Source organism: Synechococcus sp. R65.1, from assembly GCF_047461755.1.
In the GTDB taxonomy this organism is placed as follows: domain Bacteria; phylum Cyanobacteriota; class Cyanobacteriia; order Thermostichales; family Thermostichaceae; genus Thermostichus.
In genome coordinates this window covers 1-54,663 of record NZ_JANSHU010000003.1, presented here as the reverse complement: position 1 = coordinate 54,663, position 54,663 = coordinate 1, and the positions used below count along the sequence as shown (strand labels likewise).

Below are 54,663 nucleotides of genomic sequence, written 5' to 3'. Positions count from 1 at the left end.
GTCATCTGGGACTTTGAGCAGGAGGTGGTCGAGGGCAAGTTGTCTCCCCGCCTACTACAGCCTCTGGATCCCGCCTGGCACCACGTGGCCAGCCACCTGATGGAACGCCTCGCCCGCCTCCCCTTTACTGTGGCTTTAATTGCCCTCTTTTTCCTACTCTATCCCCGCGCTTTTTGGATCCCCTCTTGGCAACAAGTGGCGCTGGGATCCTTGGCTATTCTCTTGGCTTTTGCCCTGCGTTTTCTTATGCAGTACACGCTGGCGCTGCTGGCCTTTTGGGTAGAGAGGATATCAGCCCTGGAGCAATTTCACTTTTTGGTGTACTTGTTCCTCTCGGGGGTGATCGCCCCCTTAGAAGTGTTTCCGCCAGCGGTGCGCCAGGTCTTAGGCTGGACGCCCTTTCCCTACTTGGTGCATTTTCCCGCCAGTCTCTGGGTAGGGCTCCCCCAGGACATCCTGCGCGGCTTTGCCATGGGCCTGGCCTGGCTGGGGCTATTTTGGCTGGTCAACCGTTGGCTCTGGTGGAAGGGTCTGCAGCGCTACTCGGGAATGGGGGCTTAAGAACTGCCTTGAGCCGCCGCAGCTATTATCATGGGCTAGGGATCTCCAGCTTGGCTGCCAGTCTTCGGCTCCCCCTTAGGTCATCATGAAGCGCGTCCTAGTCGTAGATGACGATCCCATTTCCCTCAAGGTTCTGAGCCGCCATCTCAGCCAGCATGGCTATCGGGTTCGCACAGCCACTTCCGGCAGAGAAGGATTGCGCCTGTTTGCTGAAGAGCAGCCGGATGTGGTGGTGTCAGATGTGGTGATGCCGGAAATGAATGGTTTCGAGTTCTGCCGGCAGCTACGCCAACAGCGAGGCGGCGAGCTTGTTCCTTTTATCTTTCTCTCTTCCCGTGGCGAACTGGGCGACCGCATTCAGGGGTATGAGTGGGGAGCCGACGACTACATCATCAAGCCCTTTGAGCCCCTGGAATTGGTGGCCAAGATTGAGGCGCAGATTGAACGATCCCGCCGCACGCAATTGGAGATCCTCCGTCTCATCCGGCAGCAGAACTCCGCTAAGGCTGATGTTGCCCCTCGCCCCCGCTTGGAGGAGCTCAACCTAACCCCTGCCGAAGAGCGGGTGTTCCGGGAGGTTATCCAGGGCTACACCAACAAGCAGATTGGCGAAAGGCTATGCATTAGCCCGCGAACTGTCCAGACCCACTTGACCAATATTCTCAGCAAGCTTTCTCTGGAAAACCGCTCCCAGCTGGTGCGCTTTGCCTATGAGCAGGGCTACGTTTCTCGAGAGGAAGGAGGCAACAAAAGGATCCCTCCCTCAGGCCAAATGAAGTCTTAAAACAGCAGGCGTGGCCCTACGCACTCGACATGGGATCCGATCCCTGCCCAGGCGGACAAAGGCCTCGTAGCGGTGGCAGCCCGAGAAGCTGTAGTACTTTCCCTCCACCTCTAAAACCTCAATTGGCTCCTGCAGGCCTATTTCCTGGATGGAAGCCATCAGCGCCTGCACCTTCCCCGGATCCGTCTGCCGCGGCAGCGGACGGCGAATCTGAGCCAGGGGAATCTCGCGAATCTCCACCATGGTGGGTCTCTTCTCAGTTCGGCTTCTTCATCATACTCGTTATGAGTTTATCTTGTCAGCCCCTGGCGGAGGGATAGACTCTGAGAGCAAGGCATGGCAGGATAGCACCAGCCTGGACTTATGAGTTGCGCTGGAAGCTAAGCCATATGTGGCAACTCCTCAAAGTTCTGTGGGGAAAGGTTGCGGGTCAACTTCCCTCTGCCCCATCCAAGATGCCGCCAGATCCGCTTGACAAAGTGCCGGTTCAGCAGCCTTCTCCCCAGAAGGCCCCTGCTGCGGAGACTACCCCCAAGCCCACCTGGGAAGCTGCTGCCCCCAAGGTCATGGCAGCCCAGCGGGTTGAGGAACCCAGGGAGTTGCTGAGATCCCCCGACGCAGAGGCAGGAGAATCCGGCATCGGCCCAGCTCAACCTACCTCCACAGCCAAAAGCATCAGCAATCTTTGGGGCATGGGCGATAGCGGATCCCGGATTTCCCGCATTGCTGCCGCCAGCAACAGTAGCCTTGCTGTCAGCTCTATTGCCAGGGCTGCTGGGCCGATAATAGATAGGTAATGCTGGGGGTTCCAAGCATGCTGGAGATAGTCTTTAACGCAGCCAACTGGTTTGCGCTACCTTTCTGGGCCCTGATGATCCTGTTGCCGGGTTGGAAAGTAACCCGCAGGGTGATGGAATCGCTCTTGCCCATTGCCCTTTTGGCAGCAGTCTATCTCTACCTTCTGCTTAGCGGGTTTAGCGCAGCGACTCTTAGAGAGTTTTTCAATCCCCAGCTATCTCTGGGCAATCTAACAGCTCTATTCAGCCAGCCCTCGGTGATGGCGACGGGGTGGGTTCACTACATCGTCATGGATTTGTTTGTAGGACGATGGATCTTCCTGGAGGGGTGGGAAAAGCGGGTTTGGACAACCCATTCCCTGCTGCTGTGCTTGTTTGCCGGGCCAGTGGGCTTGCTCTCCCATCTGCTTACGGTGGCAGTTGTCCAGGCACGCCGGCAAAACCAGGCGCAAGGAAGGACTCAAGAGACAGGAGTGCCACAAGAGTTGGCTAACCCCTAGGGATAGGCTCTATCGAATAGGGATCCAGGCTCGCATAGCAAGAGGAAGTTCTGTGAGGCTAGGATATCAGGGGTAGGAGCCCTCGGCCTTGAGGCCAGAGGAACTGCTTGATGAGGAGTGGAGGCGTAGCTTGGTTTTTGCGTCCTCAGCGGTGGCTGTGGAGCGGCCTTGGAGCAGCAGCCCTTGTGGCCCTCACGGCTGGGGCTAGCTGGGCACGGCTTTTGTTGGAAGTGCGCATGACCCTGGGCCTGCCCATTAGCCCTAACTACTGGTACATGGTGGCCCTTAGCCGAGCTGGTAGCCCTGGCCCCACCGCCAACCTGGTAGATCCCAATGTCCGGGTTGGGCCCAACGAGTACACCTTTGTGCGCGACTGGGACTACCTGATTCGGGTTACCCCTCTTAACGAGGAGGCCGTTTTGCAAGCTACCATCCAGCGCTTGGGTGAGCAGGAGCGAGAGTTTGCCGTTGGCTTTAACCAGGTGCGGGTGGAGCGCGTTAACCGGGACCGCGACACCCTTAGGTTTCGGATTGACCTTTCGGAGCTCCAAGGTCTGGACGGGCAAAACCAGGATATCCAGGTGGCTTTGCTCACTGCCCGCGCTCCTTTTCGCGTTGCTCCTGAAGAGACCAATCTGGCCATTGATGCCACCCGCGGCGAACTGCCCAACTACTATCGCCTTAGTCTCTCCAACCAGCGGCAGGTGGTTGTCGACGATCCCCAGCGCCAAGAGACCATGCGCCGCAGCCGTGAGTTACTCCAGCAAAGTGGATCTGGAAGCGGTCTCACCCGCGAGCTCATTGAGGGAGGAGCCCTGGAGATTTTGGCTGCCAACATCCTCACCTTTGAGCTACGCCTTCTTTCCTCCTCCAGTTTCTAGAGAGAAACTTTAATCTATCCAGGTGGCCTCTGGCTTTGGCCTGAGAATGAGAGCAGGGGGACTGCCGTGGTGCGGGCAAGATGGGAGCACTTTGAACACATGGCCGACATTGGTGTGCGCGGCTATGGGGCAACGCCGGAGGAAGCCTTTGCCCAGGCAGCTTTGGCCCTGACTGCGGTGGTCACTAGCGTGGATGAAGTAGCTCCCAGAGAACACCTAGAGATCGAGCTAGGAAATGCAGGCGATCTGGAACTGTTGTTGGTGGATTTCCTGAACGCAGTGATCTACGAGATGGCCGTCAGAGGCATGCTCTTTGGAAAAGTCGAAGTGCACCTGGCAAAAGAGCATCTCAAGGCCAGCCTGTGGGGGGAAAGAGTTGACCCTGCCAGACACCGACCGGCGGTAGAAGTTAAGGGGGCAACTTACACGGAACTCAAGGTAGCCCGAGAGGGTGAGCTTTGGGTGGCCCAGTGCGTGGTGGACGTGTAAGGGGAGGCAACCTATGGATATCAAGAAACTCGAGCGTGTAGATGAGACGGTCTGGCGCATTCCTCCAAAAGGCAGAATGCGTGTCCCGGTCTTGATCTTTGCCGACGAGGAGTTAATCCGGGAAATGGACGACAAAGTGGCCGAGCAGGCCAGCAACGTGACCACCTTGCCAGGGATCGTTGGAGCCTGCTACGTGATGCCAGACGCCCACTGGGGTTATGGCTTTCCCATCGGTGGGGTGGCGGCCTTTGATGCGGAAGAAGGGGGGGTGATTTCCGCCGGCGGCGTGGGATTTGACATCTCCTGCGGCGTGAGAACCTTGCGAACCGGGCTAAAGCGCGAGGAAGTGGAGGAGATGGCAGAGCCCCTAGCCAATGCCCTGTACGCGAGCGTACCGGTAGGGCTCGGCAGCCGCAGCAAGATCTCGTTGAGCGACAAAGAGATGGAAGCTATGCTCGAAGGCGGAGCAGAATGGGCTGTTGCTCAGGGCTACGGCAAGAAAGAGGATCTGGAGCGCATCGAAGAACATGGCCGCATGCGCGGAGCAATGCCGAGCGAAGTCTCCGCCTACGCCCGTGAGCGCCAGCGACGCGAGATGGGAACCCTCGGTTCGGGTAACCACTACCTCGAAGTCCAAGTTGTTGACGAGATCTACGATCCCGAGATTGCCAAGGGCTTTGGCCTTAAGTCGGGGGAAGTGGTGATTACTATCCACTGCGGCTCCCGTGGCTTGGGTCACCAGATCGGCACTGAGTACTTGAAGAAGATGCAACAGGCGGCTAAAGAACACGGCATAGAGCTACCTGATCGCGAGCTGGCCTGTGCGCCCTTGAAGTCCAAAGTGGGGCAAAGCTACCTGGGAGCAATGCGGGCGGCAACCAACTGCGCTTTGGCTAACCGCCAGATCATCACCCACTGGGTGCGCGAGGTGTTCGCTGAGCTTTTCCCCAAAGCTGAACTCGACCTTATTTACGACGTCTCCCACAACACCTGTAAGGAGGAAACCCACGAGATAGAGGGGAAAAAGCGCCGCCTGTTCGTTCACCGCAAAGGGGCAACGCGCGCTTTTGGGCCTGGCCACCCAGAGCTTCCTCAAGCTTTTCGCTCTATCGGTCAGCCCGTCATCATCGGTGGCTCCATGGGCACGGCTTCCTACATTCTGGTCGGCACCGCGCAAGGGGAGGCCCTTTCCCTCTCCTCAGCCTGCCACGGCGCTGGGAGGGCGATGAGTCGCAACCAGGCCCTCAAAGCCTGGACAGGGCAGGAGATTATCGAACAACTGAGACGGCGCGGCGTCATCGTGCGCAGTCCCTCTTTGCGGGGGGTAGCTGAAGAAGCGCCCCAGGCCTACAAAAACGTCGACAAAGTGGTGCGCGCTGCCGATCAAGCCAAGATTGCGAAACTTGTAGCGCGCTTAAAGCCAATTCTGTGTATCAAAGGCTAGCTATTTGCTGAAAGGGGAAGCTATTTTTAGGGGCTTAATGCCCTTTTTTTGTTGCTTCCAAGTGATGCTTTGCCGCGTTTGTGAGTTATTCCCCAAGCTGTGCTTGCCCAAGCGCGAATGCCTTAGGAAAGGGTTAGTGTGTACTTGCCCTCTTCTTTGCATTTCCCTATACTGACCTTTAGGTCTCGACACTCCAGGTGCTCTATGACTGCGACTTACCTGCCCTTGGCCCAGACTTTTCTGCCCCGTTCTTCTCGCATTCGCGATCTGCTGCTGGTGGTGGGAGGGAGTCTATTCGTAGCAGCTCTGGCGCAGGTGAGGATCCCTCTGCCTTTTACACCGGTGCCCATCACTGGACAAACCTTTGGGGTAATGCTGGTGGGAGCAGGCTTTGGGGCCAGGCTGGGCTTTCTCGCCTTGCTGCTGTACCTGCTGGAGGGGCTCTTGGGATTGCCCTTCTTCAGCGGCGGCGGCTCTGGGCTCAGCCACCTAGCGGGGGCAACAGGAGGCTACCTGCTGGCTTTTCCCTTGGCTGCAGGGCTGATGGGCTGGTTTGTGGAGCGCTGGGGGGTAGATCGCAGTCCCTGGAAGATGGCCGCGGCAATGCTCTCCTGCTCGGCTTTGATCTACGCTTTGGGGGCTACCTGGCTGGGGGTGTGGCTGAACGAGAATGTTGGACCTACCTCCGCCTTGGCGGTGCTCAGCAAGGGGGTGTTTCCCTTCATTCCCGGGGATTTACTGAAGTGTGCGCTGGCCGCAGCCCTGCTGCCCACTACTTGGCGCTGGCTAGGGCGGGGGAAGTCGGCAGCCGATCCCAAGTCATCCTCCCCCTAGGAGCAGAATCTAAAAAAAAGGTGATGTTTGCCGCGATCGAGTTCTTCTTCTGGGATTCTAGTACTTGATCAAAGCGGTGTTCAAAGCCACCCATTAATGGAGCGCGTCTTTATATTGCTCTAGGGTTTTGTAGGTCGCTGGCCGGTCGCGACATGCCCCCCTTGGGGGCCCTTTTTATTGGCCCTACAACGTTGAAGGGCACGCTAGCTTAGGTTTTAACAGGTACCTTTTTCTCCAGCCACTCGGCCACTTGGTTAGCCAGATCAACTCCCTGCAACTGACTGATCTCCCGCAACATGGTTGGGCTAGTAACGTTAACCTCCGTCAGCCGCTCGCCAATCACGTCAATGCCTACAAAATAGAGTTTCTCCTGGCGCAGTACTGGCGCCAAGGCTGCGCAGAGAGCCCGTTCCTTTTCGGTAATCTCAGTTTTCTCCACCCGACCCCCAGCAGCCACATTGCCCCGGAAATCTTCCTCGCTGGGGACGCGGTTGACTGCACCTAAAGGTTCTCCCTCTAGCAACAAAATGCGCTTATCTCCCGCTGCTGCCTGGGGCAAATACTCTTGCACCATCACGGGCAGCCGGCCAAATTGAGTGCTCAGCTCGATGAGGGAATTGAGGTTGGGATCCCCGGCAGTGAGCCGTAGGATCCCTTCTCCCCCTTTGCCGCCCAGAGGCTTAAGCACTGCCTGCCCCACCTGCTCGACAAATTGGCGGAGCAAGGCCTTATTGCTGCTAACACAGGTGCGCGGGATCCACTCCTTAAATTGCAGGGCGTAGAGCTTTTCGTTGGCCGAGCGGATGCCAGCGGGATGGTTGAGCACTAGGGTACGGCTGGGAGGGAGGTGATCCAAGAGGTAGGTGGCGTAGAGATAGGCCGTATCCACCGGCGGATCCTTGCGCATCCATACCGCCTGCATATGACTCAAGGGCACTAGGCGCCGTTCTTTGACCTCATACCAGGGATCCGCCTTTAGATCCAGCACGATTTCGGATACCGACCCCCACGTTTCCCCTTGATCCCAGTAGAGATCGCCCAATTCCAGACAGAAAACGCGGTGTCCTCGTCGCTGTAGCGCCTCCATCAGGGCAATGCTGGTGTCGTGGTTTACCTGCAACTGGGACAGCGGATCAACGATAAAGGCTACCTGCATGGGTGGTTAGGGTTCGCAAACAAAAGGCTGCCCCGAGTATGCAATAAATCTGAGCGAATTCAGCAGGGCTAGCTTTGTTAACATCCTCTTAACCTCAGCAAGCGGCGCAAACGCTAGCTTGGTAATTAGCCCTCCGTCCTCAGCTAGGTTAGTTGGTGAGGAACGTCCCACCCGTGAATGCTCCTTCTTCTCAACCCTTGGAGCCGGTTCGCATTGAAACTACGCGGGATCTGCTGGAAGCCCTGCGGCAGGGACGTTCCCTTGTGGGTGCCAACCTCGAAGGCGCTTACCTCTCGCGGGGCCTGTTCGACCGCATTCGGATGCCCAAGGCCAACTTGACGCGGGCCAACCTGCGCTCGCTCAGCATGCAGCAGGCGGATCTGCGGCTGTGCAACTTTCGCCGCACCGAGATGGAGCGGGCCAATTTTGCCGCCTCAGATCTGCGGGGCTCCAGCTTTAGCCAGGCTCTGGGGGACTATAGCAACTTCACCGCTGCCAAGCTGGACAAAAGTAGCTTTCAGGAGGGCCATTTCAGCCACTCCATCTTTCGCGAGGCCAGCTTGGTGGCTGCCAACCTAACGGGAGGCAACTTTTTTGCCGCTGACTTTCGCCAAGCCAACCTATTTCGCTGCAACCTCTCTCAGGCAGTCCTAGCTTGTTGTCAGTTGCAACAGGCTAACTTCGACCAAGCCCTCTTGGTGGGAGCCAACCTGCAAGAAGCCCAAATCGAAGGGGCCAGCTTTGTCGGCGCCGACTTTACCGACGCCAAGCTCTCCGAGGAAATGCGCAAGTTCTTGATTGAGCACGCCAGCGGCACCAACGAGCTGACCCAGCGGGACACTCTCACCACGCTGCTGGCAGGGCTAAAACCTAAGTCGCGCAAGCTGTTTGGGCTGCTGTAGGCTGTTGCCGGTACAAATCCTAGGTCGGCCTAGGGGCCTAGTTCTGTAGAGGTCGGAATCCCAAGCCTTAAAATTGGTTGAGGTCGATGCCAGCCTCGCGGGCCATAGCTCCTAGCCCTTTGGTCTTAAGGGTTTTCAGGGCCTTGGTGGAGACACGCAGACGAACGAACCGCTTACCTTCTTCCCACCAGATGCGCTTCCACTGCAGGTTTACTTCCTGCAAGCGCTTGGTGCGTCGGTGAGAGTGGGAGATGGCAAAGGCGTTGTTGCGCTTTTTGTTGGTCAGTTGGCAGCGACGTGCCATAGGAGGCAAGCAACTCAGCGCCGCTATTGTATAGCGCCTTTCCGCTGGGCAGCAAGTTGGGCTTGCAACTGGGCTAGCTCTGCCCTCAATTGGGCAAAGGTTTGTTGGCAGTGGTTGACGCTTCTCAAGGGCAGCTCTTCGTTTTTGGCAATGCAAGTTATCTGAACAGGCCCGTCGGGGCCTTGGCCGGTGCGATCCACCAACACTTCCACGGTTACCAGCTTGGTGTAGGGGTTTTTTCCGGGGGGCTCGCCAGCCACCCAGTAGTCAGGACTGTGGTGGAGGATGGTGAGCTGGCAACGCTCCAAAAGGGCGCGGATGGCTTCGCTCAACTGCTCGGCCGAGCCCGTAAGCTGGGCAGTGCAAGAATATCGAGCCATAGGACGGCAAGTCACCACGGCTATCCTACCATCAAGTTTTTGGCTCCTGCAGCCAAAGGCAAGCAAAATTGGGCTCGAGAGTACTCTGCTCCGGCTCTGCCAGTCCTAACTGGGAGAAAATGAACTGGGCTAAAAAAACATAAGGAGCCCCTTCCAGAGCTCTCGCCGGGGAAGTTGCGATGTCTAGGATTTCCCCTCTAGCCCCTTCTCTCTTGCTGCTGGGATCCCTTGCTCTAGCTTGGATAGGCGTGGCTTCTGCCCAAGCGCGGCCTTTTCAACCGGGCGATCTGGATGGGGATGGCCGTTTGACGGTGCAGGATCGCAACCTGTTGGGGGCCTATTTGCGGGGGGAGCAGGGGTTGACTGACAACCAGATCCTGGCTGCCGATGTCGATCAGGACGGGCGGATTACGGAAGCCGATTGGCAGGTTCTGCAGCAGCGCCTTCAGACAGCTACGGAAGCTCCCACCGGACAGGTGCAGTTGGATTCTGCCTACTCTGGGCAGGTGGTGGACCGCCTCACAGGGCAGCCCTTGGCTGGGGTGGAGGTAGCCATCCCAGGGGCAGGGATTGCAGTGCGCACCGATGCCCAGGGGCGGTTTCGCCTGCCAGGGCCGCTGCCGGCAGAAGAGATTTTGGTGGCGCGGCTGGAGAACTATTTGCCCTATTCCCAGAGCACAGGCAACGGAGAGATCGGCCGGGATCGACCTCTGCAGTTGCAGTTGGAGCGCTGGGATCCCAACACTACGCTGGTGCTGGAGGCCAATGTCATTCGCCTCGGCGATAACCGGTATTCGCCCGAGTCGGCGGCTGCCAGCCAGTTTCTAGGGCCTGCCCAAGCGGTAGAGATGACCCGCTCCTTCACCTTGGAACGCCTGCCGCCTCGCCCACCGGTTTTGCGGATTGGATCCCTGATTGGGTTGGATACTGCCGCTGCCTATCGGGCTGGCCAATCTCGGATCCCTAGCGCCAACATGTCCCCTCTACAAGTCCTTCTGAATGGGGTGGAAGTTGAGCAAGTTCAGCTAGGAGGAGACGACCTGCGCATCCCTCTGCCGCTACAGCACTTGCGCCTAGGTTCAAACACCGTAACGCTGCGCACTGGCAAAACTTGGGTTCAGACAGGCGGGATCGTCAGCGGTCCTCGTGTCAGTATCCCTCTTTTTGGTGGATCCCTGCAAATTCTACTGCCGCTAGGAGGTAACCCCCTCAGCCAGCAGGGTGGAGCGTGGGTGGATTACGACGATGTGCAGTTAGCCAACGTCACGATTGAGCTCCGCAACTAACCTAACTTGCGCTGGCCAGGGATCCTGGCCAAAGCCCTTCCGAAAGGGCAGATGGCCTGCTGTTACCTCTGCCCCAGCACCTACGGAGAGGATTCCCAACATTTGCGGGTGCGTTATGTCAGCGTCGAAGGGGATGCTTCGAGGACGTGTCTGCAGGTCGCAAGCCCATTCGCCACAGCTTCATCCGCCCCGCCCGCCCATCGAACGTGAAACCCACCCTTGGGCCGTGGCCGTACGGCGGCATCCGGAGTTCACCTGCCCCAGCTTGCCCAGACATGCCACGGCTGTTGCGGGGAGAGAGGCGGATAGCTACCCTATCGAGAGGACAGGTTCCTTTGCCGACGGCCAGCCTGGGCCTATGGGCAGGAAGCAAGCGCTGAGTAAGGTGGTTCTCTCTGGTGTGGCTCTTGCCAGCTCAGCGCTTCTAGCTGCCTGTGGCCGGGATCCTGGCCCTTGGCTCCACCAGTTTGGCACCCCTTCCTCCGACGAGGCGCGCGCCCTTGCTGAGGACGGGCAGGGGAATGTCTGGGTGGCAGGGATCACCGAAGGAAGCCTTCCCGGCCAAAGTTCTGCGGGGGGCAGTGATGTTTTCTTGCGCAAGTACAACGCCCAGGGCCGAGAGCTCTGGACGCGGCAGTTTGGTACCCCTGCTTCGGACGAGGTTGTTGCCCTGGCAGTGGACAGGAGGGGGAATGCCTGGGTGGCGGGGATGACCCACGGTGCCTTCCCTGGCTACAGCAATGCCGGCGAAGAAGACATCTTCCTGCGCAAGTACGATCCCCAAGGCAGAGAGCTCTGGACGCAGCAGTTGGGTAGCGCTGGGCCTGACCAAGTCGTTGCCATCGCTGTGGATGGCAAGAGCAACGTCTGGGTTGCAGGAACAGGGGCAGGCAAGAGCTTTGTGCGCCAGTACAACGCCGACGGCAAGCCGCTTTGGGTCCGCGAGTTGGGAGCCCACCAGCAGGTCGCTGCCCTGGCTCCCGATGGGGCAGGAAACCTCTGGATAGCCGGATTCGTCCACGACCGCGCAAGAGCCGGTGGCTTTGTCTGCAAGCACGATCCCAGTGGCAACCAGGTTTGGATGCGCCAGTTTTCCCACCGAGGAGGCGACGGCGCTCTTTCCGTGGCCGTGGGAGGGGAGGGGAAGGTTTGGGTGGCAGGCTACGCCCAGGGCAAGAATCCGTCCAAGGCCTATGAGGTCTTCGCCCATCAGTACGATCTGTACGGCAACGAGCTCTGGAGCCGCCAATTTGCAGGTGGGCAAGGGGAGCGCGTCCTAGCCATTGCTGTGGATGGGAGTGGAAGGATTTGGGTAGCAGGCCACACGCAGGGGTCTTCCTCGAGGCGCAGCGACGCCTTTGTCCGACTTTACGAGACCAACGGCGGCGAGCTCTGGCGCCATCAGTTCGGCAGCGCCGACTTCGACTGGATCCAGGCCATTGCTGTAGGCCAAGAGGGCAACCTCGTGGTGGCAGGCGTAACCTGGGGATCCCTTGCCGACCAGTCCCATGCTGGGATGAAGGATGTCTTTGTGCGCAAGTACGGTCGTTAGTCCGGGGTCATTTTCCTGGAGCAGGATCCGGCTCCCCTTGTGGTTCTTTCGGCAGCCGATACAGATCTCACAGCTAAACAGGTGTCAGCTGCAGAAAGCTACGCCGTGCTAGGCTCTAGGCGGTGCGGCTTTGGTTGCAAGGGGAGAACTTGAGAGAGATGAAAAAAAGGGTGTCTAGGATAGCTCTTTTAGGAGCCTTAACTTCTTTTGCTGGTTCAACTTTCTGGGGAGCCTGCAGTTTCTTTCCAATCGATTTAGGTTTAGCCAGCCGTTCAACCGATTTGGGTTCAACCGAGTGGATCCGCCAGTTCGGAACCCCTGCGGATGAGGGGGCTGAGTCTGTTGCTGTCGATGGGCAGGGGAACGTTTGGGTAGCGGGATACACTGAGGGAGCCCTTCCCGGCCAGTCGAGCGCTGGCGGTCGAGATGCCTTTGTGCTCAAGTACAGTCGCTAGTCAGGACGTACCTTGAGAAAGGTTTCATGAGGGTCACCTAGCGCTAGGCCATGCACCGAATAGCAGCTTTGCCCGGAGGATGGGATCCCACCCAGTCCGGGGTTATTTTTCTGGAGCAGGATCCGGCTCCCCTTGTGGTTCTTTCGGCAGCCGATACGGATCTCACCGCTTTGAGCGCAGCTCTTTCGCTCTTGCCCCAAGACTTCCCGGAGGTGCGGGCTGCCAATCTCTTGCACTTGCAGCAGCCCCTGAGCATCGACGACTACGCCGAGAAGGTATTGCAGCAAGCTCAAGTTATCCTCATTCGCCTGCTGGGGGGAAGGGCCTACTGGAGCTACGGCCTAGAGGTGGCCAAACAGGTGGCAGCCGAGGCGGGATCCACCCTAATCGTCATTCCCGGCGATGATCGCCCTGACTGGGATCTGGTGAGCCATTCCACTGTGCCCCTGGGCGTGGCGGATCGGGTGTGGCGGTACTGGCTGGAGGGGGGAGCGGAGAATGTGGCGGCCTGTCTGCTGTTTCTAGCCAGGGAATTTTTGGGGCGCCAATATCCCGTGCCGGATCCTCAAGTGTTGCCTCGCCTGGGGGTCTACCACCCTCCTGTCGCTCTGCCGGCCCCTTCCCCAGCTCCCAAGGTGGGGATTTTGCTCTACCGGGCCCATGTGCTGGCGGGAAACACCCAGCCCATCGATGCTTTGGCCAGAGCCCTGCTGGAGCGAGGGTTGCAGCCCTTTTGCCTTTACACCTATAGCCTTCAAGACCCGGACTTGCCTCAAGCCCTTCGGGATCACTTTGGCGGCCAGATTGAGGTGTTGCTCAATACCACCAGTTTTTCGCTAGCGCGCTTGGACAGCCAGCAGCCCGATGTGAAACTATGGCAGGAGTTGGATGTCCCCGTTTTGCAGGTCATCCTCAGCAGCGGATCCCGGCAGAGCTGGGAGGACTCGACGCGGGGTTTGGGGGCGCGGGATCTGGCCATGAATGTGGCTTTGCCCGAGGTGGATGGGCGCATTATTAGCCGCGCCATTTCCTTTAAAGCCGTTCAACAGCGGGATCCCCGCTTGCAAACGGAAGTCGTGGCCTATGAGGCGGTGCCGGATCGGGTGGAGTTTGTAGCCGATCTAGCAGCCAACTGGGTAAAACTGCGGCGCACTCCCCCTCCCCAGCGGCGACTGGCTTTGATTTTGGCCAACTACCCTAGCCGGGATGGACGCCTGGCCAATGGAGTTGGGTTGGATACGCCAGCTAGCTGTGTCGAGATCCTCAAGGCCCTGAAAGACAACGGCTACCAAGTGGGCCCCATCCCCCAGAGCGGCGATGAGTTGATTGGCTGGCTAACCCAAAGCCAAACCTATGACCCGCTGGGATCCCTGCGGCCGGCTCGGCAATGCCTTTCCGCTGACCTTTACCGCGAGTGGTTTGCCCGCTTGCCGGAGCCCATCCAAACCGACCTCGTCCGGCAATGGGGGGATCCGCCCTCTCAGGATATTCCCGTGGTGGGACTGCAGCTAGGGCACGTTTTTGTCGGCATCCAGCCGCCGCGGGGCTACGACCGGGATCCTTCTTTGAACTACCACGCCCCAGATCTGGTGCCCCCCCACGAGTACTTGGCCTTTTACCTGTGGCTGCGGCAGGTCTTTGGCGTGCAGGCGGTGGTGCATGTGGGCAAGCACGGCAACTTAGAATGGCTGCCCGGCAAGGGATCCGCCCTTTCCTCTACCTGCTACCCCGAGATTGCCCTGGGGCCCCTGCCCCACTTTTACCCTTTTATCGTCAACGATCCGGGGGAAGGGTCCCAGGCCAAGCGGCGAGCCCAAGCCGTGATTATCGACCACCTCACCCCGCCCCTCACCCGCGCCGAGCTGTACGGCCCCTTGGCAGAGTTGGAGCGGCTGATGGATGAGTACGTGCAGGCCCAACAGTTGGATCCCAGCCGCTGCCCCCTCATTCGCGCCCAGATTGAGGAGCTGGTCCGCTCAGAGCACCTGGATCCTCTGTTCAACCTGGAAAAAGAGGAAGATTGGAGCCGCCTGGATGGCTATCTCTGCGAGCTCAAAGAATCCCAAATCCGGGACGGGCTGCACATCTTTGGCCGCATGCCCAGCGGCGAGCAACTGGTAGATCTTCTGGTGTCCCTAGCCCGCTACCCCGGCCATGGACAGCTGGGCCTTACCCAAGCCATTGCCCGCGACTGGGGATGGGACTGGGATCCCTTGACCGCCGACCTGACGGATCCCTGGCCGGACAAGCCCTACCCCTAGCCCAGCTTCTCCAAGCGGGCCTGCAAGAGCTGCCTCTGGGCCTCCAGCTCCGCCAGTTGCTCGCGGCTAGCCTGCACCACGTCAGAGTTGGCGCGGCTCAAGAAGTTGGGGTTTTCCAGGCGAGTGCGAATCCCTTGGGCCTCTTTTTCCAGTTTGGCTAGGTCTTTCTGCAGCTTGGCCCGCAGCGCCTCCACGTCCACCAGCCCTGCCAGGGGCACCAGCACCTGCACCGTGCCCACCACGGCCGCCGCCACCTGCCTGGGCTCCGTGGCCAGGGATCCTGCAATCTCCAGCGACTCAACCTTGGCCAGCTCGCGGATGTAGGCCTGGGCGGCGGTGAGAATCCGCTGCTCTTCAGGATCCTCGGTAACCAGCAGCGCGGCGATGGTTTGATGGGGCTTGAGGCCAGCTTCCGCTCGCAGGTTGCGCAGGCTGGTGATGACTTGGGTGACCAAGCCAAACTCCCGCTCCAGTTGGGGGTTAACCCAGCTGGGGTCAGGGGTGGGATAGGGCTGCACCGAGATGGAAGTAGTCTGGTTAGCCTGGGTAAGCAGTTGCCAGACTTCTTCGGTGACGTGGGGCATCCAGGGGTGCAGCAGCCGGAGGATGGTCTCTAGCACCTTGGCCAACACCTGCTGCGCCGTGCGCTTGGAGGCCAGGTCTTCTCCTCGCAGCCGAGGTTTAGCCAGCTCGATGTACCAGTCACAAAAGTCGTCCCAAATTAGGGAGTACAGAAGCCGCGCCCCCTCGCCCAGGCCGTAGGCTTCCAGCTCCTCGATCACTTGGGTGGCTGTGGAGTGCAGCCGGGAGAGGATCCAGCGATCGGCCAGCTCCAGCGCTTCCGGGGCAGGGGATCCCAGTTGGGCGGGGGTCTGTCCCTCCAAGTTCATCAACACAAAGCGGGAGGCGTTCCAGATCTTGTTGGCAAAGTTGCGGGCTGCCTCCACGCTGGCACTCTCGCCGGTCTTGCGGTCGTAAGCTAAGCGGATATCCTGCCCGGCCCCCACCACTTCCCTGACCAGAGCGTAGCGCAGGGCATCGGTGCCGTACTTGTCCAAGAGCTCGATGGGATCGATGCCGTTGCCCTTGGACTTGGACATCTTCGCCCCGTGCTCGTCCCGCACCAGGCCGTTGATGTAGACATCTTTGAAGGGGATCTGGCCGGTAAACTGCACCCCCATCATGGCCATGCGGGCCACCCAGAAAAAGATGATGTCGAAGCCCGTCGACATCAGGGAGGTGGGGTAGTAGCGCTTGAAGTCCTCCGTCTCCTCTGGCCAGCCCAGCGTGGAAAAGGGCCACAGAGCCGAGCTAAACCAGGTGTCCAAAACATCGGGATCCCGCTCCAGCCGCTCAACTTCTGGACCAAACTTCTCCCGCGCCTTGATCCAGGCTTCTTCGGCATTGCGGGCCACCACAAAAGCCTGGGGATCCTCAGGGATCTGGCCGTTGATGACCGGATACCAGGCTGGGATCTGGTGCCCCCACCACAGTTGTCGCGAGATGCACCAGGGGCGCAGCTTCTCCAGCCAGCCCGTGTAAACCTTGGTCCAGCGCTCCGGAATAAAGCGGGGGTTGTGGTGTTCCCGCTCCTCCTGCAAGCAACGAGCTGCCATCCCCGAGACATCGCAAAACCACTGGATGGAGAGCAAAGGCTCAATGGGCACACCCCCCCGGTCGCTATAGGGCACGGTGTGGGTGTACTCTTCCACCTTCTCCAGCAGGCCGTGCTCGGCAAACCACTGCACCACCTTCTCGCGGGCCACAAAGCGATCCAGGCCGGTGAAGGGATCCCCGTTCTCGTTGAGGGTGCCGTCCTTGTTGAGGATGTTGATCAAGGGCAACTGGTGGCGCCGGCCCATCTCAAAGTCGTTGGGGTCGTGGGCTGGGGTAACCTTGACGCATCCAGACCCAAAGGTGGGATCCACATACTCGTCGGCAATGATGGGGATAAGGCGATCCTTGATGGGCAGCCGGACAAACTGGCCGATGAGATGGCGGTAGCGCTCGTCTTGGGGGTTAACCGCCACGGCTGTATCCCCCAGCATTGTCTCAGGGCGGGTGGTGGCCACCACCAGGTACTGGCTGGGGTCGGCGGCCAAGGGGTAGCGGAAATGCCAGAGGTGGCCCTTGACCTCTTTGTTGTCCACCTCGATGTCGGAGACCGCCGACTGGGTGGCCGGACACCAGTTGACCAGATACTCGCCCCGATAGATGAGCCCTGCTTCGTAGAGGCGGACAAAGGCTTCCGTAACGGCCCGGCTCAGCCCCTCATCGAGGGTAAAGCGATCCCGTGTCCAGTCCAGCGACAAGCCCAGCCGCCGCAGTTGGCTTTTGATGGTGCCCTGCGACTCCTCCTTCCAAGCCCAGGCCCGCTCTAGAAAAGCCTCGCGGCCCAGGTCAAAGCGGCTCTTGCCCTCCTGGCGCAGTTGGTTTTCCAGAATGGTGTGCACGGCAATGCTGGCATGATCCGTGCCCGGCAGCCAGAGGACGTTGTAGCCGCGCATGCGCTTGTAGCGCACCACCACATCTGGCAGGGTAAAGGCAAAGGCATGGCCCATGTGCAGGCTGCCCGTGACATTGGGCGGGGGCAGCACCATGCTGAAGGCTTCCCCCGGCGCCTTGGGATCCGCCACGTAAAACCCCTTTTCCTCCCAAAAGCGCTGCCACTTGGGCTCGGTCTCAAAGGGGTTGTACTGGCTGGGCAGGTTGGCGAGGGAAGGTGCAGCAGTCATGCGGAGGCTGGGTTGCTCAAGGGACTACCCTAACTAGGTTAGCAAGCTTACTCCCAGCCGTCGGGCTCTTTTGGGGAGGTGGGCTTTCTGGGGATCCCTCTTGACCCTGTAGTTAGCTACAGGGTTTAGGCTAAGAGAGCTTCTGGAGAGAGGGTAGAGAACCCGGCATGTCTGAGCTGCTGCGGGTGGGTCAGGTAGCCGAGAAGTTGGGCATCAGCCCCCAAACCCTCTACTTCTACGAGCGCCTGGGGCTCATCCCCAAGCCCCGTAGGACAGAGGGGGGCTACCGCCTCGACGGAGAAGCTGAGCTGGAGCGGCTAGCTTTCATTGCCCGCGCTAAGGCTTTGGGACTTACCCTGGCCGAGATCAAAGAATTGCTCCTGCTTCAGGAGAACGGGCAAGCCCTGCCCTGTTGGCAGGTGTACGTAAAGCTAACCGAAAAACTAAGACAAATCGACAAGTCAATTGCCCATCTCCAGGAACTTAGAGGGGAGTTATCGACACTCATTGAAAAGTGTCAACAAAAATTTTCTGAGCAGGAGAAAAGTTCCTCTTGCGCTATCTTTCAACAACGGCTCGATAACCCATGACAAAAGAACCCCTTGTCCCATTTTCTGCTAATGCTTGGCAGCCCTTGTGTCCAAAGAGCGGGGAGCAAGGGATCCCGATTCAGCTGACTACGCTGAAGAGCCTTCTGTCTCCTACAGCTTTGGAACAGCTTAACGCTAACGGCAGCTATGCGTTTTGTCGGGATCCCCTTTGCCCCGTCGTCTATTTTTCTGAGGAAGGTCAGAGCTTTGGGGTTGACGACCTCAAGGTTCCCGTCTTTCAAAAAGAAAGTGGCGAGGACGTGCCTGTCTGCTACTGTTTTGGATGGACGCGCCGGCGCATTTGGCAAGAGCTCCGGGGATCCAAAACGCCCCAGGCTATTCTCGAGGAGATTGCCGACCACATCAAAGCCAGGGGCTGTGGCTGTCAGGTGAACAACCCGCAGGGATTTTGCTGCCTGGAAAACGTCAGACAAGTCATCTTGGAGATGCAGCAAAGGAAGGCTGAGGAACAAAACCCGATTATTGACTGAAATAGGCGTTGAGCCATTCCAGACATTCCATAAAGTAAAACACCAGCGGCCCGGTAAAGACGTAGCTATCGCCCCGATCCAAAATGCCGCCGTGGCCGGGAATGAGATCCCCGGAGTCTTTTACTCCCGCATCCCGTTTCATGAGGGACTCGGTGAGATCCCCCAGCAGGCTGGTTAACCCAATCAAAAACCCCAGCACGCTGCCGCTCAGCCAGCTCCAGGGCCAGTTTAGGTAGTGGGCTCCCAGCATAGCCAGGGCCATGCTGGCTGCGATCCCGGCCACTGCCCCTTCCACCGTCTTCTTAGGGCTGAGGGTGGAGAGCTTGGTGCGCCCAAAGGCCCGACCACACAGGTAGGCCGCTACATCGGCAGCAATGACACAGCCAATGGCCAACAGCGTAATCCATAGCCCTTCGCCAATGCCCTTGGATAAAGACAAAGCCCTGACCCGAATCCAGAAGCTGGGCAGCAACGCACAGTAGAACAACCCCAAAATCGAGGTGGCAATATCGGCAATGGTGGCCACCTTGGGCTTAAAGAGCAAATAAAAACAGATGATCGATCCCGCCACGATAAAAGCAGGGCTGGTCCACTCGGGCTTGACTTGCTGCAAAATCACCAGCACCTGACTGGAAAACATGGTGGTGCGCATGGCCGGCGCATTGCCCTTAGCCCGTACCAGCCGAAAGAACTCCAGTTGGGCCAGAAAAATAATCAGCCCAAGGGCTGCCGTGAAGTACCAGCCCCCTAGCAGGGTAACCGTCAGGGCAAACAGCACCGCCACGAAACCGCTAACCCAACGGGCTCCCATAGGCGCACCCCGTCACGTTGGTTGGCCAAAGACCTCCTGCCCGCGGCTCCAGGTCAAAGTCCACGCCGAAGGCAGAAGCAGCCCTCAGCCTTGCGCTCTTGGTGTTTAGGATTTGCGTCTGCGCGATGAAGTCCTGCTGCGGCTGCTGCAACGAAAATGCCTCTTGCCCTAGCCTTCCAGTTTACTCTTCTTGATCCCAGAGGAACCCCTCTCTGGAACTGGGATCCCTACCTATCCCTGGGTTGGGGGCTTCAGATGTCGCGGAGCATGGGATAATTGAAAAGCTGCAAAAATTGGTTACCCTCGACCCGATTCCAGCATGGTTCAGGAACTGACGTCCCCCGTGGCTAGCGCTCGCATCTCTGCCGAAGAAGCCCGCATGCTCTACGAAGACATGGTGCTGGGCCGCCTGTTTGAGGACAAGTGCGCCGAAATGTACTACAAGGGCAAGATGTTCGGCTTTGTGCACCTGTACAACGGGCAGGAGGCTGTGTCCACGGGGGTGATCAAGGCGCTCAAGCCCACCGACTACATCTGCAGCACCTACCGAGATCACGTGCATGCCCTCAGCGCTGGGATCCCGCCGCGAGCGGTGATGGCGGAGCTCTTCGGCAAGGCCACTGGCTGCAGCAAGGGTCGGGGCGGCTCCATGCATCTGTTTTCGGCAGAGCACAACTTTTTGGGGGGCTATGCCTTTGTGGCCGAAGGGATCCCTGTGGCTACAGGGGCAGCGTTTTCGGCCAAGTACCGCGGCACTGACCAGGTAACCGTCTGCTTTTTTGGGGATGGGGCCTGCAACAACGGCCAATTTTACGAATGTCTCAACATGGCCGCCCTCTGGAAGTTGCCTATCGTCTACGTGGTGGAGAACAACTTTTGGGCTATTGGCATGGCCCACAGGCGTGCCACTTCGGTAACCGACATCTACCTCAAGGGCCCAGCCTTTGGCATGCCTGGCTACCAAGTAGACGGCATGGACGTGCTGGCAGTGCGGGAAGCAGCTCAACAGGCCATCGCCCGCGCCCGTGCCGGAGAAGGCCCCACTCTCCTGGAGTGCCTCACTTACCGCTTCCGCGGCCATTCTTTGGCTGACCCCGACGAGCTGCGCAGCCCCGAAGAAAAGGAATTTTGGCGGCAGCGGGATCCCATCAAACGACTGGAGCGCTACGCCTTGGAACACAACTTGATGACTGAAGCGGACTTCCAGGCCATTCAGGAAAAGGTGAGCGCCGTGATTGAGGATGCCGTCCTTTTCGCGCTGGAAAGCCCTGAGCCTACCCTGGACGAGTTGCACCGCTTCGTTTTCGCTGAAGACGAGTAGATCCTGCTTGGTTCCCAGTGTCGAGGGAGTGCGGGGGCCCAACTCCGCGCAACTTTCCACCCGGGCTGCCATCGCCGCTCCCTTGGCAATCCTCCCGGCTTAGCCTCAGAGAAACCTTCTCCAGATCTGCGCAAGAGCGCAGATCTGTAAAAATCGCTTTCCATTTGTTTACATAGCTTCATATCATTGGGGTATCGAGCATGAGTATTTATTCCCGGTCATGAGCAATTCTCTTGAGTTTCCCTGGCTGTCGGCCCTGGTGCTCTTGCCGCTGCTGGCAGCCTTTGGGATCCCCCTGCTCCCCCAGAGCCGCTGGGCGCGTTGGTATGCCCTCGCTGTGGGGGCTTTGGATTTGGGCCTGATGGTCTATGTCTTCGGGCAGCGCTACGACCTGCGGGATTTTTCGCTGCAACTGGCGGAGCGCTACGCCTGGCTTCCCCAGATTGGGTTCCACTGGTCGCTGGCGGTGGATGGCCTCTCCTTCCCGCTGGTGCTGCTGTCGGGCTTGATTACGACTTTGGCGATTGTGGCAGCTTGGGAGGTGGCCTACAAGCCGCGTCTATTTTTCTTTTTGCTGCTGCTCCTGTACGGCGCCCAGGTGGGTGTGTTCTTGGCGCAGGATCTGCTCCTCTTTTTCTTGATGTGGGAGATTGAGCTAGTGCCTGTTTATCTCCTCATCGCCATCTGGGGCGGGCCGCAGCGCCAGTATGCTGCCACTAAGTTCATCCTCTACACCGCCGCTGCTTCGATCTTTATCTTGGTGGGATCCCTGACAATGGCCTTTGCTGGCGAGGGCTTTAGCCTGGAGATGGCAGAGCTAGGTGCTAAGTCCTACCCGCTGGCCCTGCAGATCTTGGCGTATACGGCTTTCCTCATTGCCTTCGGGGTCAAGCTCCCGATTTTTCCCCTCCACACTTGGCTGCCCGATGCCCACAGCGAAGCCTCGGCGCCCATTTCTATGATCCTGGCCGGGGTGCTGCTCAAGATGGGGGGCTACGGCCTGATCCGCCTAAACGTGGGCATCTTGTCGGAGGCGCATGTGTACTTCGCGCCAGTGCTGGCGGTGCTGGGGGCAGTGAACATCGTCTACGGAGCCCTGGCCGCCCTGGGGCAAAACTACCTCAAGCGGCGCTTGGCCTATTCCTCCATTGCCCATATGGGCTTTGTCTTGATCGGCATTGCCGCTTTTACGGAGCTAGGTCTCAACGGCGCCCTCTTGCAGATGATCTCCCACGGTCTGATCGCTGCGGTTTTGTTCTTCCTGACGGGGATCACCTACGAGCGCACCCACACCCTTGCCCTCGACAAGTTGGGCGGGTTGGCTAAGCAAATGCCGAAGGCCTTTGCCCTGTTTACAGCAGGATCCCTGGCCTCGTTGGCGCTACCCGGAATGAGCGGATTTGTGGGCGAGCTGACGGTGTTCTTGGGCTTGATCACCAGCGATGCCTATGCGCCGACCTTCAAGGCAGGAATTGCTCTGCTGGCGGCAGTGGGCATTATTCTGACGCCCATTTACTTGCTCTCTATGCTGCGGCAGGTGTTCTATGGGGCTCAGGATCCCGGCTTGGTGTTGGAAGACTACCTGGGGGATCTGCGCCCGCGAGAAATGGCGGTGGCTCTCTGTCTGCTGTTGCCGATTCTCGGCATTGGCCTCTACCCGCGGCTGGCTACCCAAACCTACGACGTTACAACGGTGGCGGTAGCTGCTCAGTTGCGCAGTGCCCTGCCGACGGAAATTGTGCAACGGCCCCTCCTGCCGGTGCAACCGGCTCAGGTGGCGGCTTTGCCCCCGACAGATTAGGGAGCATCGGGATCCCCGCTTCTCTCTATTGGTCTCGCCTTGAACGGAAGAGCTGTTGCTTGAGAAGTTGCTTACCTCAAGTTTCAGCTCTTCTTTTGTTTTTTTAGCTTGCTTTAACTTTCGAGTTGGACTCGTGAGTGAGGATGTTTTGGGCTGGAATTCCCTTCTAACCGACTCTCCTTGGGCTGTCAATCCTAGCGAGGATCAGAATGAATGGAGTTGTGCTCGCTCAGATTGAGCTGCACCACCAGCCACCAAAGGGTAACGTCGGAGTAAGTTGCCCGCCGCTTCAGCCGGGAAATGGAATGAACCGGATTTTGGCTGTCGATCATCCACTCCGAAGCGATGATTTGGCTCCGTTGCTGAGCATTCATTGCCTCTCCCCCTTCGCAACTGCTCAAGACTTGGAATAGCTAATATTTAGGATGGCGAATTTGTAGGGGAGCGTGTGAAAAAATATATTACGCAGGGATCCCTAAGGACAGCTAACTTTCTTAGCAATTGGGATCTCGACGGCTGCTCAGTTGAGGACCTACTGGCCGAGGAGCCCAAAAAACTTTGCAAAAGATGAAAGATTGAGCAGGGAGATTTGTCTTTGTCTTTACAAGTCTTAAGACCCAGAAAAATTCAATTCTCTCCTTCTCTGCCAGCCTGGAAACATGGGTCTTCAGCAGGGATCCCTCCCTAGGAACCGGCGGCCAGCCGATCCCAAATCTCCTCGTGGGAGAGGCCTTTGCGCACCCATTCTTCACAATTGTGCAGGCGCTGGGCGGTGCCGATGAGGAAGCGGTTGAGGTCGGCCCCCAGGGACTCGCAGGTGGTCTGCACACAGACTAGATCCCGTTCCGAGAGCAAGGAGAAGAGGCCGGCCAGCATGCCCGCCTCCAGATGGCCAGCCGGCTCCCGCCGCGCAGACAGTTCCTCCGGCCTAAGGCTGGCACGAGCAGCCAGGGCAAAGCCGGAGTTGCGGATCTTGGCTTGAACCAGGCCGCGGTCGGCGGCGGAAAAATCCAGCTCCAGGCGGCCCCAGCCGTGGGTGGCCCAGAGATCGCTGAGGGCATCGAGGAAGATCCCCATCGGCAATTCCTGCAACGGCTGTTGGTAGTAGCGGGAGAGTTCGTCTTCAATGCGGCGGAAAAACGCCTCTCCCCACTCGCGACCACAGTTGTAGAGGATGACGCGGGTGGCTTGGCCGGTTTCGTAGCGCAAGCCGGCGTAGATGGCTTCCAAGAGGGGCATGGGAAAGGCCGCCAGGCGGTATCCTCCCCGGCTGTAGAGCAGGCCGCTGTGGATGTCGGGGCGGATGTAGTAGGCAGGGCTGAAGCAGTGGCCGGGCAGGATCTGGTCTTGCAGGAGCTCTTGCAGGGTGGTCATGGCTGTCCTCTGGACTCTAGTTGACCAGCATCGACTTGGCCAAGAGCACGTAGGGGCGGATGGACTCGCTCTCTTCGGGGCCGAAAACAGCGCTGAGGGAGTCGAGCATCAACTTGTAGGCGGGCTGGCACTGGTCGCGCATCTTGAAAGATTTCAGGATCGTCTCCAGCCAGTAGAGCAACTTATCCCGCAGGTAATCCTCGTCATTGAGCAGCATAGCCAGGCAGCAGTAGCGCCACACCATGATCAGGTCGCGGCGGCAGCGCTCCCAGGCCAGGTGCCCATGTTGGCGGGGCAAATTCGGCATCATCTGTTGGAACTTTTCCATCACCCAATCCACCAGCTCCTGCTCCTTGGCCTGCAGGACTTGATACAGGCGGACTCGTTTGGGGATCCCTTCCACGTAGGCGTGTAGGGTTTTCAACTCATCTGGGCGCAGATAGCGACCCTCGCTTTGCTGCATCAGCTCGGCCACGCTTGAATTCATCAGCATCATCGGGAGCCTCCGTTGGCTGGTCTTACGCGAACATTTCCATCAGGGTAGGTGCCGGTTCCGAGGCCCCTTCTGCCTTGGCTTTAGGCAAAGGGGCAGAAGAGGGATCCCCAGTAGCCCGCAGGAGTTGCCAGTAGGGGGCAAGCAGTTCCCATTGCTCTGCTGACAGGGATCCCTGCACCACTGCACCTAGTTGATCCAGCGCCTGCGGCAGCCCCAAATACTGTTCCATCGCGCCAAGGGTCCCCTGCTGCAGAGGGGTGGGATCCCCCAGCAACAGGCTCAAGCCCAGGGAGCGCAGGCAGAAGGCCAGTTGCCGGGCCAAGAGGCGCTGAGCGGGGGTAAGAGAGGATTCTGCCCCGCCGGTGTACCCGTGCTGTTGCAGAACCTGCTCGATCCACGCCCGCTCTTGTTGTTGCAAGACTTGGTAGAGATCCAGCCGCTCTGGAAACGAGAGGGCGTAGCGGATGAGATCTTGCAGATCGTCGGGTGTCAGGTAATCCCCTTCTCGATCGGCAATGCGCTCCGGCCAAGGGCGAAGGTCGTTCATGGGTGAGGTCTCCTTAAAAAACGCGATACGAGTCAAAAGATCGAGCGGCTCGAGGAAGCAAGGCCTAAGTTGGGGCCAAGCAGGGCTAAAGCAAAGCTCCGCCAAACAAAGCGGCAAAATCCTCAAGGGTAAAGGGATCCTCTGGCGGCAGCTCTGGGCGCAGGCAGATGCCCGACCAATTGCAGCCGGCAAAAAACTGTCCCACCGATTGGGCAAAGAGCATGGGGGACTGCGGCGGCGGCTCTTGAGCAAAGGGAGCCTTGGCCGGGGGTCGGTTATCCCAGTTCAACCCCTGCAAAAAGACCGCCAGCGGCTGGGTTAAGTCCAGATCGGTGTCTAAGTTGAAGGTGACCATGGGCGTTTCTCCAAAGTGTCGAGGGATCCCAGAGAGCCTTCAAAAGCCACAAGCAAGCCTCACAACTGGTGCAAACGCTGCTCGATCTCGCGGGCGCTGGCCCCTTCGCTCATCCAGAAATTGGCGGCATCGATGCGCTCTTGGCTGCCCAGCAAAAACTTGCAGTAGGTTTCGCCCATTGCGTAGCACTGGATCTCGATGCAGGCCAGCTCACGGGAGGTCATGGCAGAGAAAAATCCGGCAAACAGCCCGGCATAGAGGTGACAAACCGGTTTGCCCACGTCGCCCAGGGTGCGGGCCACCATCGAGTCAAACAGGTTGATGAACAAGAACCCTTTTTGTTTGGATTCGGTTTCCACCTCCCACTTGCCCCACCCTTGCGCCGTAAAGGGCCACCACCAGGTCTCCAGCAAAAACAAAAGGTTGGACTGCTTGACCCCAACCCCGTACTCCCGCTCGTACCACTGGGAAAAGTGCTGGGCATCGCGGACGCCCCACTCCTTGCCGATGGTGTACATCACCGCCGCAGAGGCATCGCCCACTTCCCGCTCTAGGCCGGCCTGCAGGCCGACAATGAAGTCTTCGCTAAGCAGCAGGTTTTGGGTGTTATTCCAGTCGATAATCGTGCCTTGCTCTCGGTTAAAGCGGAAGAAATCGCGGTAGCTGTAGTGAGCGTGCTTGTCGCGGCCCACCGGCATGGTGACTGCGGGACGGGGATCCGGTCGAGATGTGGTGGCCATGGCGCTCTCCTGATAAAAAATGGATAATTCTAGATTGCAAAGCAACAGGATTTGGTGGGATTTGTAGGGATCAACTGGGCCAGACAATGCCAATGAGTCAACAAAATGAATGGCTAAGCATTCGATAAACTTGGTCAGCTATCTGAGGAATCCAACATTGTTCAACTCTTGTTTGATTGTTTATAAAACAACACCTGCCGAGCTCAAGGGATCCCTGAATATCGACAATCCATCAAACTTCCCGAGTTTGGGCCAGCGTATTGCCAATGATGCGGAAGTCCTCATTTTCTAGCTGCTTAACAGTAGAGCGAGTGATGATCTTGCCCTGCTCCACCAAAACCTTCCCCGTCCGTGGGTGCAGCAGGTCTTGTTCGGCCCGCCGACCGATGAGCACTTCGATATCCCTCAGCGAGTTCACGTACATCCCCGGCGGCAGCTCCACCACCACGCCATCGGAAACCACCCGCGCCTGACAGGCCAGCCGGGAATTGCTGCGGGCGCTGGTAATGGTCTCCAGAGTCTTGGCCTCGCGGGGGGTGATGGGAGTGAGGCTTTCCATTCCCTCTTTGACGTAAACATGACAGGTGGCGCAGAGGCCGCGACCGTTGCATTCCCGCGAAACCTGCAGCTCCTCCGACAAAATGGCCGACAGCAAATTGCTGTAGGTATCCACCTCCGAGACGCGGGATAGGGGCTCTAGCCGGATTTGTTTCACCATAGGCGGGATCCCCAAGTTCAAAGCAAACAAAACCTCTGCCGACAGGCACGCCCTGCCGCAAAAGCAATGCAAGCGGAAAATCAGTTTCTACTCGTATTCTGGATTTTGACCAGGCTGGAAGAATCAAAATGTCATAATCTTTAACTACGAGTAGATACGGAAAAGTTATCCATCCAGAAAGCTGGAAAGTAGAATCACGTAAACCCGAGAAAACTGTGGCCTTCTCGTAAATATTTATCGCAAGCTTCCCCAGTTCATCTTATCGACAAGATAAATCTTGAGTAGGGCTTTTGCTCGATTGGGTTCCAGGTTGGCATTGACAATTTTTGGATCGGGCTACTGCCGACTGTAAAAGTTATCGAGCAACTCTATCTTCATCGTTTCTTTAAGTCGATCTTTTGGCTAATCGCTTTTTGTCGGTCGCGTTGCTTGGGAGCTATCGCTATGGAACTACGCCAGCGGGATCCGCAACTGTTGCAAAACCTGTTGCGGGCCGCCTACCAACAGCTTTTGGAACGCCAGCCCTACCAGCACGAGAAGGCGGGAGAGCTGGAGAAGATCGAGCAGGACTTCTTGCGGGGCCGAATTGGGATCAAGCGCTTGGTTCGCCAAATTGGGGGATCCCGGCTCTACCGGCAGCTCTTTTTCAGTGCCGGCTGCAACACCCGCTGTGTGGAGCAGGCTTTTAAGCACTTTTTGGGACGGGCGCCGGCCAGCAGGGAGGAGGTGGCGGCCTATCACAACATTCTGGTGCGCCAGGGCTTTCAAGCCATGGTCAATGCCTTTATCGACTCGGAGGAATACCGCCGCACGTTTGGCAACGACCGTCTGCCCCACCCGCGGCAGCGGCTGAGCGGCTACCCGCCTCTGGCCTACCTGCTGACAGAGCAGATGCACCGGCGCCATGAGCTGGCGATGCAGGGATCGCCGCGGCTGCAGAGCTTGGCGGTGATGGAGGGAGGTGGGATCCCTCAGGCGGTGGGGCCGGGGAGAAAGTCGAGGCTGTAGGCCTGGCGGACATTCAGGCCAGCTTCGACAATTCCCAGGGCAACCATTTCCTGAAAATAGGTCTGCCAGCGCTGGTGGGTCATGGCGCCGATCCCCAGGGTGGCGGCGTCGCCGCCGGTGAGGAGGTTGTAGTCTTGCAGGGCTTGGTGGGCATAGGCCAGAAGGGCCTCGCTCATGTTGGGGTTGTCCTGGCGGATGAGGCGGTTGCCGGGGCGGGGATCCTCCAGGTAGCTCTGCCAGCCCTGGATGGAGGCGGCCACAAATTTTCGCACCTCCTCAGGGTGTCGTTCGGCAAAGGGGCGGGTGGTCTCCAGGGTGGTAGCATAAGGGGAATAGCCGTAGTCGGCCAGCAGGAAGACGACCGGATCAAAGCCGCCCTCCTGGCGCACGCGGAAGGGCTCGGAGGTGACATAGCCCTGCTGGGCAGAGGATTTGTCCAGCAGGAAGGGGGTGAGGCTGAAGTTGTAGGGGCGCTTTTGCTCGTCGGTAAAGCCAAACTTGGCCCGCAAGAAAGGCCAGTAGGTGAGGTTGGCCCCTGGAGAGACCCAGATGGGCTTGCCCCGCAGGTCTTCTAGGCGCTCGATGCCCACCCCCGGATGGGCCAAAAGACACTGGGGATCCTTCTGGAAAAAGGCGGCCACGGTGAGCACGGGGATCCCGGATTGCAGGGCAGCCAGGGCGTCAGGGCTGCCGCCGAGGACGAAGTCTGCTGCCCCCCCCGCCAGGAGTTGCAGCACGTTGACCGCTGCTCCCCCCATGCGGATTTCTACCTGCAGGCCGTAGTCGGCGTAGATGCCCAGGGCCAGGGCTTGGTAGAAGCCGCCGTGTTCGGCTTGGGCATACCAGTTGGTTACTAGCCGCAGAGGCCGGGATTGGCGGGATCCCGCTCCCACCGCCAGTAGAGCAGCTCCAGCAGCCAGAAACTGCCGGCGCGGCCAAGGCTTTGCAACGGCGTTCGCCATGGGCTTCCACGCTTTTCCGTCAAGGGGCAGGGCTCTTCTTAGCCTAGCTGGAAGATTGGAGAGAGGGGGCTAAGATCCTGCTTTTGCGGCAGGATGGGATAGTTGAGACCAGAGACAGCAACACATCCCCATGGGCAAGGTGTATCTGGTGGGAGCGGGGCTGGGCGGGCGGGCGGGTCTGACGCAAGGGGCGCTGGAGATCCTGCGGCAGGCCGAGGCGGTTTGGGTGGATGAGCTGGTGGACGAGCGCTTGTTGGCGGAGTTGTCCCCGCAGGCCCAGGTGTGGCGACGTTCCGGAGAAGCGGGTTTGCAGGAGGGCATTCGCTGGCTCATCCAGCGCTGCCGAGAAGGCAAGCAGGTGGTCCACCTCAAGTCGGGGGATCCCTTGATCTTTGGCCGCGCCCGTGAGGAAGTGCAGGCCCTGCGGGAGGCAGGCTGTCCGTTTGAGATCTGGCCAGGCTTGTCGTCGGCCCTAGCCGGCCCTTTGTGGGCTGGGATCCCGTTGACCGATAAACACCTGAGCCGCGCCTTTGCCGTGCTGACTGCCCATGAGCTGGAAGCTCTGCCCTGGGGCGCTCTGGCCCAGTTGGATACGCTGGTGATTTTGATGGGATCCCGGCAGCGGCAATCCATTGGCACCCGGTTGCTGGAGTCTGGGATCCCGGCAGACCGCCCAGTGGCCCTGATCTGGGGGGCGGGGCAGGCGGAGCAGCGGGTTTGGGTGGGCACCTTGGCGGAGCTGCAGCAAGGGGAAGGAGGAGAGCTAGAAGCTGGGGAGAAGCTGCCGGCGCTCTTGGTAGTGGGCGAGGTGGTGCGGCTGCGGCAGGAATTTTTGCTGGGGATCCCACCGTTGCCGCCACCGGCTCCTTTGGCAGGCAAGACGGTGCTGGTCACCCGTGCTGAGGGGCAGTCGCCGGCTTTTCGCGAGCTGCTGCGGGCTCAGGGGGCGCGGGTGGTGGAGATGCCTGCCCTGGTGATCCAGCCTCCTAGCAGTTGGGATCCCCTGGACACCGCCATTGCCAACTTGCAACAGTTCAACTGGCTGCTGCTGACTTCGGCCAATGGGGTGCAGGCTTTTTTCGAGCGGCTGCAGCAGCAGGGGCGAGATAGCCGGGCGCTCCACTCCCTGCAAGTGGCGGTGGTGGGATCCAAAACGGCGGCGGCGCTAGCGCAGTACGGCATCCGCCCAGATTTGATGCCCTCCGCGTTTGTGGCCGAAGCCTTGCTGCCCATTTGGCCGGAGCCGGTGCAGGGGCAGCGCATCCTCTTTCCCCGCGTCGAATCCGGAGGACGGGAGGAGCTGGTGCAAGGGCTGCGGCAACGCGGAGCCGAGGTGGTGGAGGTGGCCGCTTATCAATCGACCTGTCCGGCAGCGGCGGATCCCCAGGTGGTGGAGGCTCTCAAAGATCGCCAGGTGGATATTCTCACCTTTGCCAGCTCCAAAACGGTGCAGCATTTTGCCCACCTCCTGCGCCAGGCAGGGCTAGGCCCTGAAGTCTGGGATCCACCGGTCCAGATTGCTGCCATCGGCCCCAAAACGGCGGAAACCTGCAAGAAGGTCTTAGGGCGGGTAGATGTGGTGGCTCAGGAGTACACCCTGGAAGGGCTGTTGGGATCCCTCCTCCGGGCCACCCCCTAGCGGGATAATGGGAGGGCAGTCGGGACTCTGGACACCATGTGGCAGACGGCCAAGCTCTACGAAGACATCCTCTACGAGAAGACGGATGGCATTGCCAAGATCACCATCAACCGGCCCCACAAGCGCAATGCCTTCCGCCCCAAGACCATCGTCGAAATGATTGATGCCTTTCTGGATGCGCGGGAGGATCCCAGTATTGGAGTCGTGCTCTTGACGGGCGCCGGGCCCCACACGGATGGAAAGTATGCTTTCTGCGCCGGCGGGGATCAGAGCGTGCGGGGAGAGGCCGGCTACCTGGATGAGGCTGGGGTTCCCCGTCTTAACGTCTTGGACCTGCAGCGCATCATCCGCTCCCTGCCCAAGGTGGTGATTGCCCTAGTGGCCGGCTACGCCATTGGTGGGGGCAATGTTTTGCATCTCATCTGCGACCTGACCATCGCTGCCGACAACGCCATCTTTGGCCAGGCCGGGCCACGGGTGGGCAGCTTTGACGGCGGCTTTGGGGCCAGCTACCTAGCGCGGGTGGTGGGACAAAAAAAAGCGCGCGAAATCTGGTTTCTTTGCCGCCAGTACACCGCAGCGCAAGCCCTGGAGATGGGCCTGGTCAATGCGGTGGTGCCGGTGGAGGAACTGGAAGCCGAAGGGATCCGCTGGGCGCGGGAGATCCTCCAACACAGTCCTCTGGCCATCCGCTGCCTCAAGGCTGCTTTCAACGCCGATTGCGACGGCCAGATGGGACTGCAGGAGCTGGCGGGAGACGCGACGCTCCTGTATTACATGACCGAGGAAGCTGCCGAGGGCAGACGCGCTTTTTTGGAGAAGCGTCCTCCCAACTTTCGCCAGTTTCCCTGGCGGCCCTAGGGGGCAGCAAACGATAGGCTGGACTCAGTTCTTGGTCTTGGCCGATGGCTTCCCACCCTCAGACGCTCCTTTTGGTCGATGGCCACTCCCTGGCCTACCGCTCTTTTTACGCCTTTGCCCATAGCCGCGAGGGGGGCTTGCGCACCTCCACTGGGATCCCGACCAGTGTCAGCTTTGGCTTTTTGAAATCGCTGCTGGAGGTCTTGGAGAAATACCCCCCCACCCACATAGCTGTTGCCTTTGATACCCGGCAGCCCACCTTTCGCCACGAGGCCGATGAAACCTACAAAGCAGGCCGTCCGGAAACGCCGCCGGAGTTTATTGAGGATGTGGAAAACCTCAGGCAGGTGTTGGCGGCGCTGCGCATTCCGATTTTGGCAGTGCCCGGCTTTGAGGCCGACGATATTCTGGGTACACTCTGTAGGCTTGCCCCCCAAGAGTATCGGGTGCAGATCTTAAGCGGCGACCAGGATCTGTTTCAATTGATTGACCGCGAGGGAAGAATTCGGGTTCTGCACCTCAACAGCAAAGATCGCGTCAGCGAATTTGGCCCCCAAGAGGTCAAAGAGAAATTGGGCATCTGGCCTTGGCAGGTGGTCGACTACAAAGCCCTCTGTGGTGACCCCTCCGACAACATTCCCGGCGTCAAGGGGATCGGCCCCAAGCGAGCGGCAGAGCTCTTGCAGCGCTACGGCAGCTTGGAGGAGATTTTCAACCATCTGGAGGAGATCCCTGGCAAAGTCCAGCAGTACCTCAAGGAAGGGATCACCGCAGCCCAGCACTCCCAATTTCTGGCTCGGATTCGCTGTGATGTCCCCCTTTTGCCCGACTGGGAGAGCATGAGGCTGACCGGGTTTGACCCGGCGGAAGTGCTGCCGCTTTTGGAGAAACTAGAGTTTCGCAGTTTCATTGCTCAAGTGCGCAAGCTGCAAGCCACTTTGGGCGGGATCCCAGCCCAAGTCCCTGAAGCCAGGACAGGTTCAAAGAATGGCTCTGCCGACGACGAGGCCCTTTGGTTTGATTTTGCTGCACATCCCCCCCCTTCTCTGCCGCCGGTACGCATTGTGGATACCCCTGAGCAGTTGGAGCGGTTGCGGCAGGAGCTGTTGGCCTGCTCCGGGATCGTAGCCTGGGACACGGAAACCACGAGTCTAGATCCCCGCGACGCCCAACTGGTGGGGATTGGCTGCTGTTGGTCGGAGCGGGATGTTGCCTATTTGCCCATTGGCCACCGCCAGGGATCCAACTTGGACTGGAACCTAGTCAAACAGAGCCTACAGCCCATTTGGGAGGATCCCAGTCGCCCCAAAAGCCTGCAAAACTGCAAGTATGATCTCAGCATTTTTCGCGCTCATGGCATTCGCCTACAAGGGATCCAATTTGATCCCATGTTGGCTAGCTATGTGCTCAATCCAGAAGCTAGCCACAACTTGGCTGATTTGGCAGCTACCTATCTAAATTTACCCACCACCAGCTATGAAAAGCTGCTGGGCAAAGCAGACTCCATTGCCGATCTGCCCATTGCCAAAGTGGCAGAATATTGCGGAACCGACGCCTACTGCGCCTATCGTTTGGTGCCCATCCTCACCGAAAAGCTACAGCAAACTGACCCACGCCTCTGGAATCTTTTTATCCAGGTGGAGCTGCCCTTGGCTCACGTTTTGGAAGAAATGGAGTGGGTCGGCATCCGCATCGACACTGAGTTTCTCAAGCAGTTTTCTCAGGAACTGGAAAAAGAGCTGCAAACGCTGGAGCAGAAAGCCTACGCCCAAGCAGGCGAGGTTTTTAACCTCAACTCTCCCAAGCAACTGGGATCCCTGCTTTTTGAAAAGCTAAAGCTAGATATCCGAAAAACTCGCAAGACAGCCACCGGCTACTCCACCGATGCTTCGGTTTTGGAGAAGCTGGAAGGAGATCACCCAGTTGTTGAAACGATTCTCCAGTACCGCACTCTGGCCAAGCTCAAATCCACCTATGTGGACGCGCTGCCAGCTCTGGTAAGACGCGACACAGGCAGGGTGCACACCAACTTCAACCAGACTGTTACCGCTACTGGCCGACTCAGCTCCTCTAACCCCAACCTACAAAACATCCCCATCCGCAGCGAGTTCAGCCGCCGCATTCGCCAGGCCTTCATTCCCCAGGAGGGGTGGCTATTGGCCTCGGCTGACTACTCGCAAATTGAGCTGCGCATCTTGGCCCACCTCAGCCAAGAGCCAACGCTCATCGAGGGCTTTCGCTCAGGGGAAGATGTGCACACCCTTACTGCTCGCTTGCTCTTTGAAAAACAAGAGGTAACTAGCGAAGAACGTCGCCTTGCCAAGACAATCAATTATGGAGTTATTTACGGCATGGGGGCGCAGCGTTTTGCCCGCACTGCTGGCGTATCTCTGGCAGAAGCCAAGGAATTTTTGCGGCGATTTAACGAGCGCTATGCCGGCGTTTTTGCCTATCTCCGCGCCACCCAAGCCTTTGTGGAAGAACATGGCTATGTGGAAACCATCTTGGGCCGCCGTCGCTATTTCCCCAATTTGTCTCAGCTGTCGGGCCATCGCAAGCAAGCTGAGCTGCGGGCTGCCGTGAACGCCCCCATTCAGGGATCCGCTTCAGACATCATCAAAGTGGCCATGGTTCGCCTGCAGGAAAAGCTGCAGAACTTTCGCTCGCGTTTGCTTTTGCAGGTTCACGACGAGCTGGTGTTTGAAGTAGAGCCCTCAGAATGGCAGGACTTACAGCCACTCATTCAAAGAGAAATGGAAGGGGCAGTGCCCCTCTCCATACCGCTGGTGGTGGATATTCAAATCGGCCACAACTGGAAGAAGGCCAACTGAAATGTTAAGCTATGTGAAAGCGTTCGTTCTCTCCCTATGGCTGTTGAGATCTACACATGGCGTTTTTGTCCCTTCTGCATTCGCGCCAAGCAGCTGCTAGACCGTAAGGGAGTCAAGTACATCGAATACGCCATCGATGGGGACGAGGCAGCGCGAGCGGAGATGGCCAAGCGGGCCAACGGGCGCCGTTCGGTACCCCAGATTTTTATCAACAACCAGCACATCGGCGGCTGCGACGACCTCTACGCCCTTGAGGCCCAGGGCAAGCTAGATCTGCTCCTGCAGCAGGCTACCTAGATCCGTCCCTTGCTCGGGGCCTCGGCTAGCTACTTGAGGCAGACGGATGCACGGGCAAGGAGACTCAGCCTAGACACTGCCCTGCTTAACCCGAGCGCGTGCTTGTTTCAACATGGCAATCAGGGTGTGGTGGGCATCTTCGGAATCCTTGAGAGGGTGATCAAAGGGAATGCGCAGCGTTTGTATGGTCCCGTCAACCTCTACCTGCAAATCCATCCCTTCCGAGTCAATAGCCTGCATGCGGGCCTGGGTCACCCCTTCCACCTGACCGAAGGCTCTGGCATAGAGCGCTAGGGCATCGGCGTGGTCTTCGTTCATGTGCTTGCAGATGCGCTCGCTAACCTGAGGGGTGAGAGGGTCGGCCATAGAAGTGAGAGTTGCAAAAGGGATGTCCAGGTTTTAGTCTAGCGGACTCTTGGCTCAAACAAATCTTTTCACAGGCAAGGCCCAGCAGCTGAAACCAGACGGGGGTGGACATGCAGCTTTACGAGCGTGACTTCTATGCCTGGACCCAGGAGCAGGCGACGCTGCTGAGATCGGGCCGACTGGAGCAGCTAGATACTGAGCACTTGGCAGAGGAAATCGAGGCTTTGGGCAGACAGGAGCGCCGCGAATTGGTCAATCGACTGGGGATCCTGCTGGGACACCTCCTCAAGTGGCAGTTTCAGCCCCAGCTTCGCGGTAAAAGCTGGCAGGCTACGATCATCGAACAGCGGCAGGATATCCAGGAACTCATTGCGGAGAGTCCCAGCCTCAAATCTTATCTAGCTGAAGCGATGGAGAAGGCCTATCGCAAAGGACTGCTCCTGGTGGTGAGAGAAACGCCCCTCTCTCTACAGGATTTGCCTGATCAGTGTCCCTACACGTTTGAGCAAGTGATGGATCCCAGCTTTTACCCTGAAAAATAGGAGTGAGTATGCAGCTTTACGAGCGCGACTTCTATGCCTGGACCCAGGAGCAGGCGGCACTGCTGAGGTCGGGGCAGTTGGAGCGACTGGACAGAGTTCATTTGGCAGAGGAAATTGAGGCTTTGGGCAGGCAGGAGCGCCGGGAACTGGTCAATCGACTGGGGATCCTGCTAGGCCATTTGCTGAAATGGCAGTTCCAACCTCACTTGCGAGGTAAAAGCTGGCGAGCAACCCTTAGCGAGCAACGCCGCCAAATTCAGCGACTCCTCAAAGAGAGTCCTAGCCTCAAACCGGAGCTGGCGGCAGCTCTGGCAGAGGCTTACCAAGACGGGATCCTGCTCGTAGTAAAGGAAACACCGCTTGCTGAAGACGACCTGCCCGCCGAGTGCCCCTACACTCTTGAGCAAGTGGTAAATCTCGGCTTTTATCCGGGATGAGAACAGCTCAAAGGGCTTTGCTCGCCCTCGAGAAATGCCGCCTCTTGCAACCTGACAGAGAAAGCTGGGTTGTCCAGACCAATCTGTCCCCCAAGAGCTGCAACCAGAGCTTTGGGAGGGCCGACACCAGCAGGCCGAGAAGCTTATCACTGCTCATGCCAACACACTGAGAATCTTAATAACAACGGCAGGCCTCAAGGCTCACGAAAGCTGAAGTGAATTCCTCCTCGTGCTAGCGGGACAGGGTTCCTCTAGGGGGCAAGTGCTGCTAGGCTTTGCGCTCCGCGCCGCTAACGCGAGCAAGACTGAGCTCAGGCTCAACAACAAACAGCGGACACTGACAGCCCAACATGCCGGTGTAGCCCGCCGTGCCTACAACTAGGGCCTGGCCATCTGCCAACAGGCCATTGAGGCCAAGCCGAAACTACCCACGGCCAAAGTGCTCCGCACCGCTGTCGCGAACGACCTGCACAAGCGGCTGGTGGTGGGGGTCAAGAAGGCCAACCCCTGGTACTACCAAGTCTCCAAGTGCGCCCCGCAGCAGGCACTCCGCAGCTTAGAGCAAGCCTGCGCGCTACGCGCCGCTGACGCGAACAAACGCTGGCGGAGTGGACTGGGCCGGTTTCCCCGCTTCAAGCGCAAGGGGGTACGGGACAGCTTTTATCTCGAAGGCAACATCCACATCTCCGGCAACCGCATCAAGGTACCTATCTAAGGCCTCCGGCCCGCTTGGTGAGTGGCTGGTTACGCTGTGCGGAGATCCCCCCTACTGCCACCCCCCAGAACGTCGTGATCAGCCTGCGGGCTGGGCGGTGGTACATCTCTTAAGTGCTACGCACCGCTGAAGCGAACAAGTACGAGGCCCTGTCTCCGCAGGTTGAGGAGACGGGGGATGGGGTGGGGGTGGGCTCGGGCGTGAACCAGCTGGCCACCTGCGCCAGTGGGGAAATGTTTGATAACCCCAAGCCCTACCGCAAAGCCCAGAAGCGCTTGGTGAGGCTGCATCGGCGGCTGAGTCGCAAGCAAAAGGGATCCGCCAACCGCAAGAAGGCAGTGGTGCAGCTTGCTAGGGCCCACAAACGGGTGGCGGACATACGACTAGACAACTTGCACAAGCTGACCAGCTACTTGGCCAAGAAGTACCGGGTGGTGGTGATTGAGGACTTGCAGGTAAAAAACCTCCTCAAGAATCACCGCCTGGCCGGATCTTTAGCCGATTGTGGCTTCTATGAGTTAAGGACTCCGTCCCGCTATCGCGAACGGCGACAGCTAGAGTACAAGGCCCAACTCTACGGCTGTCAGTTGGTGGTGGTGAATAGGTTTTATCCATCCAGCCAACTGTGTTCACGGCGTGGGCACCGACAGAAGATGCCACTTTGCCAGCGGGTGTTTCGGTGTGAAAGGTGCGGCCTGGAGATCGACAGGGATCTGAATGCTGCTCGAAAGCTACATGCTGCGGCACCTAAGCCGCTGCAAAGATCAAGCCAGGAGAGCTGAATAGGATAGAGATCCGCAGGAGCTAGTTAGCCAGCAGGTGCGCTATTTCCAGCGGCTTTATGTTTGGCGCCTGCCGAGGCAGAGTTGACCTGGCTGCAAGCCCCAGCGCGCTTGACCGATGAAGAAATTCTCACGCTGGTTCGAGAGGTGTTTTTGCCCTTGGGGATCGATGGTTTTCGCCTCACCAACGGCGAACCTCTGCTCAGGCTGGGCTCAGATGTGGCCCTCACACCAACAGCTTCAACCTCAGTCAAAAAGCCCAACTTCTCTATGGGGCGGGGCTACGCTGCATCAATGATCACAGATTGGGATCGCTGGCAGCAGATCTAGGCCAGAATCCAAGTTGCCCACCAAGTGGGGTTCGATGTTTCAGATTAGCGACTAGCCAGGATAGGGGATCCGCAGGAGCTGGTTAACGGGGGGGTTGACCACTTGCACCTCCTTCCCGTCCGGCCACTGGATCTGGATTTCCTTGACCACCGTCTCGGATCCCAGGCCAAAGTGGGCCACCGGCTCCATTTGGCAGAGGTAGCCGCTGCCGGCATCGATGGGCCGAATCTGCAGGCGGCCAGGAGTTACTAGCCGCACCAGAGCGCCGCGGGCTGGGGATCCCTGGCGAGTTAGGGGCAAGACCCTCAGCCAGTTATTGGCATTAGCCAGGGGCCGGTAAAAGCTTAGAGGCTGGGCGCCCGATTCCCCGTGGGCAATGAGCAGCTCCAGGCGCCCATCCCCATCCACATCCGCCACCGCTGCGCCTGTCCCCAGTCCCTGGGGCTCAGCCGCCTCCCCAATATCGATAGCCTGCCAGGAGCCGGAGCGCCAGCCAAACAGGCGGTTGGGCTCACCGATGTTGTTAAAAAACAGCTCCGGGTAGCCGTCGTTGTCGAAGTCGGCAGCGATGACCGTGCGGATGCGGGAGGGCCTGGCCAGCTCGGGGGGAGCCACGTTTTTGAAAATGCCACTGGGGGTTTGGATCCAGAGGCGATGCGGCCCTTCCCAATTGCCGTACACCAAGTCCAGCCGCCCGTCCCCATCCAGATCCACTGCTGCCACGCCGCGCCCGTGCTCGTTGGGATCCGCCAGCCCCACCTCGGCGGCGATTTCCTCAAAGGTGCCATCCCCGCGGTTGCGGAACAAAAAATTGGGCCCCTGCTCGTTGACGGCGAAAATATCCATCCGCTGGGAGACCAGAGGCACGGCCACCAGCCCTCGCCCACCTGTAATCCGGTTCACCCCCGCCTCGGGCGCTACATCAGCGATCATCTGGTTGGAGCCCAGCTCGTAAAGACGCATGGGGCCGCCGTAGTTGGCGACGAAGAACCCGTACTGTCCCTGGCCCAGGCGATCCACACAGGCCACCGAGCGTCCGGCCGTGAGGTTGAGGGCATCTTGGTTGTGGGGCAGCGAGAACAGATCCACCCAGCGGGAGCCCTGCCAGTCGAAGAGGCGATCCCCAAAGCGCTTGCGCCCGCCGAAAGTATCGGTATTCAAAACGTAGAGTTCTTCTTGGCCGTCACCGTCAAAGTCGCCAGCAGCTACCCCAATGGCCATGCGCCCCGCATCGGCCAGGGTGTCGTCCACCAGATCCACCAGCGCCTGGCCGTTCCACTTCAAAACCCGGTTCGGGCCGCGGAAGCCACACACAAATAGCTCAAAAGCCCCGTCCCGATCCAAGTCGCAAACGGCAACCCCATAGAAAAGGGCAGGCGGGTTGAACTGGATGAGGGAGCTGCAATCGCAAAACATGGGGATCCCGTCCGACGGCTGGAGGGGGATGGTATGCTGGATCTTCGCTGTTCTTCCCTTTCAACCATGCCACGTACCAAATCCGCTATCAAGCGCCTCAAGATTGCCGAGCGAAACCGACTGCGCAACAAGGCTACCAAGGCCATGGTGCGCGCGCTCATGAAGAAGGTGATCTCTCTCTCTTCTGCCTACGCGGCCAACCCTCAGCCGGAAACCCTGCAGGAGATCCAGGCGGCAATGAGCGCTGCCTTTAGCCGCATCGACAAGGCGGCCCAAAAAGGTGTGCTGCACAAAAACACCGCCGCTCGTCGTAAGGCTCGTCTGTCCCGGATTGTGCAACGCTCGATAGCTGCTGCTCCTAGCTCCTCCTAGGTCAGCATCTGGGAGGCCTTGCCAGCCGGGATGCCTTCTGTTAGCGGGGATCCAGGGTGCACACCAGCCAGCGCCGCAGAGGGTGCCAGGCAGGCAAAGACAGGATCCAGCGGGACTGTTGCTCCAGCATCCGGCGCTCGAAGGGGTAAAGCCCAAACAGCTCGTAGCGGCTTTGGGCAACTAGGATCCCTACGGTGAAACTGACGCAAAGCAACAGGCCAAAGGTGGGCCAGCTAGGGCGGTAAAAGAGGGCATAGCGCAGGCCCGTCCAGGTAAAGTGTTGCCAGAGGCGGAGGAGATCTGCCCGCAGCGCCCAAAGACTAGGGATCCCGACCAACAGCCACAGCAGGCCCAAAAAGACGAAACTGCCGCCGTGGTAGAGCCGCAGCAAGCGTCTAGCCGCCGGCGAGAGGGATTCCAGGCCGGGAGGGACGCGAACGGCTTTCTTCTCCTCAACGAAGCTAGGATCAGGGGGCAGTGGCATAGGGATCCCTCCTGTAGGCGTAGAAAGCACCTGTTGAAAGCAGGCCCTTGTCATCATAGGGCTAAAGGTTCTTTGACGACCCTTGGGGGGACCGACCTTCCGGTAGGCAAGCTTCCCAAGGCTATAATGGCTCTGGATTCTGCCTTGCTAGCTCAATGGATAGAGCACCGACCTTCTAAGTCGATGGTTGCAGGTTCGAGTCCTGCGCAAGGCGCTAGGCAAAGTTCTCCACAAGCTGGAGCTGGCCTCTAGCCGTATTTGAAGAACGAGGGCTGGAGCAACGGCGCCTCCCAGGGGCAGTGGCCTCTGCCTAGGGCACCCCTATGCACTCCCTGTAGCTTGCCAAGAGGAAGAACCCCTACCCTCCAAGGCTGGGAAGAGCGTTAAGCCGCCTCCAGGGAAGAACCTGGCTCTGGTCTCCCCAATCCAACGCTGCCCAGAGCGAGTGCAGGAGCCTAGAGGGCCCGCAGCACCTCTCGCGCTGCCTCCAGGGTTCTTTCCACATCCGCCTCCGTGTGGGCCAGGGAAGTAAAGCCCGCCTCAAACTGCGAGGGCGCCAGATACACCCCCCGCTCCAGCATGCCGCGGTGAAAACGGGCAAACTTTTGCAAGTCTGACTGCCTGGCTTCCTCGTAGTTGCGCACTGGGCCGGCAGTGAAAAAGAAGCCGAACATGCCCGGCAGATAACCTCCGCACATTTCGTGCCCAGTCTCCCGGGCAATCTCCAGCAGCCCTGTCAGCAGCTTCTCAGTAATGCGCTCCAGATACTCATAGGTGCCTGGGCGGCGCAAAATCTCGAGCGTCTTGATGCCGGCAGTCATGGCTAGAGGGTTGCCGGACAGCGTACCCGCCTGGTACATTGGCCCCGCGGGCGCTACCATCTCCATGATTTCCCGCCGACCGCCATAGGCGCCTACCGGCAGGCCACCGCCAATGACCTTACCCAGGGTGGTCAGGTCAGGGATGACGCCAAACTTGCCCTGGGCGCCACCGTAGCTGATGCGAAAGCCGGTCATCACCTCGTCAAACACCAGCAGAGCGCCATACTTTCGGGTGAGCTCGCGCAAGCCTTCCAAAAAGCCTGGCTGCGGTGGAATAAAGCCAGCATTGCCCACCACCGGCTCGAGGATCACGCCGGCAATCGAATCAGGATACTGCTCAAACAGCGCCTTGACCGCCTCTAGGTCGTTGTAGGGAGCCGTCAGCGTAGCGCTAGTAGCCGCCTTGGGCACCCCTGGCGAGTCCGGTAGGCCCAGAGTAGCCACTCCCGAGCCAGCCTTGACCAAGAACATGTCCGCATGGCCGTGGTAGCAGCCCTCGAACTTGATCACCTTTTCCCGGCCCGTGTAGGCTCGCATCAGGCGCAGCGCTGCCATACAGGCTTCGGTGCCGGAGTTCACAAAGCGCACCATCTCCACGCTGGGCACCGCCTCGATCACCCGCTCCGCCAGCTCGTTTTCCAGAACAGAAGGGGCGCCAAAGCTGGTGCCTTTCTCCAGAGCCTGCCGCAATGCCTCGATGACTTCAGGGTGAGCGTGGCCCACAATGGCTGGTCCCCAACTGCCGATGTAGTCAATGTACTGGTTGCCGTCCACATCCCAGGCGTAGGCCCCTGAGACTCGGTCAAACACGACGGGATCCCCGCCCACGGACTTGAAGGCGCGCACCGGTGAGCTAACCCCGCCGGGCATCAACTGCTGGGCGCGGGCGAAGATCTCTCTGGAGCGGGCGGTATTAAAAGTGGGACGAAGAGTGCTGGTCATAGTAGGGCGGCTACTCGAGGTACTTCCTAGGCTAACAGGAAGGGGAGCTGGCTAATTGTTGGGACTTCCAGGCGGATCCACCCAGCGACCATCGGCTTTGATGAGCTCGATCAAAGCCTGGACAGCCTCCGATTCCGGTACTCTTTTCACTTCTTCTTTGCCGCGGTAGAGGGAAATTACTCCTGGCGTCCTGCCCACATAGCCGTAGTCGGCGTCGGCCATTTCCCCAGGCCCGTTGACAATGCAGCCCATGACGGCAATGTCGAGGCCCACCAGATGCTGGGTTGCCGCCCGCACCTTCTGCAGCACTTCCTCCAGGTTGAAGAGGGTACGCCCACAGGAAGGACAGGCCACGTATTCCACCATGGTCTTGCGCAGGTTGAGAGCCTGCAAAATACCGTAGGCCACCGGGATCTCTTTTTCCGGCGCTTCCGTGAGAGAGACGCGGATGGTGTCGCCAATCCCTTCAGCCAAGAGCGTCCCGATCCCTACCGCTGACTTGATGCGGCCGTACTCTCCGTCTCCAGCCTCGGTTACACCCAGATGGAAGGGATAGTTTAGCCCTAGGGCGTCGAAGCGGCGAGCTGCCAAGCGGTAGGCGGCCAACATCACCTGGGGACGGGAAGCCTTGAACGAGAGAACTACATTGTGGAAGTCTTGCTCAGCGCAGATCTCGGCATACTCCAGAGCCGACTCCACCATCCCCTCAGGCGTGTCACCGTAGAGAAAGAGCATCCGCTCCGCGAGGGATCCGTGGTTGACGCCAATGCGCAGGGCTTTGTTCTGGGCTTTGAGGGCCTGTACAAGGGGGACAAAAGCCTCGCGGATCTCGCTGCGGATGGCCTCTAGTTCAGCTTTTGTGTACTCCGTGCGCCCCGGCTGCGGCTTCTCTACAACGAACAAGCCAGGATTGATGCGCACTTTGTCGACGTACTTGGCCACTTCCAGGGCCACCTTGAGACCGTTGTGGTGGACGTCAGCCACCAGCGGCACTGGCTTGTAGGTTTGAATCAGCCTCTCCCGAATGACCTCCATGGCCTTGGCGTGGGCCAGGCTGGGAACGGCAACCCGCACGATTTCCGAGCCCGCTTCGTGCAGCCGGCGAATTGCAGCCACCGCCGCGTCAATATTGAGCACGTCTTCGTTGATCATCGACTGCACCACCACTGGGTGCTGGCTGCCGATCAACACCTCGCCAACTGCCACCGTGCGGGTGGGGCGACGGGGGTAGACCGGTTCTGGGTAGGGCTGCTGGGGGTTGGGCCGCTCCAGAGTTGGCATGGCTTGCTCAAAAGGTCTGCTCTAGCTTGATTGTAGGCGGAAACGTCCCCCTAGCGGCTACCCTTAGAAAGGCTTTCCAGGCAGCCCACCGCCTGCCCTACCCAGCTCAACTCCAGCAGACGGGGAAAAAAGACAGTGACTTAGCTGTCTGCCTCTGTGGGGGAATCCGTCGGGTAGTCTGGGAGGGGTCGGTTGCGAATAAAGTCTCTGGGCGTTACGTTTTCCACAAACTTGCGGAAGGCCTCCCGCTCCGCTTCATCGGCATCCTGATTCATGGGGATCGAGGCTTCGGCAATGACCTCCTCTACCGTCCAGATGGGGGCGTGGGCTCGCAGAGCCAGGGCAATACCATCGCTGGGACGGCAGTCGATCTCCTGCTTTTTGTCACCGCTAACAGTAACCAGCACCGCATAAAAAGTGTTGTCCAGCAAGGCGTGGATAATGACCCGCTCCAGCTTGATTCCCCAGGCCTTCCAGGAGTTGAGGATAAGATCGTGGGTCATGGGACGGAGCGGCTTCTGATCATCCAACGCTTGCAAAATGGCATTGGCTTCTGCTTTTCCTACCCAGATAGGCAGAGCACGACGCCCATGGGTATCGCGCAGGATGACAATGGGGCTCTGGTTAACGGCATCAACCGCAATCCCAGCCACCTCCATCTCAATCATGGTCAACTGCCTCCAGCCTTTGGATCTCGATCGTATCTACGGGCAGAAAACTTTGGCAACACGGCATGAGCTCAATCGGGAGGTCAAGGGCGGTAGCTCTCCTTGGCGGCACCCGTGAAAGCCGCTGCATAGCCCTGGCCCTTAGTCAAGAAGGGATCCCCTGGATAGCCACGGTTACCACGGAAAGGGGCAGCCGGCTCTACCAGGGTTTGCCGGGTCAGGTGATGGTCACTTGCTTCTCAGCTGCATCTTTGGAACAATTCCTGCGAGAGTACCGGATTGGCGTGCTGGTGGATGCCTCTCATCCCTTTGCCCAGCAGATCTCGCAACTGGCCATTCAGGTAACAGCCCAAGTTGGGATCCCCTACCTGCGCTACGAACGCCCTTCGGAAAATCTAGAGCCCTGGGTGCAGGTAGTGCCGGACTGGCAGGCAGTCCTAGCCGAGAGCGTGCTGGCGGGACGGCGGGTGCTCTTGACGGTGGGGGTGAAGCCGTTGCCCTTGTTTGTCCCCTGGCAGAATCGCTGCCAGTTGTACGCGCGGGTGCTGCCGGAGTCAGTTTCCCAGGCAGTGCAGGCTGGGATTGCTGCTGAGCGGGTGATTGGCAGGCGTTTGCCCCTTAGCTTTGAGGAGGAACTGCAGCTTTGGCGGAAGCTAGAGCCCCAAGTGGTTATCAGTAAGAACTCTGGAGAAGCCGGCGGTCTTCTCATTAAGCAGGCCGTGGCCAAAACCCTGGAGATCCCCCTCTTGGTGATCCAGCGGCCTTCCTTAAGCTACCCCTGGTGTAGCCAGGATTTGGCTGAGGTGGTGCGGGAGTGCAAGCGTCGGCTGGAGGGGACTTAGAACGGCTCCTCTACCGGTAGGTCAGGCTCACGATCCTGACGGGATCCCAGCAGCTCCAGCCGCTCCACGGCAATAACGGGCCGCTGGCGCTCCTCGCCTGTGGATCTATCTTTCCAGCGCTCAAACTTAAGACTGCCCGTCACCCCGACGAGGCTGCCTTTACGCACATATTCTCCGGCCACTTCAGCGGTGCGCCCCCACAGCTCCAGGTTAAACCAATCGGGCTTGTCTTCACCTTTGCGGAAGCGGTTTACCGCCAGGCTAAAGGTACACACCACCTTGCCCGACTCGAAGTAGCGCACTTCCGGATCCATACCCGCCCGGCCCACTAGGGTCACCAGGTTTAGGCTCATGGGCTTTTCTCCAGACCACTGACCGCCTTTGGCTCTAGTTGTAGCGCCTGCCAGGGCATCTTGTTGCAGGAGAGGCGTTGATTGTGTTGCAAAGATTTACAATGTCAGAAGCCCCAGAGCAACTGCCAGCCTCTATCCCGTAGGCAGATGCTCACCGGCCAGCAGGGAGGGTTTACTCCGGCAAGAGGACGCGTTCAGCACCGTTGGCTATGGAATTTATCTACACATACGCCTGGTTGATCCCTGTCTATCCCTTGGTGGCAGCTTTTCTACTTGGCTTGGGCATTTTGGTGTTCAACGCCTGGACAAGGGCCAACCGGGCTCTGGCTGCCTTTTTGAGTGTATTTGCGACGGGGACGGCAATGGTCCACGCCTTTGCCCTCTTGGCCAGCCAACTCCAAGGCCATGAGACTGTCCTCAAGACCATTAGCTGGGCTCAGGCGGGCTCCTTCTCCCTCGACATGGGCTTTGTGGTGGATCACCTGAGCGCCATGATGCTGGTGGTGGTGACCACGGTGGCCTTCTTGGTGCAGATCTACTCCGACGGCTACATGGCTCAGGATCCCGGCTATGTGCGTTTCTACGCCTACCTGAGCCTATTTGCTTCCTCGATGCTGGGTCTGGTTCTTAGCCCCAACCTGGTGCAGATCTACATTTTCTGGGAGCTGGTGGGGATGTGCTCCTACCTGCTGATTGGGTTTTGGTACGACCGGCAGACGGCAGCGGAGGCAGCCCAGAAGGCATTTGTCGTCAACCGGGTGGGGGACTTTGGACTGCTGCTAGGCATTTTGGGCTTTTACTGGGTCTCCGGCACTTTTGGGTTTGAGGAGCTGGCCCACAATCTAGAACAGAGGGTGGCCAGTGGGGCGGTAAGCAGCAGCCTAGTGGCCCTCTTTGCCGTGTTGGTGTTCTTGGGGCCGGTGGCCAAGTCGGCTCAGTTTCCGCTACACGTGTGGCTGCCGGATGCCATGGAAGGTCCCACGCCCATTTCCGCCCTCATCCACGCGGCCACGATGGTGGCAGCAGGGGTATTCCTGTTGGCGCGCATGTTCCCGGTGCTGGAAGGGATCCCGCTGGCCATGGATCTCATTGCCTGGACGGGGGCAGGCACGGCTTTCTTGGGGGCCAGCATTGCCATCACCCAAAACGACATCAAAAAGGGCCTGGCCTACTCCACCATTTCCCAACTGGGCTACATGGTCATGGCCATGGGATCCGGTGCCTATGGGGCTAGCTTGTTTCACCTAATGACCCACGCCTACTTCAAGGCGCTGCTCTTTCTGTGCTCTGGCTCGGTCATCCACGGTATGGAAGCAGTGGTGGGCCACGACCCGGTTTTGGCCCAGGACATGCGTTTGATGGGGGGCCTGCGCAAATACATGCCGGTTACGGCCATTACGTTCTTAATTGGCACGCTGGCCATCTGTGGGATCCCGCCCTTTGCCGGCTTTTGGTCTAAGGATGAGATCTTGGCTTCAGTTTTTGAGCACAACCCGGCCCTCTGGGGGGTGGGCTTCCTTACGGCAGGGATCACTGCCTTCTACATGTTCCGCATCTACTTCCTCACCTTTGAAGGGGAGTTCCGCGGCACCAACCTGAGACTGCGCCAGGAGGTAGCCGTCAGCCAAGGTCGACCGGTGCCAGCTTTTGCCTATGCGTTTGCCGGGAAGGAGGCAGCCTTTGGGCCTGGAGCCATGAACATCCACGAAAAGCCCCAGCCCAGCAGCCACCCTGAAGCTGTGGAAGACGGACACGATAGGCACGGTCACGCCACCAAGCCGCATGAGTCTCCTCTGTCGATGACGATTCCGCTGGTGGCGCTGGCTGTTCCCTCGGTGCTGATTGGCTTGGTGGGTACTCCCTTTGCCAACTGCTTCGAGGCGTTCATCCCTCCGCCCAGCGAGTCGGCAACAGAGGTCAGCTCCCCCTGGGCCCAGGTGGCAGCCGAGTGGCAGGGGGTGCTCGGCGGTCACTTCAACTGGACGGAGTTTGCCATCATGGCGGGCAGCTCGGTGGGCATTGGGCTAATTGGGATTGCCCTGGCCGGTCTCATCTACTGGCAGAAGCGCCTTGATCCCAGCACTTTCCCCCGCAGCCTGCAGCCGCTGTACTACTTCTCCCTCAACAAGTGGTACCTCGACGACCTCTACGAGCGCGTCTTTGTGCGGGGCACCCGCTTTGTGGCACGGGAGGCGCTGGAAGTGGACAGCCGCATTGTGGACGGGGTGGTCAACCTGACGGGACTGGTGGCGATGGTCGGCGGCGAGGTGATGAAATACCTGGAGAATGGCAAGGCCCAGTTCTATGCCCTGATCATCTTTGCAGCGGTGGTGGTGATGGTGGTACTTGCTGGGGTTGGAATTTAGGCTGGGGCAGCGCTGCCCACACTAACAAGGATCCCCTGGCCGGGGATCCTAGCTGGGGAAGAGATCACAGCCTCCAGCAAAGAAGGGATCCCTTCCTGCCAAGTGGGTTGGACTTACTTATTGGGCTGAGGGGTGACCCGCAAGTAGGGCTTGAGCTCCTTGTAGCCCTTCGGGAACTTTTCTTTCAGCACCTCTGGATCTTGCAGGGAAGGCGGGATGATGACGTCGTCGCCATCTTTCCAGTCAGCAGGGGTAACGACGTTGTACTTATCCGACAACTGCAGAGCATCAATGACCCGCAAGATCTCATCGAAATTGCGGCCTGTGCTGGCTGGGTAGGTGATGATTAGGCGTATCTTCTTGTTGGGATCGATGATAAATACCGACCGGACGGTTAGGGGCAGCCCCTCTTGGTTGAGGTTGGTCTGATCCAGCATGCCGTAGAGCTGGGAGACCTTGCGGTCGGCATCCGCCAAAATGGGATAGGTCACCTGGGCATTCTGGGTTTCCTCAATGTCTTTCACCCAGCCAACGTGGGAGTCCACGTCGTCCACACTGAGGCCCAGCACTTTCACGCCCCGCTTCTCAAATTCGGGCATTAGCTTGGCAACCCTGCCCAGTTCGGTGGTGCAGACTGGCGTGTAGTCGGCAGGGTGCGAGAACAACACTACCCAGCTATCCCCAGCCCAGGAATAGAAGTCGATGTCGCCGTGGGTGGACTTTTGCGTAAAGTTAGGGGCAGTGTCCCCAAGTCGGAGAGACATACGCTCTATCCTCCCTAAGATGCAGTGCGGTAAGACAGGGATCCGAAACCCTTCAATTCCATTTCTTTTGATCTTGCCACACAAACCCCACTTTTCCGAGCGGATTTAGGTAATTTTAAGATCATCGTCACCTTGCCGGCAGCAGGAAGGGCTTTTCGCTGCTAGGTTGCGTTGCAAACAGGACGCGCGGATCCCGACATCCCCTTAAGTTCTTTTAAGTTCTTTATGGTCTGCAACGAGGAGGGGTAGCATTCTAAACAAGCAGTGGCATTCCAGGAGTATGCTGGATAACCTAGTTCCCCCCGGCAGGAGAACTAATGGAAAACGTGGAGACAGTCACAATCTATAGCTTGGCCACTCTGTGGGCCCAAAAATATGTAGACAAGCTGAGGGCGCAGGCGGCTGGGGGTGGGCCGCTAGGCCTGCAACTAGCCGACAGGGTGAAGGGATCCCTGCGCTTTGCCAGCTCCCAGGCCTGGGCGAAAACGGAAAAGCTCTTGGCTTCCGAAATACCACGGCAGGGACTGGATCCGGACTTAATCGATCCCTGGAAAATTGCGGAGGACTCTCAAAGTCTCTTTGAGCAGGCAGCCCAGAGCTGCGAGGAGGGCATCCCTCCCTCCCGCTTTTCGGTGAAGATCGCGCCCCTCTGCGGTCAACTGCGGGCTCGTTACAGCGAGCGGGATCCGCGAGTGCTCGGCTTCTTGAGCATGCAGTTCCACTACACCGGACAAATGCTGCTGCAGGCCCTGTTGCCTGAGGAGCGCAGCCTCTTCTACCCCTACTTGAAGGTGATGGACGACCACCTGTACATGCCGCTGCAGAAGATGTACCAGGCTGCTGCCGACCAGGCGGGGGACAGTCCTTCTGTTTCTCTAGTGGCCATTCAGGAACTGTTACCCATGGTTACCAGCGTAGCTGAGTTCATCTGTGCCGAGGTGGCAGAACGTTTCAGCGGCTACTGCTGCGAGAGTGGCCCCCTGACAGATCTTGGAGTGCGGGCTTCCAGCATCCGTGATGTGGAGATGTTTCAGGTGTACCTGGGCCTCTGTGCCCTAGAAGGCAGCCTCGCCGCTGTGCAGCAGGAGCTGTTTCCCCTTTGCGTAATGCTTTATCCCCCTCTGAAGGTGGGCTGGGAGCTGGTGCGGCAGATGTTGGAGCTGCTGGACAAGTCTCTGCAATCTCGTCTGACGTCGGCTAGCTACGCCGTCCTACTGCCTTACCTGAAAGCTGTGCAGGGCATGTTCTCGCTGGAGGTTTTCCCTGAAAACGACCCAATCTGGAGCTATCACCCCGACGTGGTGCGCTTTCTGGAGCCGGCGCGGCAGCTCTTGCAAGAACTGCTGAATCAAAAGGCCGGCTGAGTATTCCCTACTTCCCCGAGAAGCGGCTAGGCTCCACCAGCTCGGCCACAAATTGGTGCAAAAGGGGCAGGTAGCGATCTCCGGCCACCTGTAGCAGGTTGTTGTGATCTGCTCCCTTAATGGCCACTAAGCGCTTGGGATCCCGTGCTGCTTGGTAAAGAGCTTCGGCATGCCAGAAGGGGATCAGGCGATCCTGGTTGCCGTGCAAGATCAGCAGCGGACAATTGATGTGGGCAATGCGGCTGAGGTTGTCGAAGCGATCAAAGGGCAGCAGCGGGATGCGGGTCAAGACGCGAAAAGTGCTTACAAAGGTCGACTCCAGGATCAGGCCCCCCACCGGCTTTTGGGTTGCTAAGTAAACCGAGGGCCCGCCTCCCACCGAGCGCCCGTAGACCAAAATCCGCTCCGGCGGGATCCCTTGGGCAATGAGATAGGCGTAGGCCGCCTCAATGTCCCTATAGGCGCCGGCCTCGGAAGGGATCCCTTCGCTGGTGCCGTAGCCCCGGTAGTCGTAGGCTAGGACGGCAAATCCTCCCTGCTGCAGGCCCACTAGGCGAGGCAAGATATCTCCCAAGTCCTCGGCGTTGCCGTGGCTGTAGAGAAGGGTATAGGTGGCTTGGGGATTGGGCAGGTACACCGCCGAAATCTGCAGGCCATCAGAGGTGGTGAGCTTGAGAATGGCATCCCCATCCTGGTAGCTGGCGGGGCGGGGCAGAAAGATCAGCCGCTCCGATTGAAACCAGCCCAGCCAGAGCAGGTAGCCGTACACCACTAAGCCAACAAGCAGCAGGGATCGCCCCAGCCGCAGCCACGGGAAGAACCCGAAACTCAAAGGCTTGCCCATCGCTCGACTTGGCCTCCAGACCATTCCCCTCACCCTCAGACCCTCTAGGAGAGGGGGGACGGGTGGCGTGCCGGCAGCGGCGACGTCGGGCACTTCAGGACTCGGCTGGCAGGGCAGAACATTTCCAGAGGCAAACCCCAATCCAGTTGACCAGGGTGTGGGCGACGATAGTTACCAACAAGTTTCCCGACAGCCACACTCCCATCCCCAGCAGAATGCCCACGGCGCTGGCCCAGAGGGCATAGGGCCAACCCTGCCACTCTAGCCAATGCAAAACCCCAAACAAGAAGCCGCTCAAGAGGATTCCACCCGTCCACCCCAAGGGGCTGGCCGCCAGGGCTGCCATCAGCACGCCGCGAAATAGCCATTCCTCGCTCCAGCCCGGCAGCACCCCCACCCAGAAGATATCCCGCCACTGCAAGGGATCCGCCACGAGGTGCAAGTAGCTAGAGGCTGCCCGGCGATAGGCTGGCCAAAGCCAGTAAGCCCCGCCGCTAAGCAGCGCCACCCCCAGACCCAGGGCTGCCCCCCAGGCCAAAGCCAGGGGATCCCAGCGAAAGGGTACCGATAGGGATCCCAGCCAGATCCAGAGGCCAGCGATGAGCGCCAGGAGCAGGCTGGTCAGGCTCATCCCCATCAAGATCTGTTGGCGCGTGCAGGGCTGAATCTCGGCACTCATGGGAAGGGTCGCTCGGGCACCCTATTCCCAGCGTAGAGCGAATCCCGACGAGAACGGCTATGCTTTCTCCAGCCCTCGAGGGCGGAGCTTGGGATTCCCCCTTTTTTCAAGACAAGTGCTGCCTTAGCAACTGGGCGTGCTGGGCCGATCGCTCTACCCAAACGGCCACCTGGTCAGGGCTGAGGGCTGGCCCGTCGGCATAGCAGGCTAGCCAAGCCTGGTGCAGCGCCTCGGGATCTTCCGGGATCTCCTCTAGATCCCAGCCGGGCATGCCCAATTCCTCAAGCAGCGTTTTCACTTTGGGATCGTAGCTGAGGCCAAAGCAGGCACAGCCCTCGGCTGCCGCCATCACCAAGCCGTGGTAGCGCATAACAATGGCCAATCTCACCCCCCGAAAGACCCCCTTTAAGAGATAGGGATCCCGGATTTCCACCACCTGGCTGTGGTGGGGCAGGCGATGGTAAAGCTGCTGGGCCAAGTGGTAGTCTGGCCCTAGGTCAAGGGATCCGGGAGGAGCTAGCTGAAAGGGCACGAAAAGAAGATAGGCCCCCGTGGCAGCCTGGAGGCGTCGCAAGGCTTCCGCCAAAGTTTCCAGTCGCGCTGGAGTGAGCTGGGGATGCTGCCGCAGGACCACAGCAATGCGGGGCTGAGGCCACGTCTCCCATTCGGGCAAAGTTTTGGCAGGCAGGCCCCAAACCGGATCCGGGGCTACTTGGTGGGGGATCCCCCACTCCTGGAGGTAGCGGGAGGCCACTCCGTCACGCACGCTGATGGCTGTACAGCTTGCTAGAGAGTGGCGGGCCAGCTTGCGGATCCAGCGCCGCTCCAAGGGGCCGATCCCCTGCGCCCAAGCCAAGGTTTTCAGCCCCCGCCGCTGGGCCCAGAGCATCAGTCCCAGGTAGTAGAGGGGGCTGCGCCAACTGGTGCGATCCTGCAGCAGGCTACCCCCGCCCCAGATGAAAGCCTGAGCCTGGGCCAAACAGCGCTGCAAAGCCCAGGCATCAAAGCGTGGACAGGCCAGCACCCCATAGGTGGCAGCGGTTGCCTCAGGGCAGGGAGAAAGCACCACCGGCTGTACGGGGTTGGGCAACTGCCGGAGCTGCTGCAGCAGAACCAGCAACAAGGCCTCGTCGCCGGCATTGCCGTAGCCGTAGTAGCCACAGATCAAAACCTGTGGCCGTTTCATCGCGCCTCCTCGGCTGGTTTGCCCCAGACGGAATCCTCAGGGTTTGCTGGAGAGCCCTGGGGATCCCAGCGCCAGCAGGCAAGGGACTCGGGAAGCCCCTCTACCCGCTAGACGTGTCGTACTAGGGGAATTGCACTTCTTGGGAGAATCAGCCGTAGTAGCCTTGGTTGATGCGGTTTTCCAGCTGGCTAGCCCCTTCGCGGTACTCTCCAAACACAAAGTTCTCCGCGTTGGCCCTAATCAGCGCCTTTTGCTGCTCCGTCAGCTCCGGGATCTTCAGCATGTCCTCTAGGCTCTTGTAGGGAGCGTTTTTCACCAGGATGCGAGCCAGAGTAGGGTAGAAGCCAGGCAACTGGCGGTAGTTGCGCAGGATGGTGTTGTTGACGTCAATGGGAGTGTCAAGGTGTCTTACCGGCGGCAGCTCCGCCGCCACGGCAGGGATCCCCAAGGAGGCCAAGCCCAGGCAAAGCAGCAAGAGGAAGGGCAACCAAGTCGACAGCAGCCGGCGCATAGCACCACCTCTCCAGACAGGGTTGAAAGCAGCCATACCAACGCTCACGGGATAGATTTTAGTGTCTCATCCTCGCTACCTTGCATCGAGCCTCAAACTCGGATTTGTATACCGGCGGAAATAATTTTTAACAACTATGATCAGGAAACAGCCCGCTTGCAGCTGGCTGACTTCCTCTTGCCCTTGGCTTGTCCTATGTCCAACTCCACACAGCTCCACCCCCATCCCCTTGGCTCCTCTGGGCAGCACGCTCTTCAACCTCCCCTTGCCCCCGATCCTGAGCTAGAGCTGCTAGAGCAGCGGGAACTCTTCGTCTGGCGGCACCTCGGGCCGGATGCCGGGCAGATCCGCCAGATGCTGCAGGCCCTGGGGCTGAGCTCCCTCCGCGAGCTGGTGGAAAAGGCAGTGCCAGCAACCCTTCGCAGCAATCGGCCCTTGCAGTTGGGATCTCCCTGCAGCGAGCAGGAGGTGTTGGCGGAGCTGAGGGCAATGGCGGCCCAGAACCAGGTGTGGCGCTCTTTTTTGGGCATGGGCTATTCCAACTGCCTGACGCCGCCGGTAATTCAGCGCAACATCCTGGAAAACCCTGCCTGGTACACGCCCTACACTCCCTACCAGGCGGAGATTGCCCAGGGGCGGCTAGAAGCCCTGCTCAACTTCCAGACAATGGTTGTGGATCTAACGGGAATGGAGATCGCCAACGCCTCTCTACTGGACGAGGCCACTGCGGCTGCCGAAGCCATGAGCCTGGCCTACACCTTGGCGGGCAAGCGATCTCCAGTTTTTTGGGTGGATTGCGGCTGCCATCCCCAGACCATTGCCGTAGTGCAGACACGGGCAGAGCCCTTGGGGATCCAGGTGCGCGTGGCGGATCCTTCGCAGTTTGAGCTTGAGCACGGCTTTGGCCTGCTCTTACAGTATCCCAACACCTATGGGGAGATCCGGGATTACCGCGACCTGGTGGAGCGGGCCCACCAGAGAGGGATGGTGGTAACGGTAGCCGCCGACTTGCTTAGCCTAACTCTCTTGCAACCGCCAGGAGAATGGGGGGCGGACGTTGTGGTGGGAACCACCCAGCGCTTCGGGGTGCCCCTGGGCTACGGCGGCCCCCATGCAGCCTACTTTGCCACCCGCGAGGCCCACAAACGGCTGCTGCCGGGGCGCCTGGTGGGGATCTCCCAAGATGCCCAGGGAAGGCCGGCCCTACGCTTGGCCTTGCAAACCCGAGAGCAGCACATCCGCCGCGACAAGGCCACCAGCAACATCTGCACTGCCCAGGTGCTCTTGGCCGTGGTGGCCTCCATGTATGCCGTCTACCACGGCCCGTGCGGCCTGCGGCAAATTGCCCAACGCGTCCACCGCCAGGCCCATCAGCTAGCCGCCGCAATCCGCCAGTTGGGCTACAGGGTGGGGCCAGAGTATTTCTTCGACACCTTCTGGGTAAGGGCAGCCTCCCCAGAGCAGGTGCAGCAGCTCCAGGAGCGGGCCGCCCAGAAGCGCATTAACCTGCGACGGATCGACGACGTCACCCTGGGGATCAGCTTGGACGAGGCCACCACCGCTCAGGACCTGCGCGATCTCTGGCAGATCTTTGCCGGTTCTGAAGAGCTAGGCTGGGATCCCGAGGGCCTGAGTTTGGATCCCAACCAAAGCCTGCCGCCTCAGCTCTTGCGCTCCACTCCCTACCTCACCCATCCGGTGTTCAACCGCTACCACTCGGAAACGGAGCTGCAGCGCTATATCCACCGTCTGCAGAGCCGGGATCTCTCCCTTGTCCACGCAATGATCCCCCTCGGCTCCTGCACCATGAAGCTCAATGCCGCGGCAGAGATGCTGCCCATAACCTGGCCGGAGTTTGCCCAGCTCCACCCCTTTGTGCCCCTGGAGCAGGCGCGGGGCTATCAAACCCTCTTTGCCCAGCTGGAGCGAATGCTGGCGGAGATCACGGGCTTTGCCGGTGTCTCCCTGCAGCCCAACGCCGGCTCCCAGGGGGAATATGCCGGCTTGCTGGCCATTCGCCGCTATCACCAGGCCCGCGGGGAAAGCCAGCGCCAGGTGTGCCTGATCCCCACCTCTGCCCATGGCACTAACCCTGCCAGCGCCGTCATGGCGGGGATGCAGGTAGTGAGCGTGGCCTGCGACAGGGCCGGCAACATTGACCTCGAAGACCTGCGGGCCAAGGTGGAGCAGCATCGGGAACGCCTGGCAGCTTTGATGATCACCTACCCTTCCACCCATGGGGTATTTGAGGAGGGGATCCGCGAGATTTGCCAGATGATCCACGAGGCGGGGGGGCAGGTGTACATGGATGGGGCCAACCTCAATGCCCAGGTGGGCCTCTGCCGTCCTGCGGAGCTGGGAGCGGATGTCTGCCACCTCAACCTGCACAAGACCTTCTGCATCCCCCACGGCGGGGGCGGGCCGGGGGTGGGGCC

Annotated in this window: 58 protein-coding genes and 1 tRNA gene (1 of these 59 only partly in view); 33 read left to right on the top strand and 26 right to left on the bottom strand. The window is 59.3% G+C overall.

All coding sequences use genetic code 11. The annotated features are described in order from the left end of the window. Together NW814_RS02605 and NW814_RS02600 are read left to right on the top strand one after the other, a co-directional pair. A protein-coding gene (locus tag NW814_RS02605; protein WP_414395383.1) for an ABC transporter permease crosses the window boundary here: on the top strand, positions 1-561 show its 3' portion. Its footprint begins 228 nt before the window's first position; only the last 561 of its 789 coding nucleotides appear in the window; the start codon falls outside the window, past its left edge; its stop codon occupies positions 559-561. A gap of 85 nt (positions 562-646) precedes the next feature. Further along, complete coding sequence (locus tag NW814_RS02600; RefSeq protein ID WP_414395381.1) at positions 647-1,345, top strand: response regulator transcription factor; 699 nt, start codon at positions 647-649, stop codon at positions 1,343-1,345. On the opposite strand, the gene NW814_RS02595 is transcribed toward NW814_RS02600, so the two are convergent. Next, a complete protein-coding gene (locus NW814_RS02595) occupies positions 1,325-1,588 on the bottom strand; it encodes a sulfiredoxin (protein WP_414395378.1) in 264 nt (87 codons plus the stop codon). The two genes, NW814_RS02600 and NW814_RS02595, sit on opposite strands and share 21 nt — an antisense overlap. Before the next feature lie 212 nt (positions 1,589-1,800). Here NW814_RS02595 and NW814_RS02590 point away from each other — a divergent pair, with 212 nt between their 5' ends. From NW814_RS02590 to NW814_RS02565, 6 genes are all read left to right on the top strand, one after another. Then, complete coding sequence (locus NW814_RS02590) at positions 1,801-2,142, top strand: hypothetical protein (protein WP_414405101.1); 342 nt, start codon at positions 1,801-1,803, stop codon at positions 2,140-2,142. Between the two features lie 17 nt (positions 2,143-2,159). After that, positions 2,160-2,642, top strand: a complete 483-nt coding sequence (locus tag NW814_RS02585; protein WP_414405100.1) for an ABA4-like family protein — start codon at positions 2,160-2,162, stop codon at positions 2,640-2,642. A gap of 110 nt (positions 2,643-2,752) precedes the next feature. Next, on the top strand, positions 2,753-3,523 hold the full coding sequence (locus NW814_RS02580; protein WP_414405099.1) for a hypothetical protein: 771 nt from the start codon (positions 2,753-2,755) through the stop codon (positions 3,521-3,523). A 66-nt stretch (positions 3,524-3,589) separates the two neighbouring features. After that, the gene (locus NW814_RS02575; protein WP_414405098.1) at positions 3,590-4,012 is read left to right on the top strand and encodes an archease; all 423 of its coding nucleotides are present in this window, start codon (positions 3,590-3,592) and stop codon (positions 4,010-4,012) included. A 13-nt stretch (positions 4,013-4,025) separates the two neighbouring features. Then, positions 4,026-5,456: an RtcB family protein gene (locus NW814_RS02570; RefSeq protein ID WP_414395366.1), complete on the top strand. Its 1,431-nt coding sequence runs from the start codon at positions 4,026-4,028 to the stop codon at positions 5,454-5,456. A 204-nt stretch (positions 5,457-5,660) separates the two neighbouring features. Continuing rightward, a complete protein-coding gene (locus NW814_RS02565) occupies positions 5,661-6,290 on the top strand; it encodes a biotin transporter BioY (protein ID WP_414405097.1) in 630 nt (209 codons plus the stop codon). A gap of 208 nt (positions 6,291-6,498) precedes the next feature. On the opposite strand, the gene gshB is transcribed toward NW814_RS02565, so the two are convergent. After that, complete coding sequence (gshB, locus tag NW814_RS02560) at positions 6,499-7,446, bottom strand: glutathione synthase (protein WP_414405096.1); 948 nt, start codon at positions 7,444-7,446, stop codon at positions 6,499-6,501. Between the two features lie 173 nt (positions 7,447-7,619). Between gshB and NW814_RS02555 the strand changes: the two genes are divergently transcribed. After that, the gene (locus tag NW814_RS02555; protein WP_414405095.1) at positions 7,620-8,348 is read left to right on the top strand and encodes a pentapeptide repeat-containing protein; all 729 of its coding nucleotides are present in this window, start codon (positions 7,620-7,622) and stop codon (positions 8,346-8,348) included. Between the two features lie 67 nt (positions 8,349-8,415). Here NW814_RS02555 and rpmB read toward each other — a convergent pair whose 3' ends face one another. Both rpmB and NW814_RS02545 read right to left on the bottom strand, forming a co-directional pair. Further along, positions 8,416-8,652, bottom strand: a complete 237-nt coding sequence (gene rpmB, locus NW814_RS02550) for a 50S ribosomal protein L28 (protein WP_414395357.1) — start codon at positions 8,650-8,652, stop codon at positions 8,416-8,418. 23 nt (positions 8,653-8,675) lie between these two features. Next, positions 8,676-9,032 carry a hypothetical protein gene (locus NW814_RS02545; protein WP_414405094.1) on the bottom strand — a complete coding sequence of 119 codons (357 nt, stop codon included), beginning with the start codon at positions 9,030-9,032 and terminating at the stop codon, positions 8,676-8,678. A 179-nt stretch (positions 9,033-9,211) separates the two neighbouring features. On the opposite strand from NW814_RS02545, the gene NW814_RS02540 reads away from it, so the two are divergent. The 4 genes from NW814_RS02540 (at position 9,212) to cobN (ending at position 14,586) form a co-directional block, all read left to right on the top strand. Further along, complete coding sequence (locus tag NW814_RS02540) at positions 9,212-10,318, top strand: dockerin type I domain-containing protein (protein ID WP_414405093.1); 1,107 nt, start codon at positions 9,212-9,214, stop codon at positions 10,316-10,318. 358 nt (positions 10,319-10,676) lie between these two features. Further along, the gene (locus NW814_RS02535; protein ID WP_414405092.1) at positions 10,677-11,870 is read left to right on the top strand and encodes an SBBP repeat-containing protein; all 1,194 of its coding nucleotides are present in this window, start codon (positions 10,677-10,679) and stop codon (positions 11,868-11,870) included. Between the two features lie 158 nt (positions 11,871-12,028). Then, a complete protein-coding gene (locus NW814_RS02530; protein ID WP_414405148.1) occupies positions 12,029-12,325 on the top strand; it encodes an SBBP repeat-containing protein in 297 nt (98 codons plus the stop codon). Between the two features lie 50 nt (positions 12,326-12,375). Further along, positions 12,376-14,586: a cobaltochelatase subunit CobN gene (cobN, locus tag NW814_RS02525; RefSeq protein ID WP_414405091.1), complete on the top strand. Its 2,211-nt coding sequence runs from the start codon at positions 12,376-12,378 to the stop codon at positions 14,584-14,586. Here cobN and NW814_RS02520 read toward each other — a convergent pair. Beyond that, positions 14,583-17,321 carry a valine--tRNA ligase gene (locus NW814_RS02520; protein ID WP_414405090.1) on the bottom strand — a complete coding sequence of 913 codons (2,739 nt, stop codon included), beginning with the start codon at positions 17,319-17,321 and terminating at the stop codon, positions 14,583-14,585. The genes cobN and NW814_RS02520 overlap by 4 nt on opposite strands. A 167-nt stretch (positions 17,322-17,488) precedes the next feature. Between NW814_RS02520 and NW814_RS02515 the strand changes: the two genes are divergently transcribed. Then, a complete protein-coding gene (locus NW814_RS02515; RefSeq protein WP_414405089.1) occupies positions 17,489-17,911 on the top strand; it encodes a heavy metal-responsive transcriptional regulator in 423 nt (140 codons plus the stop codon). Between the two features lie 44 nt (positions 17,912-17,955). Continuing rightward, positions 17,956-18,402 carry a putative iron-sulfur cluster-binding metallochaperone gene (locus NW814_RS02510; protein ID WP_414405088.1) on the top strand — a complete coding sequence of 149 codons (447 nt, stop codon included), beginning with the start codon at positions 17,956-17,958 and terminating at the stop codon, positions 18,400-18,402. Here NW814_RS02510 and NW814_RS02505 read toward each other — a convergent pair. Next, on the bottom strand, positions 18,392-19,213 hold the full coding sequence (locus NW814_RS02505; protein ID WP_414405087.1) for a phosphatidate cytidylyltransferase: 822 nt from the start codon (positions 19,211-19,213) through the stop codon (positions 18,392-18,394). The genes NW814_RS02510 and NW814_RS02505 overlap by 11 nt on opposite strands. Before the next feature lie 319 nt (positions 19,214-19,532). Here NW814_RS02505 and pdhA point away from each other — a divergent pair, with 319 nt between their 5' ends. Continuing rightward, positions 19,533-20,534: a pyruvate dehydrogenase (acetyl-transferring) E1 component subunit alpha gene (pdhA, locus tag NW814_RS02500; RefSeq protein WP_414405086.1), complete on the top strand. Its 1,002-nt coding sequence runs from the start codon at positions 19,533-19,535 to the stop codon at positions 20,532-20,534. 220 nt (positions 20,535-20,754) lie between these two features. After that, complete coding sequence (locus NW814_RS02495; protein ID WP_414405085.1) at positions 20,755-22,335, top strand: NAD(P)H-quinone oxidoreductase subunit 4; 1,581 nt, start codon at positions 20,755-20,757, stop codon at positions 22,333-22,335. Positions 22,336-22,529: 194 nt separating this feature from the next. Here the strand turns inward: NW814_RS02495 and NW814_RS02490 are convergent, their stop codons facing one another. The 7 genes from NW814_RS02490 to NW814_RS02460 form a co-directional block, all read right to left on the bottom strand. Continuing rightward, positions 22,530-22,709: a hypothetical protein gene (locus NW814_RS02490; protein ID WP_011429425.1), complete on the bottom strand. Its 180-nt coding sequence runs from the start codon at positions 22,707-22,709 to the stop codon at positions 22,530-22,532. Between the two features lie 310 nt (positions 22,710-23,019). Next, the gene (locus NW814_RS02485) at positions 23,020-23,709 is read right to left on the bottom strand and encodes a V4R domain-containing protein (RefSeq protein WP_011429426.1); all 690 of its coding nucleotides are present in this window, start codon (positions 23,707-23,709) and stop codon (positions 23,020-23,022) included. A gap of 16 nt (positions 23,710-23,725) precedes the next feature. Further along, entirely contained in the window at positions 23,726-24,202 is a 477-nt protein-coding gene (locus NW814_RS02480; protein ID WP_414405084.1) for a phycobilisome protein, read from the bottom strand. Positions 24,203-24,227: 25 nt separating this feature from the next. After that, positions 24,228-24,752, bottom strand: a complete 525-nt coding sequence (locus NW814_RS02475) for a hypothetical protein (RefSeq protein ID WP_168173316.1) — start codon at positions 24,750-24,752, stop codon at positions 24,228-24,230. An 85-nt stretch (positions 24,753-24,837) separates the two neighbouring features. Next, entirely contained in the window at positions 24,838-25,107 is a 270-nt protein-coding gene (locus tag NW814_RS02470; protein ID WP_414405083.1) for a hypothetical protein, read from the bottom strand. A 59-nt stretch (positions 25,108-25,166) separates the two neighbouring features. Beyond that, on the bottom strand, positions 25,167-25,847 hold the full coding sequence (locus NW814_RS02465) for a V4R domain-containing protein (RefSeq protein ID WP_414403055.1): 681 nt from the start codon (positions 25,845-25,847) through the stop codon (positions 25,167-25,169). Between the two features lie 232 nt (positions 25,848-26,079). Next, complete coding sequence (locus tag NW814_RS02460; protein WP_414331883.1) at positions 26,080-26,565, bottom strand: 2Fe-2S iron-sulfur cluster-binding protein; 486 nt, start codon at positions 26,563-26,565, stop codon at positions 26,080-26,082. Between the two features lie 444 nt (positions 26,566-27,009). Here NW814_RS02460 and NW814_RS02455 point away from each other — a divergent pair, with 444 nt between their 5' ends. Beyond that, on the top strand, positions 27,010-27,573 hold the full coding sequence (locus NW814_RS02455; RefSeq protein ID WP_414402679.1) for a phycobilisome rod-core linker polypeptide: 564 nt from the start codon (positions 27,010-27,012) through the stop codon (positions 27,571-27,573). On the opposite strand, the gene NW814_RS02450 is transcribed toward NW814_RS02455, so the two are convergent. Then, a complete protein-coding gene (locus tag NW814_RS02450; RefSeq protein ID WP_414405082.1) occupies positions 27,537-28,535 on the bottom strand; it encodes an ABC transporter substrate-binding protein in 999 nt (332 codons plus the stop codon). The two genes, NW814_RS02455 and NW814_RS02450, sit on opposite strands and share 37 nt — an antisense overlap. Positions 28,536-28,665: 130 nt before the next feature. On the opposite strand from NW814_RS02450, the gene cobA reads away from it, so the two are divergent. From cobA to grxC, 4 genes are read left to right on the top strand one after another with little or no spacing between them, the layout of a single operon-like run. Then, on the top strand, positions 28,666-30,174 hold the full coding sequence (gene cobA / locus NW814_RS02445) for a uroporphyrinogen-III C-methyltransferase (protein WP_414405081.1): 1,509 nt from the start codon (positions 28,666-28,668) through the stop codon (positions 30,172-30,174). A gap of 36 nt (positions 30,175-30,210) precedes the next feature. Next, on the top strand, positions 30,211-31,035 hold the full coding sequence (menB, locus tag NW814_RS02440) for a 1,4-dihydroxy-2-naphthoyl-CoA synthase (protein ID WP_414395320.1): 825 nt from the start codon (positions 30,211-30,213) through the stop codon (positions 31,033-31,035). 44 nt (positions 31,036-31,079) lie between these two features. After that, positions 31,080-33,866 carry a DNA polymerase I gene (gene polA / locus NW814_RS02435; protein ID WP_414405080.1) on the top strand — a complete coding sequence of 929 codons (2,787 nt, stop codon included), beginning with the start codon at positions 31,080-31,082 and terminating at the stop codon, positions 33,864-33,866. 36 nt (positions 33,867-33,902) lie between these two features. Further along, positions 33,903-34,163 carry a glutaredoxin 3 gene (gene grxC, locus NW814_RS02430; RefSeq protein ID WP_099884243.1) on the top strand — a complete coding sequence of 87 codons (261 nt, stop codon included), beginning with the start codon at positions 33,903-33,905 and terminating at the stop codon, positions 34,161-34,163. Positions 34,164-34,232: 69 nt separating this feature from the next. Here the strand turns inward: grxC and NW814_RS02425 are convergent, their stop codons facing one another. Continuing rightward, on the bottom strand, positions 34,233-34,529 hold the full coding sequence (locus NW814_RS02425; protein WP_414405079.1) for a DUF2470 domain-containing protein: 297 nt from the start codon (positions 34,527-34,529) through the stop codon (positions 34,233-34,235). Positions 34,530-34,639: 110 nt separating this feature from the next. Here NW814_RS02425 and NW814_RS02420 point away from each other — a divergent pair, with 110 nt between their 5' ends. From NW814_RS02420 to NW814_RS02400, 5 genes are all read left to right on the top strand, one after another. After that, positions 34,640-35,071 carry a DUF29 domain-containing protein gene (locus tag NW814_RS02420; RefSeq protein ID WP_414405078.1) on the top strand — a complete coding sequence of 144 codons (432 nt, stop codon included), beginning with the start codon at positions 34,640-34,642 and terminating at the stop codon, positions 35,069-35,071. Positions 35,072-35,079: 8 nt separating this feature from the next. Continuing rightward, positions 35,080-35,508, top strand: coding sequence for a DUF29 domain-containing protein (locus NW814_RS02415; protein ID WP_414405077.1), 429 nt, complete (start codon positions 35,080-35,082; stop codon positions 35,506-35,508). A gap of 439 nt (positions 35,509-35,947) precedes the next feature. Continuing rightward, positions 35,948-36,223: a hypothetical protein gene (locus NW814_RS02410; RefSeq protein ID WP_414395304.1), complete on the top strand. Its 276-nt coding sequence runs from the start codon at positions 35,948-35,950 to the stop codon at positions 36,221-36,223. A gap of 113 nt (positions 36,224-36,336) precedes the next feature. Next, on the top strand, positions 36,337-37,005 hold the full coding sequence (locus NW814_RS02405; protein ID WP_414405076.1) for an RNA-guided endonuclease InsQ/TnpB family protein: 669 nt from the start codon (positions 36,337-36,339) through the stop codon (positions 37,003-37,005). A gap of 63 nt (positions 37,006-37,068) precedes the next feature. After that, positions 37,069-37,335 (top strand): hypothetical protein, encoded by a 267-nt coding sequence (locus NW814_RS02400; RefSeq protein WP_414405075.1) that lies wholly within the window; start codon positions 37,069-37,071, stop codon positions 37,333-37,335. Between the two features lie 51 nt (positions 37,336-37,386). On the opposite strand, the gene NW814_RS02395 is transcribed toward NW814_RS02400, so the two are convergent. After that, positions 37,387-38,751 (bottom strand): CRTAC1 family protein, encoded by a 1,365-nt coding sequence (locus NW814_RS02395; RefSeq protein ID WP_414405074.1) that lies wholly within the window; start codon positions 38,749-38,751, stop codon positions 37,387-37,389. Positions 38,752-38,817: 66 nt separating this feature from the next. Between NW814_RS02395 and rpsT the strand changes: the two genes are divergently transcribed. Then, positions 38,818-39,123, top strand: coding sequence for a 30S ribosomal protein S20 (gene rpsT / locus NW814_RS02390; RefSeq protein ID WP_414395296.1), 306 nt, complete (start codon positions 38,818-38,820; stop codon positions 39,121-39,123). Positions 39,124-39,163: 40 nt separating this feature from the next. On the opposite strand, the gene NW814_RS02385 is transcribed toward rpsT, so the two are convergent. Beyond that, positions 39,164-39,607 carry a hypothetical protein gene (locus NW814_RS02385; RefSeq protein WP_414405073.1) on the bottom strand — a complete coding sequence of 148 codons (444 nt, stop codon included), beginning with the start codon at positions 39,605-39,607 and terminating at the stop codon, positions 39,164-39,166. 141 nt (positions 39,608-39,748) lie between these two features. Here NW814_RS02385 and NW814_RS02380 point away from each other — a divergent pair. Further along, positions 39,749-39,821: transfer RNA gene (locus NW814_RS02380), tRNA-Arg, on the top strand. Positions 39,822-40,062: 241 nt separating this feature from the next. Here the strand turns inward: NW814_RS02380 and hemL are convergent. The 3 genes from hemL to NW814_RS02365 form a co-directional block, all read right to left on the bottom strand. Then, positions 40,063-41,370: a glutamate-1-semialdehyde 2,1-aminomutase gene (gene hemL, locus NW814_RS02375; RefSeq protein WP_414395291.1), complete on the bottom strand. Its 1,308-nt coding sequence runs from the start codon at positions 41,368-41,370 to the stop codon at positions 40,063-40,065. A 51-nt stretch (positions 41,371-41,421) separates the two neighbouring features. Next, positions 41,422-42,651 (bottom strand): (E)-4-hydroxy-3-methylbut-2-enyl-diphosphate synthase, encoded by a 1,230-nt coding sequence (gene ispG / locus NW814_RS02370; protein WP_414405072.1) that lies wholly within the window; start codon positions 42,649-42,651, stop codon positions 41,422-41,424. A gap of 140 nt (positions 42,652-42,791) precedes the next feature. Continuing rightward, on the bottom strand, positions 42,792-43,319 hold the full coding sequence (locus NW814_RS02365; protein WP_414395286.1) for a bifunctional nuclease family protein: 528 nt from the start codon (positions 43,317-43,319) through the stop codon (positions 42,792-42,794). Between the two features lie 65 nt (positions 43,320-43,384). Here NW814_RS02365 and NW814_RS02360 point away from each other — a divergent pair, with 65 nt between their 5' ends. Further along, complete coding sequence (locus tag NW814_RS02360) at positions 43,385-44,161, top strand: cobalt-precorrin-6A reductase (protein ID WP_414405071.1); 777 nt, start codon at positions 43,385-43,387, stop codon at positions 44,159-44,161. Here NW814_RS02360 and NW814_RS02355 read toward each other — a convergent pair. Beyond that, entirely contained in the window at positions 44,158-44,514 is a 357-nt protein-coding gene (locus tag NW814_RS02355; RefSeq protein WP_414405070.1) for a single-stranded DNA-binding protein, read from the bottom strand. The two genes, NW814_RS02360 and NW814_RS02355, sit on opposite strands and share 4 nt — an antisense overlap. Before the next feature lie 209 nt (positions 44,515-44,723). Here NW814_RS02355 and NW814_RS02350 point away from each other — a divergent pair, with 209 nt between their 5' ends. Beyond that, positions 44,724-46,880: an NAD(P)H-quinone oxidoreductase subunit 5 gene (locus NW814_RS02350; protein ID WP_414405069.1), complete on the top strand. Its 2,157-nt coding sequence runs from the start codon at positions 44,724-44,726 to the stop codon at positions 46,878-46,880. 113 nt (positions 46,881-46,993) lie between these two features. On the opposite strand, the gene NW814_RS02345 is transcribed toward NW814_RS02350, so the two are convergent. After that, a complete protein-coding gene (locus NW814_RS02345) occupies positions 46,994-47,644 on the bottom strand; it encodes a peroxiredoxin (RefSeq protein WP_414395276.1) in 651 nt (216 codons plus the stop codon). A gap of 317 nt (positions 47,645-47,961) precedes the next feature. Between NW814_RS02345 and NW814_RS02340 the strand changes: the two genes are divergently transcribed. Beyond that, positions 47,962-49,008, top strand: coding sequence for a hypothetical protein (locus tag NW814_RS02340; RefSeq protein ID WP_414405068.1), 1,047 nt, complete (start codon positions 47,962-47,964; stop codon positions 49,006-49,008). A gap of 7 nt (positions 49,009-49,015) precedes the next feature. Here NW814_RS02340 and NW814_RS02335 read toward each other — a convergent pair whose 3' ends face one another. From NW814_RS02335 to psbU, 4 genes are all read right to left on the bottom strand, one after another. After that, a complete protein-coding gene (locus tag NW814_RS02335) occupies positions 49,016-49,852 on the bottom strand; it encodes an alpha/beta hydrolase (protein ID WP_414405067.1) in 837 nt (278 codons plus the stop codon). A 94-nt stretch (positions 49,853-49,946) separates the two neighbouring features. Further along, on the bottom strand, positions 49,947-50,531 hold the full coding sequence (locus NW814_RS02330; protein WP_414395267.1) for a type II CAAX prenyl endopeptidase Rce1 family protein: 585 nt from the start codon (positions 50,529-50,531) through the stop codon (positions 49,947-49,949). A 106-nt stretch (positions 50,532-50,637) separates the two neighbouring features. Further along, positions 50,638-51,717, bottom strand: coding sequence for a polysaccharide pyruvyl transferase CsaB (gene csaB, locus NW814_RS02325; RefSeq protein WP_414405066.1), 1,080 nt, complete (start codon positions 51,715-51,717; stop codon positions 50,638-50,640). Between the two features lie 148 nt (positions 51,718-51,865). Next, positions 51,866-52,228 (bottom strand): photosystem II complex extrinsic protein PsbU, encoded by a 363-nt coding sequence (gene psbU / locus NW814_RS02320; RefSeq protein WP_414395262.1) that lies wholly within the window; start codon positions 52,226-52,228, stop codon positions 51,866-51,868. A gap of 195 nt (positions 52,229-52,423) precedes the next feature. On the opposite strand from psbU, the gene gcvP reads away from it, so the two are divergent. Beyond that, positions 52,424-54,663, top strand: a 2,240-nt coding sequence (gene gcvP, locus NW814_RS02315) for an aminomethyl-transferring glycine dehydrogenase (protein ID WP_414405065.1), incomplete at its 3' end; no start/stop codon positions are given.

Coding starts and splice junctions, on each gene's coding strand:
- NW814_RS02395 (WP_414405074.1), bottom strand. CDS start 38,751: ATGTTTTGCGATTGCAGCTCCCTCATCCAGTTCAACCCGCCTGCCCTT.
- hemL (WP_414395291.1), bottom strand. CDS start 41,370: ATGACCAGCACTCTTCGTCCCACTTTTAATACCGCCCGCTCCAGAGAG.
- polA (WP_414405080.1), top strand. CDS start 31,080: ATGGCTTCCCACCCTCAGACGCTCCTTTTGGTCGATGGCCACTCCCTG.
- NW814_RS02600 (WP_414395381.1), top strand. CDS start 647: ATGAAGCGCGTCCTAGTCGTAGATGACGATCCCATTTCCCTCAAGGTT.
- NW814_RS02460 (WP_414331883.1), bottom strand. CDS start 26,565: ATGGTGAAACAAATCCGGCTAGAGCCCCTATCCCGCGTCTCGGAGGTG.
- NW814_RS02590 (WP_414405101.1), top strand. CDS start 1,801: ATGCCGCCAGATCCGCTTGACAAAGTGCCGGTTCAGCAGCCTTCTCCC.
- NW814_RS02385 (WP_414405073.1), bottom strand. CDS start 39,607: ATGCCACTGCCCCCTGATCCTAGCTTCGTTGAGGAGAAGAAAGCCGTT.
- NW814_RS02340 (WP_414405068.1), top strand. CDS start 47,962: ATGGAAAACGTGGAGACAGTCACAATCTATAGCTTGGCCACTCTGTGG.
- NW814_RS02365 (WP_414395286.1), bottom strand. CDS start 43,319: ATGATTGAGATGGAGGTGGCTGGGATTGCGGTTGATGCCGTTAACCAG.
- NW814_RS02415 (WP_414405077.1), top strand. CDS start 35,080: ATGCAGCTTTACGAGCGCGACTTCTATGCCTGGACCCAGGAGCAGGCG.
- cobA (WP_414405081.1), top strand. CDS start 28,666: ATGGGCAAGGTGTATCTGGTGGGAGCGGGGCTGGGCGGGCGGGCGGGT.
- NW814_RS02535 (WP_414405092.1), top strand. CDS start 10,677: ATGGGCAGGAAGCAAGCGCTGAGTAAGGTGGTTCTCTCTGGTGTGGCT.
- gshB (WP_414405096.1), bottom strand. CDS start 7,446: ATGCAGGTAGCCTTTATCGTTGATCCGCTGTCCCAGTTGCAGGTAAAC.
- NW814_RS02505 (WP_414405087.1), bottom strand. CDS start 19,213: ATGGGAGCCCGTTGGGTTAGCGGTTTCGTGGCGGTGCTGTTTGCCCTG.
- NW814_RS02540 (WP_414405093.1), top strand. CDS start 9,212: ATGTCTAGGATTTCCCCTCTAGCCCCTTCTCTCTTGCTGCTGGGATCC.
- NW814_RS02455 (WP_414402679.1), top strand. CDS start 27,010: ATGGAACTACGCCAGCGGGATCCGCAACTGTTGCAAAACCTGTTGCGG.
- NW814_RS02545 (WP_414405094.1), bottom strand. CDS start 9,032: ATGGCTCGATATTCTTGCACTGCCCAGCTTACGGGCTCGGCCGAGCAG.
- NW814_RS02475 (WP_168173316.1), bottom strand. CDS start 24,752: ATGAACGACCTTCGCCCTTGGCCGGAGCGCATTGCCGATCGAGAAGGG.
- NW814_RS02520 (WP_414405090.1), bottom strand. CDS start 17,321: ATGACTGCTGCACCTTCCCTCGCCAACCTGCCCAGCCAGTACAACCCC.
- NW814_RS02565 (WP_414405097.1), top strand. CDS start 5,661: ATGACTGCGACTTACCTGCCCTTGGCCCAGACTTTTCTGCCCCGTTCT.
- NW814_RS02345 (WP_414395276.1), bottom strand. CDS start 47,644: ATGTCTCTCCGACTTGGGGACACTGCCCCTAACTTTACGCAAAAGTCC.
- NW814_RS02480 (WP_414405084.1), bottom strand. CDS start 24,202: ATGCTGATGAATTCAAGCGTGGCCGAGCTGATGCAGCAAAGCGAGGGT.
- pdhA (WP_414405086.1), top strand. CDS start 19,533: ATGGTTCAGGAACTGACGTCCCCCGTGGCTAGCGCTCGCATCTCTGCC.
- rpsT (WP_414395296.1), top strand. CDS start 38,818: ATGCCACGTACCAAATCCGCTATCAAGCGCCTCAAGATTGCCGAGCGA.
- NW814_RS02580 (WP_414405099.1), top strand. CDS start 2,753: ATGAGGAGTGGAGGCGTAGCTTGGTTTTTGCGTCCTCAGCGGTGGCTG.
- NW814_RS02485 (WP_011429426.1), bottom strand. CDS start 23,709: ATGACCACCCTGCAAGAGCTCCTGCAAGACCAGATCCTGCCCGGCCAC.
- NW814_RS02350 (WP_414405069.1), top strand. CDS start 44,724: ATGGAATTTATCTACACATACGCCTGGTTGATCCCTGTCTATCCCTTG.
- NW814_RS02570 (WP_414395366.1), top strand. CDS start 4,026: ATGGATATCAAGAAACTCGAGCGTGTAGATGAGACGGTCTGGCGCATT.
- NW814_RS02515 (WP_414405089.1), top strand. CDS start 17,489: ATGTCTGAGCTGCTGCGGGTGGGTCAGGTAGCCGAGAAGTTGGGCATC.
- NW814_RS02470 (WP_414405083.1), bottom strand. CDS start 25,107: ATGGTCACCTTCAACTTAGACACCGATCTGGACTTAACCCAGCCGCTG.
- NW814_RS02355 (WP_414405070.1), bottom strand. CDS start 44,514: ATGAGCCTAAACCTGGTGACCCTAGTGGGCCGGGCGGGTATGGATCCG.
- NW814_RS02465 (WP_414403055.1), bottom strand. CDS start 25,847: ATGGCCACCACATCTCGACCGGATCCCCGTCCCGCAGTCACCATGCCG.
- NW814_RS02495 (WP_414405085.1), top strand. CDS start 20,755: ATGAGCAATTCTCTTGAGTTTCCCTGGCTGTCGGCCCTGGTGCTCTTG.
- psbU (WP_414395262.1), bottom strand. CDS start 52,228: ATGCGCCGGCTGCTGTCGACTTGGTTGCCCTTCCTCTTGCTGCTTTGC.
- NW814_RS02360 (WP_414405071.1), top strand. CDS start 43,385: ATGAGCTCAATCGGGAGGTCAAGGGCGGTAGCTCTCCTTGGCGGCACC.
- cobN (WP_414405091.1), top strand. CDS start 12,376: ATGCACCGAATAGCAGCTTTGCCCGGAGGATGGGATCCCACCCAGTCC.
- rpmB (WP_414395357.1), bottom strand. CDS start 8,652: ATGGCACGTCGCTGCCAACTGACCAACAAAAAGCGCAACAACGCCTTT.
- NW814_RS02330 (WP_414395267.1), bottom strand. CDS start 50,531: ATGAGTGCCGAGATTCAGCCCTGCACGCGCCAACAGATCTTGATGGGG.
- ispG (WP_414405072.1), bottom strand. CDS start 42,651: ATGCCAACTCTGGAGCGGCCCAACCCCCAGCAGCCCTACCCAGAACCG.
- csaB (WP_414405066.1), bottom strand. CDS start 51,717: ATGAAACGGCCACAGGTTTTGATCTGTGGCTACTACGGCTACGGCAAT.
- grxC (WP_099884243.1), top strand. CDS start 33,903: ATGGCTGTTGAGATCTACACATGGCGTTTTTGTCCCTTCTGCATTCGC.
- NW814_RS02530 (WP_414405148.1), top strand. CDS start 12,029: ATGAAAAAAAGGGTGTCTAGGATAGCTCTTTTAGGAGCCTTAACTTCT.
- NW814_RS02420 (WP_414405078.1), top strand. CDS start 34,640: ATGCAGCTTTACGAGCGTGACTTCTATGCCTGGACCCAGGAGCAGGCG.
- NW814_RS02450 (WP_414405082.1), bottom strand. CDS start 28,535: ATGGCGAACGCCGTTGCAAAGCCTTGGCCGCGCCGGCAGTTTCTGGCT.
- menB (WP_414395320.1), top strand. CDS start 30,211: ATGTGGCAGACGGCCAAGCTCTACGAAGACATCCTCTACGAGAAGACG.
- NW814_RS02595 (WP_414395378.1), bottom strand. CDS start 1,588: ATGGTGGAGATTCGCGAGATTCCCCTGGCTCAGATTCGCCGTCCGCTG.
- NW814_RS02490 (WP_011429425.1), bottom strand. CDS start 22,709: ATGAATGCTCAGCAACGGAGCCAAATCATCGCTTCGGAGTGGATGATC.
- NW814_RS02585 (WP_414405100.1), top strand. CDS start 2,160: ATGCTGGAGATAGTCTTTAACGCAGCCAACTGGTTTGCGCTACCTTTC.
- NW814_RS02335 (WP_414405067.1), bottom strand. CDS start 49,852: ATGGGCAAGCCTTTGAGTTTCGGGTTCTTCCCGTGGCTGCGGCTGGGG.
- NW814_RS02425 (WP_414405079.1), bottom strand. CDS start 34,529: ATGGCCGACCCTCTCACCCCTCAGGTTAGCGAGCGCATCTGCAAGCAC.